The 54,641-nt window shown below is 72.4% G+C and carries 54 protein-coding genes (2 of these 54 only partly in view); 27 read left to right on the forward strand and 27 right to left on the reverse strand.

The annotated features are described in order from the left end of the window. Both AB0I15_RS06420 and AB0I15_RS06425 read right to left on the reverse strand, forming a co-directional pair. Positions 1-1,142, reverse strand: the 5' portion of a protein-coding gene (locus tag AB0I15_RS06420; RefSeq protein WP_358091044.1) for an NAD(P)/FAD-dependent oxidoreductase. Its footprint begins 259 nt before the window's first position; the window shows 1,142 of its 1,401 coding nt (coding positions 1-1,142); it begins with the start codon at positions 1,140-1,142; its stop codon lies beyond the left edge, outside the window. Positions 1,143-1,146: 4 nt separating this feature from the next. Continuing rightward, positions 1,147-1,779, reverse strand: coding sequence for a DUF305 domain-containing protein (locus tag AB0I15_RS06425; RefSeq protein ID WP_358091045.1), 633 nt, complete (start codon positions 1,777-1,779; stop codon positions 1,147-1,149). A 156-nt stretch (positions 1,780-1,935) separates the two neighbouring features. Between AB0I15_RS06425 and AB0I15_RS06430 the strand changes: the two genes are divergently transcribed. Beyond that, a complete protein-coding gene (locus AB0I15_RS06430; RefSeq protein WP_358091047.1) occupies positions 1,936-2,643 on the forward strand; it encodes a DUF3105 domain-containing protein in 708 nt (235 codons plus the stop codon). Positions 2,644-2,696: 53 nt separating this feature from the next. Here AB0I15_RS06430 and AB0I15_RS06435 read toward each other — a convergent pair whose 3' ends face one another. Both AB0I15_RS06435 and ald read right to left on the reverse strand, forming a co-directional pair. After that, the gene (locus AB0I15_RS06435) at positions 2,697-3,182 is read right to left on the reverse strand and encodes an EF-hand domain-containing protein (protein ID WP_358091048.1); all 486 of its coding nucleotides are present in this window, start codon (positions 3,180-3,182) and stop codon (positions 2,697-2,699) included. Positions 3,183-3,261: 79 nt separating this feature from the next. Continuing rightward, on the reverse strand, positions 3,262-4,377 hold the full coding sequence (gene ald / locus AB0I15_RS06440; RefSeq protein WP_358091050.1) for an alanine dehydrogenase: 1,116 nt from the start codon (positions 4,375-4,377) through the stop codon (positions 3,262-3,264). A 149-nt stretch (positions 4,378-4,526) separates the two neighbouring features. On the opposite strand from ald, the gene AB0I15_RS06445 reads away from it, so the two are divergent. Beyond that, positions 4,527-5,459 (forward strand): excalibur calcium-binding domain-containing protein, encoded by a 933-nt coding sequence (locus tag AB0I15_RS06445; RefSeq protein ID WP_358091052.1) that lies wholly within the window; start codon positions 4,527-4,529, stop codon positions 5,457-5,459. A gap of 22 nt (positions 5,460-5,481) precedes the next feature. Here the strand turns inward: AB0I15_RS06445 and AB0I15_RS06450 are convergent, their stop codons facing one another. Genes AB0I15_RS06450 through AB0I15_RS06460 form a run of 3 tightly spaced genes read right to left on the reverse strand, consistent with a single transcriptional unit; the run spans position 5,482 to position 9,442 of the window. Continuing rightward, positions 5,482-6,867 carry an NCS2 family permease gene (locus tag AB0I15_RS06450; RefSeq protein ID WP_358091054.1) on the reverse strand — a complete coding sequence of 462 codons (1,386 nt, stop codon included), beginning with the start codon at positions 6,865-6,867 and terminating at the stop codon, positions 5,482-5,484. 54 nt (positions 6,868-6,921) lie between these two features. After that, entirely contained in the window at positions 6,922-7,155 is a 234-nt protein-coding gene (locus AB0I15_RS06455) for an EF-hand domain-containing protein (protein WP_358091056.1), read from the reverse strand. Then, positions 7,139-9,442: a molybdopterin cofactor-binding domain-containing protein gene (locus AB0I15_RS06460; RefSeq protein ID WP_358091058.1), complete on the reverse strand. Its 2,304-nt coding sequence runs from the start codon at positions 9,440-9,442 to the stop codon at positions 7,139-7,141. The genes AB0I15_RS06455 and AB0I15_RS06460 overlap by 17 nt, the downstream gene beginning before the upstream one ends. A 95-nt stretch (positions 9,443-9,537) precedes the next feature. On the opposite strand from AB0I15_RS06460, the gene AB0I15_RS06465 reads away from it, so the two are divergent. Then, positions 9,538-11,031 (forward strand): helix-turn-helix domain-containing protein, encoded by a 1,494-nt coding sequence (locus tag AB0I15_RS06465; RefSeq protein WP_358091059.1) that lies wholly within the window; start codon positions 9,538-9,540, stop codon positions 11,029-11,031. A 4-nt stretch (positions 11,032-11,035) separates the two neighbouring features. On the opposite strand, the gene AB0I15_RS06470 is transcribed toward AB0I15_RS06465, so the two are convergent. Beyond that, on the reverse strand, positions 11,036-13,963 hold the full coding sequence (locus AB0I15_RS06470) for a BTAD domain-containing putative transcriptional regulator (RefSeq protein WP_358091061.1): 2,928 nt from the start codon (positions 13,961-13,963) through the stop codon (positions 11,036-11,038). Positions 13,964-14,407: 444 nt separating this feature from the next. On the opposite strand from AB0I15_RS06470, the gene AB0I15_RS06475 reads away from it, so the two are divergent. The 4 genes from AB0I15_RS06475 (at position 14,408) to AB0I15_RS06490 (ending at position 18,926) form a co-directional block, all read left to right on the forward strand. Next, entirely contained in the window at positions 14,408-15,691 is a 1,284-nt protein-coding gene (locus AB0I15_RS06475; protein WP_358091063.1) for a helix-turn-helix domain-containing protein, read from the forward strand. Positions 15,692-15,738: 47 nt separating this feature from the next. Then, complete coding sequence (locus tag AB0I15_RS06480) at positions 15,739-16,350, forward strand: copper resistance protein CopC (protein ID WP_358091064.1); 612 nt, start codon at positions 15,739-15,741, stop codon at positions 16,348-16,350. Further along, a complete protein-coding gene (locus AB0I15_RS06485) occupies positions 16,347-18,323 on the forward strand; it encodes a cytochrome c oxidase assembly protein (RefSeq protein WP_358091066.1) in 1,977 nt (658 codons plus the stop codon). Before AB0I15_RS06480 ends, AB0I15_RS06485 begins: the two co-directional genes overlap by 4 nt. A 213-nt stretch (positions 18,324-18,536) precedes the next feature. Then, positions 18,537-18,926 (forward strand): ATP-binding protein, encoded by a 390-nt coding sequence (locus tag AB0I15_RS06490; RefSeq protein WP_358091068.1) that lies wholly within the window; start codon positions 18,537-18,539, stop codon positions 18,924-18,926. A 31-nt stretch (positions 18,927-18,957) separates the two neighbouring features. Here AB0I15_RS06490 and map read toward each other — a convergent pair whose 3' ends face one another. Then, the gene (gene map, locus AB0I15_RS06495; RefSeq protein WP_358091070.1) at positions 18,958-19,806 is read right to left on the reverse strand and encodes a type I methionyl aminopeptidase; all 849 of its coding nucleotides are present in this window, start codon (positions 19,804-19,806) and stop codon (positions 18,958-18,960) included. 5 nt (positions 19,807-19,811) lie between these two features. On the opposite strand from map, the gene AB0I15_RS06500 reads away from it, so the two are divergent. Continuing rightward, positions 19,812-20,015, forward strand: coding sequence for a hypothetical protein (locus AB0I15_RS06500; protein ID WP_358091071.1), 204 nt, complete (start codon positions 19,812-19,814; stop codon positions 20,013-20,015). Positions 20,016-20,018: 3 nt separating this feature from the next. On the opposite strand, the gene AB0I15_RS06505 is transcribed toward AB0I15_RS06500, so the two are convergent. Together AB0I15_RS06505 and AB0I15_RS06510 are read right to left on the reverse strand one after the other, a co-directional pair. Beyond that, positions 20,019-20,663 (reverse strand): cyclase family protein, encoded by a 645-nt coding sequence (locus AB0I15_RS06505; protein ID WP_358091073.1) that lies wholly within the window; start codon positions 20,661-20,663, stop codon positions 20,019-20,021. Beyond that, positions 20,660-20,917, reverse strand: a complete 258-nt coding sequence (locus tag AB0I15_RS06510; protein ID WP_358091075.1) for a hypothetical protein — start codon at positions 20,915-20,917, stop codon at positions 20,660-20,662. The genes AB0I15_RS06505 and AB0I15_RS06510 overlap by 4 nt, the downstream gene beginning before the upstream one ends. Before the next feature lie 73 nt (positions 20,918-20,990). Here AB0I15_RS06510 and AB0I15_RS06515 point away from each other — a divergent pair, with 73 nt between their 5' ends. Then, positions 20,991-21,941: a LysR family transcriptional regulator gene (locus tag AB0I15_RS06515; protein ID WP_358091077.1), complete on the forward strand. Its 951-nt coding sequence runs from the start codon at positions 20,991-20,993 to the stop codon at positions 21,939-21,941. A gap of 9 nt (positions 21,942-21,950) precedes the next feature. Here AB0I15_RS06515 and AB0I15_RS06520 read toward each other — a convergent pair whose 3' ends face one another. Next, positions 21,951-22,529, reverse strand: coding sequence for a hypothetical protein (locus AB0I15_RS06520; protein ID WP_358091079.1), 579 nt, complete (start codon positions 22,527-22,529; stop codon positions 21,951-21,953). 172 nt (positions 22,530-22,701) lie between these two features. Here AB0I15_RS06520 and AB0I15_RS06525 point away from each other — a divergent pair, with 172 nt between their 5' ends. Both AB0I15_RS06525 and npdG read left to right on the forward strand, forming a co-directional pair. Continuing rightward, the gene (locus tag AB0I15_RS06525) at positions 22,702-23,856 is read left to right on the forward strand and encodes a lipase family protein (RefSeq protein ID WP_358091081.1); all 1,155 of its coding nucleotides are present in this window, start codon (positions 22,702-22,704) and stop codon (positions 23,854-23,856) included. A gap of 125 nt (positions 23,857-23,981) precedes the next feature. Next, positions 23,982-24,635, forward strand: a complete 654-nt coding sequence (npdG, locus tag AB0I15_RS06530) for an NADPH-dependent F420 reductase (protein ID WP_358091083.1) — start codon at positions 23,982-23,984, stop codon at positions 24,633-24,635. Positions 24,636-24,644: 9 nt separating this feature from the next. On the opposite strand, the gene AB0I15_RS06535 is transcribed toward npdG, so the two are convergent. Genes AB0I15_RS06535 through AB0I15_RS06560 form a run of 6 tightly spaced genes read right to left on the reverse strand, consistent with a single transcriptional unit; the run spans position 24,645 to position 30,185 of the window. Next, positions 24,645-25,250 carry a response regulator transcription factor gene (locus AB0I15_RS06535; RefSeq protein WP_358091084.1) on the reverse strand — a complete coding sequence of 202 codons (606 nt, stop codon included), beginning with the start codon at positions 25,248-25,250 and terminating at the stop codon, positions 24,645-24,647. 19 nt (positions 25,251-25,269) lie between these two features. Next, positions 25,270-26,355, reverse strand: coding sequence for a histidine kinase (locus AB0I15_RS06540; RefSeq protein WP_358091086.1), 1,086 nt, complete (start codon positions 26,353-26,355; stop codon positions 25,270-25,272). A gap of 8 nt (positions 26,356-26,363) precedes the next feature. Next, the gene (locus AB0I15_RS06545; protein WP_358091088.1) at positions 26,364-27,083 is read right to left on the reverse strand and encodes an ABC transporter permease; all 720 of its coding nucleotides are present in this window, start codon (positions 27,081-27,083) and stop codon (positions 26,364-26,366) included. Then, positions 27,080-28,018 carry an ABC transporter ATP-binding protein gene (locus AB0I15_RS06550; RefSeq protein ID WP_358091090.1) on the reverse strand — a complete coding sequence of 313 codons (939 nt, stop codon included), beginning with the start codon at positions 28,016-28,018 and terminating at the stop codon, positions 27,080-27,082. The genes AB0I15_RS06545 and AB0I15_RS06550 overlap by 4 nt, the downstream gene beginning before the upstream one ends. A 45-nt stretch (positions 28,019-28,063) precedes the next feature. Beyond that, the gene (locus AB0I15_RS06555) at positions 28,064-28,750 is read right to left on the reverse strand and encodes an alpha/beta hydrolase (RefSeq protein ID WP_358091091.1); all 687 of its coding nucleotides are present in this window, start codon (positions 28,748-28,750) and stop codon (positions 28,064-28,066) included. Between the two features lie 13 nt (positions 28,751-28,763). Further along, positions 28,764-30,185: a PLP-dependent aminotransferase family protein gene (locus AB0I15_RS06560; RefSeq protein ID WP_358091093.1), complete on the reverse strand. Its 1,422-nt coding sequence runs from the start codon at positions 30,183-30,185 to the stop codon at positions 28,764-28,766. Between the two features lie 59 nt (positions 30,186-30,244). On the opposite strand from AB0I15_RS06560, the gene AB0I15_RS06565 reads away from it, so the two are divergent. Both AB0I15_RS06565 and AB0I15_RS06570 read left to right on the forward strand, forming a co-directional pair. Next, on the forward strand, positions 30,245-31,417 hold the full coding sequence (locus AB0I15_RS06565) for an aminotransferase class I/II-fold pyridoxal phosphate-dependent enzyme (protein WP_358091095.1): 1,173 nt from the start codon (positions 30,245-30,247) through the stop codon (positions 31,415-31,417). Positions 31,418-31,458: 41 nt separating this feature from the next. Next, entirely contained in the window at positions 31,459-32,493 is a 1,035-nt protein-coding gene (locus tag AB0I15_RS06570; protein ID WP_358091097.1) for a pyridoxal-phosphate dependent enzyme, read from the forward strand. A 148-nt stretch (positions 32,494-32,641) separates the two neighbouring features. Here AB0I15_RS06570 and panB read toward each other — a convergent pair whose 3' ends face one another. Beyond that, complete coding sequence (gene panB, locus AB0I15_RS06575; RefSeq protein ID WP_358091099.1) at positions 32,642-33,475, reverse strand: 3-methyl-2-oxobutanoate hydroxymethyltransferase; 834 nt, start codon at positions 33,473-33,475, stop codon at positions 32,642-32,644. 134 nt (positions 33,476-33,609) lie between these two features. Here panB and AB0I15_RS06580 point away from each other — a divergent pair, with 134 nt between their 5' ends. The 6 genes from AB0I15_RS06580 (at position 33,610) to AB0I15_RS06605 (ending at position 41,287) form a co-directional block, all read left to right on the forward strand. After that, entirely contained in the window at positions 33,610-34,884 is a 1,275-nt protein-coding gene (locus AB0I15_RS06580) for an MFS transporter (RefSeq protein WP_358091101.1), read from the forward strand. Positions 34,885-35,035: 151 nt separating this feature from the next. Next, positions 35,036-36,586 (forward strand): MFS transporter, encoded by a 1,551-nt coding sequence (locus AB0I15_RS06585; RefSeq protein ID WP_358091102.1) that lies wholly within the window; start codon positions 35,036-35,038, stop codon positions 36,584-36,586. A 7-nt stretch (positions 36,587-36,593) separates the two neighbouring features. Next, positions 36,594-37,196: a TetR/AcrR family transcriptional regulator gene (locus AB0I15_RS06590; RefSeq protein WP_358091104.1), complete on the forward strand. Its 603-nt coding sequence runs from the start codon at positions 36,594-36,596 to the stop codon at positions 37,194-37,196. Between the two features lie 457 nt (positions 37,197-37,653). Beyond that, entirely contained in the window at positions 37,654-39,621 is a 1,968-nt protein-coding gene (locus tag AB0I15_RS06595) for a right-handed parallel beta-helix repeat-containing protein (RefSeq protein WP_358091105.1), read from the forward strand. After that, positions 39,618-40,040 (forward strand): hypothetical protein, encoded by a 423-nt coding sequence (locus AB0I15_RS06600; RefSeq protein WP_358091107.1) that lies wholly within the window; start codon positions 39,618-39,620, stop codon positions 40,038-40,040. Before AB0I15_RS06595 ends, AB0I15_RS06600 begins: the two co-directional genes overlap by 4 nt. Then, entirely contained in the window at positions 40,037-41,287 is a 1,251-nt protein-coding gene (locus AB0I15_RS06605; RefSeq protein ID WP_358091108.1) for a hypothetical protein, read from the forward strand. The genes AB0I15_RS06600 and AB0I15_RS06605 overlap by 4 nt, the downstream gene beginning before the upstream one ends. A 7-nt stretch (positions 41,288-41,294) precedes the next feature. Here AB0I15_RS06605 and AB0I15_RS06610 read toward each other — a convergent pair whose 3' ends face one another. Next, positions 41,295-42,068 (reverse strand): ABC transporter permease, encoded by a 774-nt coding sequence (locus AB0I15_RS06610; RefSeq protein ID WP_358091110.1) that lies wholly within the window; start codon positions 42,066-42,068, stop codon positions 41,295-41,297. Then, complete coding sequence (locus AB0I15_RS06615; RefSeq protein WP_358091112.1) at positions 42,065-43,003, reverse strand: ATP-binding cassette domain-containing protein; 939 nt, start codon at positions 43,001-43,003, stop codon at positions 42,065-42,067. Before AB0I15_RS06615 ends, AB0I15_RS06610 begins: the two co-directional genes overlap by 4 nt. A 48-nt stretch (positions 43,004-43,051) precedes the next feature. Here AB0I15_RS06615 and AB0I15_RS06620 point away from each other — a divergent pair, with 48 nt between their 5' ends. Further along, complete coding sequence (locus tag AB0I15_RS06620) at positions 43,052-43,798, forward strand: TetR/AcrR family transcriptional regulator (protein WP_358091114.1); 747 nt, start codon at positions 43,052-43,054, stop codon at positions 43,796-43,798. Here the strand turns inward: AB0I15_RS06620 and AB0I15_RS06625 are convergent. Beyond that, on the reverse strand, positions 43,793-45,070 hold the full coding sequence (locus AB0I15_RS06625) for a hypothetical protein (protein WP_358091116.1): 1,278 nt from the start codon (positions 45,068-45,070) through the stop codon (positions 43,793-43,795). The two genes, AB0I15_RS06620 and AB0I15_RS06625, sit on opposite strands and share 6 nt — an antisense overlap. A gap of 73 nt (positions 45,071-45,143) precedes the next feature. Between AB0I15_RS06625 and AB0I15_RS06630 the strand changes: the two genes are divergently transcribed. The 6 genes from AB0I15_RS06630 to AB0I15_RS06655 all read left to right on the forward strand — a co-directional run bounded on the left by AB0I15_RS06630 (position 45,144) and on the right by AB0I15_RS06655 (position 50,026). Beyond that, on the forward strand, positions 45,144-45,818 hold the full coding sequence (locus AB0I15_RS06630; protein ID WP_358091118.1) for a TetR/AcrR family transcriptional regulator: 675 nt from the start codon (positions 45,144-45,146) through the stop codon (positions 45,816-45,818). Positions 45,819-45,880: 62 nt separating this feature from the next. Continuing rightward, complete coding sequence (locus tag AB0I15_RS06635; protein WP_358091120.1) at positions 45,881-46,777, forward strand: ATP-binding cassette domain-containing protein; 897 nt, start codon at positions 45,881-45,883, stop codon at positions 46,775-46,777. Next, positions 46,774-47,481 carry a hypothetical protein gene (locus tag AB0I15_RS06640; RefSeq protein WP_358091122.1) on the forward strand — a complete coding sequence of 236 codons (708 nt, stop codon included), beginning with the start codon at positions 46,774-46,776 and terminating at the stop codon, positions 47,479-47,481. Before AB0I15_RS06635 ends, AB0I15_RS06640 begins: the two co-directional genes overlap by 4 nt. Next, complete coding sequence (locus AB0I15_RS06645) at positions 47,472-48,941, forward strand: histidine kinase (protein WP_358091124.1); 1,470 nt, start codon at positions 47,472-47,474, stop codon at positions 48,939-48,941. The genes AB0I15_RS06640 and AB0I15_RS06645 overlap by 10 nt, the downstream gene beginning before the upstream one ends. A 16-nt stretch (positions 48,942-48,957) precedes the next feature. Continuing rightward, positions 48,958-49,629, forward strand: a complete 672-nt coding sequence (locus tag AB0I15_RS06650) for a response regulator transcription factor (RefSeq protein WP_358091576.1) — start codon at positions 48,958-48,960, stop codon at positions 49,627-49,629. A gap of 25 nt (positions 49,630-49,654) precedes the next feature. Next, positions 49,655-50,026, forward strand: a complete 372-nt coding sequence (locus AB0I15_RS06655; protein ID WP_358091126.1) for a hypothetical protein — start codon at positions 49,655-49,657, stop codon at positions 50,024-50,026. A 183-nt stretch (positions 50,027-50,209) separates the two neighbouring features. On the opposite strand, the gene AB0I15_RS06660 is transcribed toward AB0I15_RS06655, so the two are convergent. Beyond that, positions 50,210-50,575 (reverse strand): MerR family transcriptional regulator, encoded by a 366-nt coding sequence (locus tag AB0I15_RS06660; protein WP_358091128.1) that lies wholly within the window; start codon positions 50,573-50,575, stop codon positions 50,210-50,212. Positions 50,576-50,648: 73 nt separating this feature from the next. Here AB0I15_RS06660 and AB0I15_RS06665 point away from each other — a divergent pair, with 73 nt between their 5' ends. Further along, on the forward strand, positions 50,649-51,278 hold the full coding sequence (locus AB0I15_RS06665) for an SDR family NAD(P)-dependent oxidoreductase (RefSeq protein ID WP_358091130.1): 630 nt from the start codon (positions 50,649-50,651) through the stop codon (positions 51,276-51,278). Between the two features lie 486 nt (positions 51,279-51,764). Here the strand turns inward: AB0I15_RS06665 and AB0I15_RS06670 are convergent, their stop codons facing one another. The 4 genes from AB0I15_RS06670 to AB0I15_RS06685 form a co-directional block, all read right to left on the reverse strand. Then, the gene (locus AB0I15_RS06670) at positions 51,765-52,607 is read right to left on the reverse strand and encodes a GNAT family N-acetyltransferase (RefSeq protein ID WP_358091132.1); all 843 of its coding nucleotides are present in this window, start codon (positions 52,605-52,607) and stop codon (positions 51,765-51,767) included. A gap of 123 nt (positions 52,608-52,730) precedes the next feature. Next, on the reverse strand, positions 52,731-53,855 hold the full coding sequence (locus AB0I15_RS06675; RefSeq protein WP_358091134.1) for a DNA alkylation repair protein: 1,125 nt from the start codon (positions 53,853-53,855) through the stop codon (positions 52,731-52,733). A gap of 101 nt (positions 53,856-53,956) precedes the next feature. Next, complete coding sequence (locus tag AB0I15_RS06680; protein ID WP_358091136.1) at positions 53,957-54,478, reverse strand: SRPBCC family protein; 522 nt, start codon at positions 54,476-54,478, stop codon at positions 53,957-53,959. After that, positions 54,475-54,641: the 3' end of a metalloregulator ArsR/SmtB family transcription factor gene (locus AB0I15_RS06685; RefSeq protein ID WP_358091138.1), read on the reverse strand. It continues 196 nt past the right edge of the window; 167 of the gene's 363 nt are visible here — the last part of the coding sequence; its start codon lies off the right edge, out of view; it ends in the stop codon at positions 54,475-54,477. Before AB0I15_RS06685 ends, AB0I15_RS06680 begins: the two co-directional genes overlap by 4 nt.

Below are 54,641 nucleotides of genomic sequence, written 5' to 3' on the forward strand. Positions count from 1 at the left end.
CCCGGCGCGTAGCGCTCGATCTGGGTCTCGATGGCGTCGGTCATGTCGGCCCGCGAGCCGTTGGGGACGTGGCAGTAGGCCCACAGCGTGTGCCCGCCCCGCGTCGGGTCGGCCGCGTAGGGCTGGACGAGCAGCACGTACGGCCGGGGCGAGTGCCTGCCCGCAGCCGTCTCCGCCTCGCTGAGCACGATCTCCTCCAGCGTCCCGCCCAGGTGCACCGTGCCCGCCCCGGCCACCGCCGGATCCCGCCACGGCACCGGCCCGTCGAGGGCCCAGTCGAGCTTGAACACCCCCGGCCCGTAGCGGTAGCGCTCGAGCGCCCGCCGGTAGCCCGCGGGCAGGTCGGCCATCGTGACCAGTTGCCTGGGCATCACGTCGAGCACCACGATCGGCGCCTCCAGCTCCGCCAGCCGGCGCACGCGGTGGCCGGTGACCGCCTCCCCGCCCAGCGAGCGCAGCTCCGACACGAGCGCGTCGGCCAGCACCTGCGACCCGCCCCGCACCAGCGGCCAGCCCACCAGATGGGCCAGGGAGCCCAGCAGCAGGCCGTAGCCGGCCGTGATGGGGGCGCGCAGGTCGAGCATCGAGTGCGCGGCCATGCCCGCGATCAGCGCCCGCCCCTCCACGGTGCGCAACGCCCGCCTGGCGAACGTCGTGGCCGGCAGCGCCGCCGCCGGCCCGAACCTGGCCGCCCGCAGAAACGTCCGCGGCGGCACGTTCCACGGCCCCAGCGGCTGCAGCAGCAGCTCCACCAGCGGGAGCCCGGCCCTGGCCGCCGCGCCCGCGGTGGCCAGCCAGGCCCGCCCGTCGCGTCCGAGCTCCTCGGCGGTGCGGCGCGCGTCGCGGTGCACCAGCACGGCGGGCCGGCCGTCGAGCGGATGCGCCGCGGCCACCGGCGGATGGGCGAACTCCACCCCTTTGAGCTCCAGCGCGCGGAACGCCGGGGAGGCCAGGGCCATCGCCATCACGGTCGCGCCCAGGTCGTGGATCCGCCCCGGCAACGTCAGCTCGGCGGAGCGCAGCCCGCCCCCGAACCGATCGGCCGCCTCCAGCAGCAGCACCTTGCGCCCGGCGCGGGCGAGCGTGACGGCGGCGACGAGCCCGTTGGGCCCCGAGCCCACGACGACCGCGTCGGCGCCCATCGCTCTATTGGGTCTTCAGAATCGAGGGAAGAGGCTGGGCGCCGCGGTGCCCGAGCAGCTCCGTCATGAGCTTGATCTCGCCGCTCTGCCCGGTGACGATCTTCTGCGCCATGCTGACCACCTCGGTGCGGGTGGACAGTTTGAGCAGGCCCTCGGCCATCTGCACGCCGCCCTCGTGGTGGCGGATCATGAGCTGCAGGAACAGCACCTCGGCCGGCGTGCCCTGCGCCTCCTTGAGCTTGGTCAGCTCCTGCGGGGTGGCCATGCCGGGCATGGGGCCGGGCGCCTTGACCGTGCCGCCGTGCCCGTGGCCGACCATCCAGGCCATCGGCCGCTGGTCGGTCGCCTGGCTCAGCTCCCACTGCTGCAGCCAGCCCTGGAACATGCCGCGCTGGTTGGCCTGGGTGTTGATGATGTCGAAGGCCAGGTTGGCGATCTCTTTCGCCGGGCCCTTGTCCCTGATGATGAACGCCATGTCCACGGCCTGCGCGTGATGCGTGGCCATGTCACGGGCGAACCCGGCCTCCGGCGAGGTGTCGCCGGGCGTGCCGTCGCGGCCGAACAACAGGAACGCGGCCACGGCGAGCACGAGCACGCCGCAGACGATGAGAAGTGGTTTCCTCGCGGGTTTTTCCATGGCGCGTCCAGCGTACCCACCTGCGGGCCCACCCGCGGGCCCACCTGCGGGCCACCTGGAGCCGGGGTCGTGATCGGACGCTTATATCGCGCTTATTCTCCGCATACGCCCGGAGGGCATAGGGTGACCCGGAGTTGGTTCGCCGATGGAGGAACGATGACGAAGGAGAAGGCGCAGGCGAGGCGCGAGCATCTGCAGAAGATGCGGGCCGAGCAGCAGCGCAAACAACGCCGCGCCGCGCTGCTCATGTGGGGAACGGGCGGGCTGATCATCGTGGTGCTCGTCGGCGTGGTCGGCTTCTACCTGGTCAGGCAGGCCCAGCAGACCTCGCTCGACGCCGTGAGCAGTGTGAAGTACGACGCCGGCCAGCACGTCTGGAAGCAGGTCACGTACAAGGAGACACCGCCGGTGGGCGGTGAGCACAACAACTACTGGCAGCAGTGCGCGGTCTACGACAAGCCCATCCACAGCGAGCACGCGGTGCACTCGCTGGAGCACGGCGCGGTCTGGATCACCTACCGGCCCGACCTCCCCAAGGCGCAGGTGGACAAGCTGAAGGAGATCGCGTCCTCCACGGGACAGCAGGACTACATGCTGGTGAGCCCGTTCCCCAACCTGCCGGCCCCGGTCATGGTGGCGTCGTGGGGACACTCGCTCAAGCTGACCAACCCGGAGGACCCGAAGCTCGGGGCGTTCATCAAGCGCTACCAGAACGGCCCTGACACCCCCGAGCCCGGCGCCACCTGCGGCGGCGAGAACGCGATCACCACCACCGCGGACCAGGCCCCGCTGCCGCCCGAGCCCACGGGCCAGCAGCAGCCGACGGAGACGCTCTCCCCGTCGCCCAGCCAGTCCCAGCAGTAGCAGTAGCAGGCCGCAGGGCCCGGCTCCCCGCCGGGCCCTGACGCGTGTCCCCGTCAGGCTTCGCCGGTGAGCAGGCCGTGGCGGGCGCGGGCGTACTCCTCGAAGGAGATCAGCCCGTCGCCGTCTGTGTCCGCCCTGGAGAAGGCTGCGGCCAGGTCGGTGCCGGGGCGGCTCCACACCGCGTTGAACTCCTCGGCGGTGATCCGGCCGTCGCCGTCGTGGTCGGCCACGTCGAAGGTGGCCCGGGAGATGGGCGTGAGCACCTCGTCGAGCGCGCCGGTGAGGATCAGGGTCTCGAACGAGCGGATGTACTCGTGCTCGCTGATCCGCCCGTCGCGGTCGGTGTCGAGGGCGCGGACGTGGGTGTCCCAGGCGTTGAGGAACGCGTCGACGACGGCCTCACCCTTGGGGGTGTCGGTGCCCACGCCGGTCTGCTCCAGCCGCCGCTGGGCCAGCGCCATGTAGTCGTACCTGGTCAGGAAGCCGTCGCCGTCGGTGTCCAGGTCCTTGAAGTTGCGGGCGGCGCTCTCTGGGGACATCTCCACTCCGATCATTACAGCGAGTAGCTGTTCGCTACTCAGCGTAACGTCTCGGCTGGGGGATGCCTAGCCGAACGGCTCAGCCCACCACGGCCGCCGGCGCCGTCCACTCCAGGCCGTGCGCCTCGGCCACCGGGCGGCTCGTCAGCCGGCCCTCGTGGGCGTTCAGGCCGAGCGCGAGCGCCCGGTCCGCGCGCATGGCGCGCTGCCAGCCCAGGTCGGCGATGGCCAACGCGTACGGGAGCGTGACGTTCGTCAGCGCGAACGTCGAGGTGTGCGGCACGGCCCCCGGCATGTTGGCCACGCAGTAGAACAACGAGTCGTGCACCCGGTACGTCGGCCGCTCATGCGTGGTCGGCCGGGAGTCCTCGAAGCAGCCGCCCTGGTCGATCGAGATGTCCACCAGCACCGAGCCCGGCTTCATCCGGCTCACCAGATCGTTGCTCACCAGCTCGGGAGCCTTGGCGCCGGGCACCAGGACCGCCCCGATGACCAGGTCCGCCTCCAGGACCGCGTGCTCGATCTCCAGCGTGTTCGAGGCGACCGTCTGGCAGTGCCCCTGGTAGATCATGTCGGCCTGGCGCAGCTTGTCGATGTTGTTGTCGAGCAGCAGCACCTCGGCCTGCATGCCGAGGGCGATGGCGGCCGCGTTCATGCCGGAGACCCCCGCCCCGATCACGACGACGTGCGCCGCACGCACCCCGGACACGCCGCCCATCAGCACGCCCCTGCCGCCCTCCGAGCGCATCAGGTGGTAGGCGCCCACCTGCGGCGCCAGCCGGCCCGCCACCTCGGACATCGGCGCGAGCAGGGGCAGCGCGCCGCCGGCGGCCTGGACGGTCTCGTAGGCGACCGCCGTGCAACCCGAGTCGAGCAGCGCCCGCGTGCAGGCGGCGGAGGCGGCCAGATGCAGGTAGGTGAACAGCACCTGCCCCTTGCGCAACCGGTGGTATTCCTCGGCCACCGGCTCCTTGACCTTCATCACCAGGTCGGCCACGGCCCAGACCTCGTCGGCCTCCGGGATCATGATGGCGCCGGCGGCGGTGAAGTCGGCGTCGGGGATCGCTGAGCCGGCGCCCGCGTCGCGCTCCACGAAGACCTGATGGCCGTGGCGCACGAACTCGTGGACCCCGGCAGGGGTCAGCGCCACTCGATATTCGCTGTTCTTGACCTCTCGCGGGACGCCGACCTTCATGTGTCAACTCTTCTCGGCAAGGTGTGCTCCTGCCTCCATTCTTCCTCGCCTCTCACGGATAGGTGAGGATTCTCCGGCTGATTACCCCGCCGGGGCCTGTCCTCGATAGGCTCACCGGCAGCCCGAACGTCAGGATGGGATCGTCATCGATGGACAAGCCGGAAGAGCCGCCACCCGCGGATCCGGGGGAGCCGAAGGCGAGCAGACTCACCACGATCGTGTTGATCGTCTCGCTCGTCCTCGTCGTGCTCGTCGCAGGTGTGCTCGGCACGGTCGCGGTCCTCATGACCAGGAGCCCCGACACGCCGCTGTTAGGCGCCCAGCCGCTGCAGAGCCTGGCCGTGCCCATTCACTTCGCGCCCGTGCGGGAGACCAAGGTGGCCCCGTGCCCCGGTGACCCCGCCGTGCTCGACGCGGCGCAGCGCACCTGCTACCTGCTCGACGACGGCGTCACGGTCGACCAGGTGCAGCGCATCGAGCCGGTGAGCGAGAACGGCCAATACTCCGTGCGCATCGCGATCGCGCCCAGGTTCAAGGAGCGGCTGGTCGAGCTCATCGACGAGCTTGTGCCCGACCAGCGCCAGGTGGCGCTCGTGCTGGCGCCCCCGCAGCCCGACCAGCCCAAGACCGTGCTGGCCGCGCCCATCGTCACGCAGAGCATGGACGGCGACAGCATGAGCATCAGCGGCTTCGCCAAGGACGAAGCCGACGCGCTCGTGGCCCGCCTGCTGGGCGGCACGCCCGGCTCCGGCACCCCGTCCACGGGGCCGACCGGCACCACCGGCACCGACACCCCGGCCCAGCCGCCCGCCACCCCCGGCGGCCAGCAGACTCCGCCGGGCACGACGAACCAGCAGCCGAACCCGACCGGCAACACCGGCACCACGGGTAACACCGGTAACACCGGCGCTCCCACGGGCCGGCCCGGCGGCCAGGGGGCTCCCGACAAGCGCTACGCCAGTTGCAAGGAGGCCGTGGCGGCCGGCGACGGGCCCTACTACAAGGGCACGCACGAGGAATACGGCTGGTACACCGACGTCGACAACAACGGGGTGGCCTGCAACAGCGCCGACATCCGCTAGCGTCCCGCGGCGACGTGCGTGCCTAGCCGAACAGCTCCTCCAGCCAGTCGATGCCGAAGTAGGCCAGGAAGACCAGCGAGACCGCCCAGAGCAGCCAGGGGATCTCCGAGAACCGCCCCTTGACCGCCTTGATCAGCGTGTAGACGATCACACCGGCGCCCACCCCGTTCGTGATGGAGTACGTGAACGGCATCAGCGCGATCGTCAGGAACGCCGGCACGGCCAGGTCCAGGTCGTCCCAGGGCACGTTGCGGCTCTGCGTCATCATCAGCGCCCCCACCAGCACCAGGGCGGGCGCCGCCGCCGCGGCGGGCACCACCGCCGCCAGCGGCGTGAACAGCAGCGTCAGCGCCAGCAGCGCCCCGGTCACCACGCTGGCCAGCCCGGTACGCGCGCCCTCCCCGACCCCGGCGGCCGACTCCACGAAGACGGTGTTGGCCGAGGAGCTCACCGAGCCGCCCACCATGCCCGCCACGCCGTCCACGGTCAGGATCCGGCCCAGCCGGGGCACCCGGCCCTGCGCGTCCACGAGCCCGGCCTCGTCGCTGACGCCGATGATCGTCCCCATCGCGTCGAAGAAGCCGGACAGCACCAGCGTGAACAGCACCACGGTCGCCGTCAGCGCCCCCGCCCTGGCGAACCCGCCGAACAGGTCGAACCCGCCCACCAGCCCGAAGTCCGGCGCCGCGACCAGCGAGTCGGGGACGCGGGGCGTCACCACTCCCCAGGCGCCGGGGGCGAGGGTGGCCAGGGAGTTCACCAGGATGGCCAGGACCGCGGTCACGGCGATGCTGATGAGGATGGCGCCGGGGATCCTGCGGGCGTACAGGAGGATCATCAGGAGCAGGCCGAAGCAGAACACCGCGACCGGCCAGCCCACCAGGTGGCCGGTGGCGCCGAGTTGCACGGGCGTGCCCGTGCCCGGCGCGACGAAGCCCGCGTCCACCAGCCCGATCAGGGCGATGAACAGGCCGATCCCCACGCTGATCGCGTGCTTGAGCGCGAGCGGGATCGCGTTCATGATCAGCGTACGCAGGCCCGTCACGGCGAGCAGGATGATCACGAAGCCTTCCAGCACCACCAGGCCCATCGCCTGGGCCCAGGTCATGTGCGGGGCGGCCTGGTAGGCGACCACGGCGTTCAGGCCGAGCCCGGCGGCCAGGGCGAAGGGCGCGTTGCCGACGAAGGCCATCAGCAGCGTGGAGATCGCCGCGGCCAGTGCCGTGGAGGTGGTCAGCTCGCCGATCGTGAGCCGGGCGCCCGTGACGTCCTTGGCGCCGGCCAGGATGATCGGGTTGAGCAGGATGATGTAGGCCATGGCCACGAAGGTGGTGAGGCCGCCCCGCACCTCGCGGCCGACGGTGGTCTCCCGCCCGGTCAGCTCGAAGAACCTGTCGAGCACCGCCATTCCCCCCTCGTGATCAGGGGGAATGCCGGGTTGCCTACCCCGTCGGGGAGGGGATCAAGCCTTCTCGTGCCGTCCGTGGCCGACCAGGGCGACGAACTCCTCGAGCTTGATCTTGTGGTCGCCGTCGCTGTCGGCCGAGGTGATGAACGCCTCGATCTCGCTCTCGGACGCGCCCTGCCCGCCCAGCGCCTCGTTGGCCTTCCTGATCTCCTCGGCCGTCAGCAGGCCGTCGCCGTCGGTGTCGAAGCGCCTGAACTCCGCCTCGGCCGCTTCATGCGCGCTTGCCATCGGATATCCCCCTTGTCGAACGGTCATCGAACGTTCCGCTGTCGAACAAGGCGATATCTTCCGGCCTAATCGGAACGCGAGTCAACCGAAGTCCGGTAGCCGCTCTGACGGCGGCGGCGATGGCGGGGGTGGAGGAGAGCGTGGGAGGCTCGCCGGCGCCGCGCAATCCGTACGGAGCCGACGGGTCTGGATTTTCCAGAATTTTCATCGTCATGGGCGGCATGTCGAGGATTGTGGGGATCAGGTAGTCCGTGAACGACGGGTTCAGCACCTGGCCGTCGCGGATCTGGATCTCCTCCATGAGCGCCAGGCCGAGGCCCTGGGCGGTGCCGCCGTGGATCTGGCCCTCCAGCGCCTGCGGGTTCATGATCCGCCCGACGTCCTGCACGGCCGCCAGCTCGACCACCTTGACCAGGCCCAGCTCCACGTCCACGTCCACGACGGCCCGGTGCACGCACAGCGCGAGCTGCGTGTGCGAGTCGCCCTGGCCGGTGAGCGGGTCGAGCGGGTAGGTGCGCCGGTGCCGGTATTCGCGCGTCTCCTCGATCGGCCCGAACCGCGCCAGCGCCTCCCGGGCGGGCAGCCCCTTGAACCGCTCCCGTACGGCCTCGCAGGCGGCCTTGACCGCGCCACCGGTGACGTACGACTGGCGGGAGGCCGACGTCGAGCCCGCCGAGCCGACCGAGGTGTCGGCGGTGGCCACGGTGACGTTCTCGACGCCCAGCTCGGTCCGCGCGATCTGGGCCTGGATCGTCACCAGGCCCTGGCCCACCTCGGCCGCGGCCGTGTGCACGGTGACGTGCGGCTCCCCGGCCACCAGCTCGGCCCGCACACGGGCCGTGGAGTAGTCGTCGAAGCCCTCGGAGAAGCAGATGTTCTTGATGCCGACGCCGTACCCGATGCCGCGGCGCACGGACTCGCCGTGGGTGGTCTGGGAGACGCCGCCGGGCAGCGCCCGCAGGTCCCGGTCGAGGTCGCCGCCGGGCAGGGGCATGGCCTCCAGGTCGCGCAGCATCTCCGCGAGCGGGGCGGGGGAGTCGATGACCTGGCCGGTGATCAGGTGGGAGCCCTGCGAGACGGCGTTGCGCACGCGGATCTCCACGGGGGACAGGCCGCACGCCTCGGCCAGGCGGTCCATCTGCGACTCGTAGGCGTAGCAGGCCTGCACCGCGCCGAAGCCGCGCATCGCGCCGCAGGGCGGGTTGTTGGTGTAGACGCCGGTGGCCTCCACACGGACGTTGTCCACCTCGTACGGCCCCACCCCCAGCGACGCGGCGTTGCCCACGACGGCGGGGGAGGAGGAGCAGTACGCGCCGCCGTCCAGCAGGATGTCGGCCTTGACGTAGACGAGCCGACCGTCGCGGGTGGCCCCGTGCTCGTAGCGCATCCAGGCCGGATGGCGGTGCACATGGCCGAAGAACGACTCCTCGCGCCCGTAGACGATCTTGACGGGGCGGTCGAGGCGCAGGGCCAGCATGCAGGCGTGGACCTGCATGGACAGGTCCTCGCGGGCGCCGAACGCGCCGCCGACGCCCGACAGCGTCAGGCGTACCTTGTCGGGGGGCAGGCCCAGGCAGGGGGCGAGCTGGTCGCGGTCCACGTGCAGCCACTGGGTGGCGATGTACAAATCCACCCCGCCGTCCTCGGCCGGCACCGCCAGGCCCGACTCCGGGCCGAGGAAGGCCTGGTCCTGCATGCCGACCTCGTACTCGCCGGTGACGACGACCTCGGCCTCGAAGGTGTCGCCGCGGCGTACCGGCTGGTGGCGGACGAAGTGCTGGGACCGGCGGGGGTCGGTGACGGCCTGGCGGGGCTCGTACTCGACCACGATGGCCGCGGCCGCCCTGCGGGCCGTCTCCGGGTGGTCGGCCGCCACCAGCGCCACCGGCTCGCCCTGGTAGCGGACCTGGTCGATGGCCAGCACCGGCTGGTCCTTGTGGTCGAGGCCGTAGAACTTCTCGCCGGGGACGTCCTCGTGCGTCAGCACGGTCAGCACGCCCGGCATCGCCAGCGCCGGGCCCACGTCGATCGAGCGGATCCACGCCGACGGATGCGGGCTGCGCAGCGTCACGCCCCACACCATGCCCTCGAGCCACAGGTCGGAGGCGTAGGCGAACTCGCCGGTCACCTTCAGCGTCGCGTCGGGCCGCCGCGCGCTCTCTCCGACGCCGTGCCCCGGGGTCGTGCCCACGGTCGTGCCCACAGCAGTGTCGGCAGTCGTGTCGGCAGTCGTGTCCGCAGTCGTGTCCGCAGTCGGGCCCTGGGTCGTGTCCGCGGTCTCCGTCATCTTCCGAGTAGAGCACCGGCGGCCCGGCCCGTCCTATGCGCCCGACGTGAAATCCCGGTCAGCGGTTGTCATATCGGGCTTGTATATTCCTCCAAGTGCGCATCTCCGACCTGCTGGCCATCGACGATCTGCGCCTGACGCTGCTCACCGGCGACCCCGCCCGCGAGTTCGGCACCGTGCACATCACCGACCTGCCCGAGCCGGGCCGCTACCTGAGCGGCGGCGAGCTGGTGCTGACGGGGCTGATGTGGTGGCACACGCCCGAAGACTCGGCCAGGTTCGTGGCCGCGCTGGCCGAGGCCGGCGTCGCGGCCCTGGGGGCCGGGCAGGCGTGGCTGGGCCACGTGCCCGCCGACCTGGTGACCGCCTGCGCGGCGGCCGGCCTGCCGCTGGTCGAGGTGCCGATCGAGGTGTCGTTCCGCACGCTGGCCGAGCTGGTGGTGCCCCGGCTGGCGGGCGACGTGCGCGACGCGCTGGGCCGCCACCGCCGGCTGGTCGCCGCCCTCGCCGAGGGCGTCGACCTGCGCGGGCTGTTCGAGCTGACCGCCGCCGAGCTGGGCGTCACGGGCGCGGTCCTGTCCGCCGCCGGCGAGGTGCTCATGGGCGCGGCCGACGATCCCGTACGCCTGGCGAAGGCCTACCTCACGGCCCCCCGGCTGCCGGCCCGGGTAGGCGAGCACACGATCTTCGCGGTCGGGAGCGGCCATCGGGCCGCCGGCTGGGCGCTGGCCTGCGACGGCGAGCTGCTCAGCCGGGCCGACCTGGGCTACGAGCTGGCCGCCTGCGTGGGCCTCGAACGCGGCCGCCTGGAGGAGGGCCGCCGGGTCGAGCGCCGCCTGACCGAGCAGCTCGTCGTGGCCGCGCTGGCGGAGGCCGACGTGGCCGAGCTGAACGCCAGGCTGCGGACGTCCGGGGTCGACGTGGCGGAGCCGTACGCGGTCGTCAACGCCACCGCCCTCCGGCCGGGCGCCACCCGCGGCCCCGACCCGGCCACGCTCGGCGGTCAGGTCGTGGAGGAGCTGCTCGGCCGTGAGGTCGTCGCGGCGGCCGGGGCCGACGGCGCGGTCGCCGTGGTGCCGCTGCGCGAGCGCACCACCGGCGAGCTGGCCGACCGGTTGCGCGCGGGCGCCGAGGTGCTCGCCGCGCTGCCCGACACCCGCGTCTGCGTCGGCCTCAGCGGCGCGCTCACCGGGGCCGCCGCCGTCAAGGGCGGGGTCGAGGAGGCGGGGCACGCCAGACGCCTGGCCGAGGTCCGCGGCGGCGGCGTCGTGACCAGCGACGAGATCTACACGCACGCGCTGCTGCTGGCCACGGTGCCGGGCGACGTGCGCCGCTCGTTCACGGCCCGGCTGCTGTCGCCGCTGCTCGACTACGACCGCGGGCACCAGTCCGAGCTGGTGCGCACGCTCGGGGTCTTCCTCGACTGCGCGGGCTCGTGGAACGCCTGCGCCGAGCAGCTCCACGTGCACGTCAACACCGTGCGCTACCGCGTACGCCGGATCGAGGAGCTGACCGGCCGGAACCTGGCCACGATGGCCGACCGCGTCGACTTCTTCCTCGCGCTCAGAGACACCGGCACCCCTCGCTAGCCGGTCACACCGAGTGCACGACCTTCGCCCCGAGCGCCTCGTGCACGGCCGCCTGCTCCTCCCGGAGCCGCCGCTCCCAGCGGGCGTAGCCGAGCCCGCCGCCCGCCGCGACGGCCTCGGTGATGTGGTGCAGCGCCTCGTCGAGGCGGCCCAGCAGCCGGTAGGTCCGCACCAGCCCGAGCCCGCAGCGGAGCCGTCCGACCGCGTAACCGGTCGTCGTCGCCAGCAGGTCCCTGGACCGCAGGAAGTGCGGCAGGGCCTCGTTCGGCTCGTCGAGGTCGAGGTGGAGCTCGCCGAGGTGGAACCGGACCTGTGACTCCTGGCCGAGGTCACCCGCCTCCTCGGTCTTGCGCAGGGCCTCGTGCAGAGTCGTGCGCGCCTGCTCCAGACGCCCGAGGCCGATGAGCGCGGCGCCCCGGATGAGCAGGGCGAACCGCTCGCCCACGGCGAAGCCGCTCTTCCCGGCCAGCGTGAGCTGGCGCTCGGCCCAGGGCAGCGCCTCCTCGAAACGCCGCGCGGTGACGAAGGCGCCGGCCAGGTTGCCCAGCGCCTTCTGCTCCTCGAAGAGGTCGCCGAGCTTCCTGGCCAGCGCCAGCTCGGCCTGAAGGTGCTCCACGGCCTCGTCCGTGCGCATCGCCATGCGCAGGAAGGCCGACAGGCCGCCGTGCGCCACCATGGCGCTCCGCTCGTCGCCCAGCCGCTCGCTGACCCGCAGGGCCATCGCGTTCAGCTCGGCCATCGCCGCCATGCCGTTGACGCGCTGCTGATGCCAGAGAAGCGTGAAGGTGAGGTTCAGGCCGAGCTCGGCGACCGAGTCGTCGGAGGAGGACAGCGCCTGGCGGGCCGCCGCGTTCAGGACCGGCTCCTCCCGCACGAGCCACGCGTGCGCCTCCTCCTGGCCGGAGACCCGGTGCGGCACCGCCTCCACCGGCCTGCCGAGCTGTACGCGGTGCGGGTCCGTGACCTGACTGGCCAGGCGCGCGGAGGCCGTGAAGTACAGCAGCGCGCGCACCAGCGCCTCCTTGGCGCCCTCCGGCCGCAGCTCGCCGGCGAAGAGGCGGACGAGGTCGTGCAGCTCGTAGCGCCCGTCATCGGCGCGGTCGAGCAGGTGGGCGTCCACCAGCCGCTCCAAGGCCGGCTCGGCCTCCTCGGGCGCCGTGCCGAGCAGCGCGCCCGCCGCCTCCGCCGTCACCTCGGGGACGTGCAGGCGGCCGAGCAGGGCCAGCATCCGGGCGGCCAGCCGGTCGAGGGGGCGTGAGCCGCGTTCGAGCGCCGTGTAGCCGGACGCCAGGCTGGAGCGGACCGCCAGGTCGCCGGCCGCGAGCTCGTGCAGCCGCCGCCGCTCGTCGCTCAGGCGGCCGGCCAGCGCCGCCACGCTCCAGCCGGGGCGGCTGGCCAGGCGCGCCCCGGCGATGCGCAGGGCCAGCGGGAGGCCGTCGCACAGGCGTACGAGCCGGGTGGTCTCCGCCGCGTCGGCCGCGACCCGCCGCGCGCCCGCGAGCTTGGCCAGCATCGTGGCCGACTCCGCCTGGGACATCCGGCCGAGTTCGAGCTGGAAGGCGTCCTCGCTCCAGGTCATGGTCTCGCGGCTGGTCACCAGCACCGAGCTGCCGTACGGCGTCGCCAGCAGCGGCCTGATCTGCGCCAGGTCGGCGGCGTCGTCGAGGAGGACCAGCACCCGCCGGTCGTGCAGGCGGCTGCGCCACAGGGCCGCCGCCTCGTCCAGCTCGGCGGGCACGGCGTCGGGCGACACCCCGAGCCCGCGCAGGAAGCGCCCCAGCACGTCGAGCGCGCCCAGCGCGGGCAGGCCGGGCGTGGCGCCGCGGCAGTTGACGTAGAGCTGCCCGTCGGGGAAGCGCTCCTTGGCGAGGCCGGCGACCTGAGCGGCCAGCGCGGACTTGCCCACGCCCGCCGGGCCCGTGATGATCACCAGGGGGCGCGGGGGCGCGCCGTCCCAGGGCATCAGCCGCTCCCGCAGCCGGACGAGCTCCTGCGACCTGCCCACGAACTCCGACATCGGCCGGGGAAGCTCGTGCGGCACCGCCGGCCGCGCGGCCCCGGCACCACCGGCTCCGCCGCCGGGTCCGCTGTCGGTCCTGCTGCCGGGTCCGCTGTCGGTCCCGCCGCCGGGTCCGCCGTCTGCCTGGTCGGCTGCCCGGCTGTCGGCGCGCAGCACCATCGCGTGGCATCGGCGCAGGCCCTCGCCGGGCGACAGGCCCAGCTCCTCGGCCAGCACCGTCCGGCCCTCTTCGTAGACCGCCAGCGCCTCGGCCTGGCGGCCCGAGCGGAACAGGGCCGTCATGAGCAGCTCGCGGGCCCGCTCGCGCAAGGGGTGGTGGCGGGTGAGGTCGCGCAGCTCCTCGGTGATCTCCCGCTGGCGGCCCAGGCGCAGCAGGCTCTCCGCGCGCTGCTCGAGCGCCGCCGGCCGTAACTCCTCCAGGCGGGCGCGTTCCTTGTCCGCGAACGGCCCCGGCAGCCCGCTCAGCGCCGTGCCCCGCCACATCTCCAGGGCCTCGCCGAGCAGGCGCACCGCCTCGGGGTCGTCGCCGTCGCGCTGCGCGTCGCGGGCGGCCGCGAGCCGCTCGGCGAAGCACAGCGCGTCGACCTGCCCGGGCTCCAGGCGCAGGATGTATCCGGCGGAGGTGCCCGCCAGCAATCGCGACGGCTCGCGCCGCTTGCGGCCGGGCTCGAAGACGCGGCGCAGGCCCGCGATGTAGGTGTAGACGCTCTGCTCGGCGTTGCGCGGCGCCTCATCGCCCCAGACGCCGGCGATCAGCCGGTCCATCGGCACGGGGCGCGCCCCGGCCGAGGCGAGGATGGCGAGGGTGGCCTGCTGCCTGGCCGGTCCGAGGTCGATGGGCTCGGATCCGGCTTCGCCGTGGCGCTCACCGGTGACCGCCCCGAGAAGGCGGATGAAGATCCCCTCACTCACGCGGCCTCCCGATTCGCCCTGGACAGCTTCACAGGGAGCGTAGTCAGATCAGGTGGCGCGGAAAAAGGGCCGGGGGAATGTAGGCCGAATATAGAAAGCCCCGCCTACACTAGGAGGTCGTACGGGGCAGAGGGGGCACACAGCGGACGAGAGGTGCCTCGTCGTGCCCATGGTCTCGTGTGCGGGGCACGGTGCGGTTTCGTGCCCTGGTGGTCAAGGACGTGTGCCCCCTCCTGCCGGGCACTCCCTCAACAGCAGTGCGCTTGATCCTGAGACGAAGAAGAGAGGGAAGACGCGTCGGCACCTGCGGCCGTAACATTACCTCCAAGGGTCACCGCGGCCGCAAGCGCGGCGGCTAGAGCAGACAGGGCAATACGCATTCGCATGGGGGTTCTCCCTCGCCTATGTGGGGTTGCTCGGACATCATCTCAGGGAGCATGGACTGTGACCACATCTGACCTGGTCGGACTGCGCATTAAGACGGTTCGGCGACAACGCGGCCTGTCACAGGCACAGCTGGCGCATCCCGAGTTGTCGGACAGCTACGTCTCCTTGATCGAGAGTGGCAAGCGTACCCCGACCCCCGCCGTCCTGGAGCTGCTGGCCCAGAAACTCGACTGCTCGTTGTCCTATCTGATCAACGGCGTCACCGCCGAGCAGATGGAGGACATCGAGCTCGCCCTCGGCTACGCGCGCCTGGCGCTCGAGAACGGCGAGGTCTCCGAGGCCCGCACGCGCTACGAAGAGCTGCTGGCGAACAATAACCTGACAGGGTTGACCTCTCTTCGTCAAGACACCGAGTTCGGGCTCGCGCTGGCCACCCAGGCCAGCGGAGACCTCGACGGAGCGATCGCCATCCTGCTGCGGCTGCGCGAGGAGGAGCTGTCCACGGAGCGCCGCGTCGAGGTCGCCATCAACCTGTGCCGCGCCTACCGCGAGAGCGAGCGGCTGACGGAGGCGGTGGAGGTCGGTGAGCGCATGCTCAGCGGCACCGCCAGGCCGGCCTGGAACGATCTGCTCGTCGAGCTCGGCGGCAGCCTGCTGGCGGCCTACATGGAGCGCGGCGACCTGCTGCGCGCCCGCCAGTTCGCCGCCGAGCTGCTCAACGCCGCCGACGCGCTGGGCACGCCGAGGTCGATCGTGGCCGCCAACTGGATGGCCTCCAACACCGCCTACGCCACCGGCCACAGCGAGGAGGCCCTGTCCTTCGCCGAGCGGGCCATGGCGGTCCAGCTCGAGCACGGGCAGCCGCGCAGCATCGCCATCATGCGGCTCGCGCTCACCCAGAAGCGGCTCGAGGCCCGGCCGCACGAGGCCGTCGCCGCGCGCGACGTGCTGCGTGGCGCCGTGGTCGAGCACGAGCAGACCTCCACCAGCACCATCGAGCGGGCCCGGGTCCAGGTCGAGCTGGCGCGCGCCGAGGCGATCACCGGCGAGCTCGACAAGGCCGTCCAGCACGCCACGGCGGGCAAGAACCTGCTCCCGCACGCGGGGCTGGCCCTGGGTGCCGAGGCCGACCTGCTGCTGAGCCGGATCTACGGCGCGGTCGGGCGCACCGCGGAGGCCGACCAGCACGTCGCCGCCGTGCGCGACTGGCTCGCGCCGCTGCCCGACTCCCGCCGCTCGGCCGCCACCTGGTACGCCACGGCGGAGACCATGGAGCAGCTCGGCGACGCGGACGGCGCGGTCGGCGCCTACCAGCGCGCGCTGGCCTGCGCGGGCTTGTAGAGGGGAGGTCCGGACCGGGCGGTGGCGTCGGTAGCCTTGGGGGTGCCATGAAGAAAACCCCGTTCGCGGCCCTCACCGCGATTGTCGCCGCCCTGTTCGTGCTCGTCACCGCCGCCCCGGCGCTGGCGCACGACGCGCTCAAGAGCAGTTCCCCGGCCAAGGGCGCCAAGGTCAAGTCCCTTGACGAGGTCAGGCTCGAGTTCAGCGCCAAGGTGCGCATGCCGTTCGTCATCGTGCGCCAGGGCGAAAGCGAGGTCCAGCGCGGCAAGCCCGAGGTGGACGGGGCGGTGGTGACGCAGGCGGTCGAGGACGACCTCGTCAGCGGCAACTACACGATCGCCTACCGGGTGGTGTCCTCCGACGGGCATCCGATCGAGGGCGAGATCCCGTTCCGGCTCGACCGGCCGCTGGAGCCGACCGACCCGCCCTCCAGCGAGGCGCCGACCAGCCCCGCCACCCCCGTCGAGACGCAGGCCGGTCCCGCGGCCTCGGCCCCCGTCTCGTCCGCGCCCGTCTCGTCCGCGCCCGCCGCGCTCGACGCCGACCAGGCGTCGGCGGCCCAGGACGTGACGTTCCCCGTCTGGCTGATCGTCGTCGTCGGCGCTCTCGTGGGCATCGGCATCGGCTTCCTGCTCAGCGCACGGAGAAAGAAGCCATGAGCCGGGCGGCGCGTCTCGCGCTGGCGGGGGCGGCGGCCGCGGTCGTCGCCCTGGTGATCGGCATGATCGCCGGAGGCAGGGCCTTCCCCAGGATCATCCCCGGGCTGCCCGACTCCGGCGCGGTCGTCAGGTGGGGCCTGCCGCTGTCCAAGCTGCTCATGGACGCCTCCGGCGTGGTCACCGTCGGCCTGCTGCTGATGGCCGCCACGCTGCTGCCCAACGACAAGGGCGTGCTCGGCAAGAGCGCCCTCGACTACGTCAAGGCCAGCTCGTGGGCGGCGCTGACCTGGGCCGGGGCCGCGTTCCTGTCCATCCTGTTCGGCGCCGCCGAGTCCATCGGCCGGACGGTGCCCCAGGTGCTCGACCGCGCCATCCTGACCAGCTACGCCACCCAGACCACGCAGGGCGTGGCGCTGACGCTCGTGGTGCTGTTCGGGGTGGCGATCGCGCTGTTCTCGCGCGGCGCCATCACGGCCGGGGCCGCCGCCGGGCTGCTGGTGTTCGCGCTGGCGACGCTGCTGCCCGCGCCGCTCACCGGGCACACCTCCTCCTCACCCAACCACGACCTGGCCACCTCGGCGGTCTCCCTGCACCTGCTCGCGCTCGCCCTGTGGGTGGGCGGGCTGGTCGTGCTGGCCCTCCACGCGCTGCGCAGGCAGCCGCAGCTCGACGTGGCCGCGGCCCGCTTCTCCCGGCTGGCGCTGTGGTGCTACGCCGGGGTGGGGGTGTCCGGCGTGTTCAGCCTGGTCGCGCGGCTGGGCGCGGTGTCCGACCTGTGGACCTCCGAATACGGCCTGCTCGCCCTGGCCAAGATCGTGGCGTTCGTGCTGCTCGGCTACGTCGGCTACTGGCACCGGCAGCGCACGCTGGTCGACCTCGACGCGGGCAGGCCCCGCGCGTTCGCCCGGCTGGCCGGCGGCGAGACGCTGCTCATGTTCGCCACCATCGGCGTGGCCGTGGCGCTGTCGCGCACGCCGCCGCCCGAGTTCAGCATCCCCGCCGACCGGGCCTTCGAGCTGCTCGGCTACCCCCTGCCGCCGCCGCTCACGCTCGGCAACGTGCTCGCGCTGTGGTGGTTCGACCTGTTCTTCGCCGTGGTGGCCGCCGTGCTGGCCGGGCTCTACGGGCTCGGCGTCCACCGGCTGCTGCGGCGCGGCGACCGCTGGCCGTGGATGCGCACCGTCTCCTGGTTCGTGGGCGTCGCGCTGCTGGTGTTCGCCACGCAGAGCGGCCTGGCCAGATACGCCCAGGTCATGTTCGACCTGCACATGATCGAGCACATGACGCTGTCCATGATCGTGCCGATCTTCCTGGTCCTCGGCGGGCCGGTCACGCTGGCCCTGCGGGCGCTCAAGCCCGCGGCCAGGAGGGGCGACAGAGGGCCGCGGGAGTGGATCACGACGATCCTGCACAGCCGGTTCACCAAGGTCATCACGCATCCGGCGATCGCGACGGCCATCTTCGTCGCCTCGACGTACGCGCTCTACTTCACGCCGCTGTTCGAGTCGGCGATGAAGGAGCACCTCGGGCACATCGCGATGACGCTGCACTTCCTGATCAGCGGCTGCCTGTTCTTCTGGGTGATCATCGGGATCGACCCCGGCCCCAACCGGCTGCCCTACGTGTGGCGGCTGCTCATGCTCTTCGTCACCATGCCGTTCCACGCCTTCTTCGGGATCGCGCTGATGATGATGGGCTCCGTCATCGCCTCCGGCTGGTACGAGCAGCTCGGGCGCACCTGGGGCGACACGCTGCTGCAGACGCAGCGCGACGGCGGGGCCATCGCCTGGGGCTTCGGTGAGATCCCGACGTTGATCGTGCTGCTGGCCATCGCCGTGCAGTGGTACAAGGACGACGACCGGCAGGCGCGGCGTGCCGACCGCCGGGCCGATCGCACGGGTGCGGGAGATCCCGAACTCGATTCGTACAATGCCTACCTTGCCCGTCTCAATCGTGCGGACAAGGGCGAGTAGCGGTTCGGACATGGCCTGCTATCTTCCGACTACAAGTCTCTGGACCGCCAGGTAGCCTTTCTTGTAGGGGAGACGGGCATAACCCCATGAGCTAGCGTGGCGCAACCTTGAGGGGGGATGCGCATCGCGGTGTTGGGAGCGCCGGAGTGGGGACCGGTGTGGGCCCGGGGTGCCGAGGAAGGCGTGAACCAATTGTCGTCGGAAGAGACACGGATGCTCGGGGGGCAGAGCCTGGCCGAGGCCCTCGAGAACTATCTGGCCGAGTGGTCGGAGCGGACGGGCATCGCGGTCGAGATCTGGGCGCTGCCGGCCACCGATGTGCCGTCACGCGTTTCGAGCGGCGTCATGGCCACGATGGGCGAGGCCCTGTCCAACGTCGAGTTGCACAGCAGGGCCCGGACCGTGTCCATCGCCGTGACGGTCGGCAAGAGCGGGCTGCGCCTGACCGTCAGCGACGACGGCCAGGGCTTTGCCCTGGCCGGGGCGGGGCGCGGGGTCGCCAGGATGCGGGCCGCGTTCGCGGAGATCGGCGGCACCCTTTCCGTCAACAGCGTGCAAGGGGAGGGCACCACGGTGAGCGGAGTGGTGCCCACGCGCCGCTGACCGTCCGGGAGGCGGATCACGCCCGGGGTGGTCAGGCTTGGGTGAGGATCTCGCTGCCCGAGTCGGTGACCACGATCGTGTGCTCGAACTGGGCCGTGCGCCTGCGGTCCTTGGTCACCGCGGTCCACTTGTCGGGCCAGATGTCGTAGTCGATCGTGCCCAGCGTCAGCATCGGCTCGATCGTGAACGTCATCCCCGGCACCAGCTCCACCCGCAGTGACGGGTCGTCGTAGTGGGGGACCATGAGGCCGGAGTGGAAGCTCGTGCCGATGCCGTGGCCGGTGAAGTCGCGCACGACGCCGTAGCCGAAGCGCTTGGCGTACGCCTCGATGACGCGGCCCACCACGTTGAGCTGACGGCCGGGCGCGACCGCCCTGATGGCGCGCATCATCGCCTCGCGCGTGCGCTCCACCAGCAGGCGTGACTCCTCGTCGACCTCGCCGACCAGGTAGGTCGCGTCGGTGTCACCGTGGACACCGCCGATGTAGGCCGTGATGTCGACGTTGATGATGTCGCCGTCGCGCAGCACGGTGTCGTCGGGGATGCCGTGGCAGATGACCTCGTTGATCGAGGTGCACAGCGACTTCGGATAGCCCTTGTAGCCCAGCGTGCTCGGGTAGGCGCCGTGGTCGATGAGGAAGTCGTGGCCGATACGGTCGAGCTCGTCGGTCGTGACGCCCGGCCGAGCGTGCCGGCCGACCTCCTCGAGGGCCTGCGCGGCGATCCTGCCCGCCACGCGCATGCGCTCGATGATCTCGGGGCTCTTCACGTCGGACTCGCCGGTCTTGGGGCGCTTCTTGCCGACGTACTCCGGCCGCTCAATGTGGGCGGGAACCTTTCGCATGGGCGAAACTCGCCCTGGCTGGAGCAGTGTCGTCATGAAACATGAGTCTACGGGGCAGAATTGACCCCGTGAGCGAAGGCCAATGGTGGTTCTGTCTCAAGCACATGCGGGTCGAGCCCGACAAGGGCTGCCCCAACAAGGATCGGATGGGGCCCTACTCCTCCGAGGCCGAGGCGGCCGGGGCGCTGCAGCGCGCCGCCGACCGCAACAAGGCCTGGGACGAGGCGGAGCAGGAGGACGACTGACGGTCAGGGCACGACGGCGTACGCCCTGACGGGGAACGTGCCCATGCCGGCCACCATCGGCGGCGCGGCATGGAAACGGAACCCCTCGCCGGGCAGCGCCGCCAGGCCGGTCAGGTGCTCCACCAGCGGGATCCCCGCCCTCAGCAAGATCGAGTGGGCGGGGCGTTCGCCATGCGGCGGGGTGTCGTCGATGTTGAGCGAGTCGATGCCGACCAGCGTCGCGCCCTGCTCGGCCAGCCACGCCGCCGACTCCGGCGCCAGGTAGGGGTGGCCGTGGAAGTAGGCGTCCGTGCCGAAGTGCCGGTCCCAGCCCGTGTGGATGAGCACGGCGCGGCCCCGTACGTCGAGCCCCGGGTCCAGGCGGATCTCGCGGGGGCCGTGGGCGCGTACGACGAGGCCGGGGAGGTCGGCCAGCTTGGACAGGGGGACCTGTGACAGGTCCGGGCCGTCGGCGTAGCGGTGGTGGGGCGTGTCGAGGTAGGTGCCGGTGTTGGCGGCCAGGGTGATCGTGCCGATGTGGAACTCCGTGCCCGGCGCGTAGATCTCGCGGGAGTCCTCCCTGCTCAGGTGCACGCCCAGCCGGGGGCCGGGGATGCCGGGATAGGTGATCATGCCGTCGGTGATGCGGTGGCTGAGTTCGACGATCATTTGGCCGCCGCCTCCCGTACTCGTGCGAGCTTGACCAGGGCCACGACGCCGATGGCGCCCCACACCAGGTTGAGGCCGGCCGACGGCCAGGCGGCGTTGTGGGCGCTGTTGACCATCAGGCTGACCGACCCGACGAGGTTGATGAGCTGGTACGCCGTCCCGTTCCCCGCCATGCGGGAGGAGGAGACCAGGGCGTAGCCGGCGAGCAGCAGGGCGGCGCCGATCCAGCCGATGGCGTCGAGCAGGAGGTTCATGGGCCACATTGTCGAGATCCAGGGGGATGAAGCACAAGTAAAGAAAGCTAAATGTGGGCGTAAGCTGATCTGCATGGACATCGACCCTCGGCGGCTGCGGGTCCTGCACGAGGTGGCCCGCCGCGGTGGCGTGATGCGGGCCGCCGAGGCGCTCTTCCTCACGCCCTCGGCCGTCTCCCAGCAGCTCGCCCAGCTCGAGCGGGAAGTCGGGCTCGCCCTCATCGACCGCTCCCAGCGCAGCGTCTCGCTGACCCCGGCGGGGCGGGTGCTGGCGGGCTACGCCGAGCGGGTGGAGGAGGAGCTGATCGAGGCCAAGCGGGAGCTCACCCGCTTCACCGAGCGCCTGGCCGGTCCCGTGCGCATCGCCGCCTTCCCCACCGTCATCAAGCACGTGCTGGTGCCCGCCATGCGGGAGCTGGCCGCACGCCATCCCCGCATCACGCCGGTGATCCACGAGATCTACGGGCAGCCCGCGCTCCAGGAGCTGCGGCTCGGCGCGGTGGACGTGCTCATCACCGAGCAGGACATGAGCCTGCCCGCGCTGTCACAGCCGTCGCTGAGCACGCGGCTGCTCTACGTGGACGAATACCGCATCGTGGTGCCGCCCGACTGGCCCGACCCGCCGTCCGCGGCCGACCTCATACGGCTGCCCTGGGTGGCGAGCGAGCCGAACCAGGCGTGCGGCCAGGCGCTGGAGCGGCTGGCGGGCCTGCACGGGGTCGAGCCGCGCAAGACCCACGTCATCACCGAGTTCGGGCCGACGCTGGCCCTGGTGGCGGCCGGGCACGGGGTGGCGGTCGTGCCCGCGCTGGCGCTGCTGGACGTGCCCGAGGGCGAGGTGCGGGTGAGCGAGGTGCGTGACGTGGGTTCGCGCCGGCTCGACGCCGTCACCCGGATCAGCCGCACGCGGTCGGGGGAGCCCGATCCGGTGCAGGCCGTGGTCATCGGGGTGATCGAGGAGGCCACCGCGGCGCTGGAGCTGTCGCTGCGCGGGCGTCTCGGAGAGCCGTCCCGGGAGCTCTGACCGGGGCCGTCAGTCGTTGACCTGCGGGCCGCTGACCTTCTCCAGCAGGCGGGCCAGGCGTTCGCGCAGGCCGGGGCGCTGTTCGAGCTCGCCGGCCGCCGCGCTCACCAGGTGCTGGGCGCCGTCGAACGACACGGGCCCGCCGCGCGGCACCGCGATCGCGTCGTGCGCCAGCCCGGCCAGCTCCGGGTCGCCGCCCTCGATCGCCAGGACGGTCGCGCCGGTGCGCCGCGCGTCGTCCACGCGTTCGAGCAGCGGGACCGGCGCCTGCTGCTCGGTCAGCACGAACAGCGTCTCCCCGCGGGCCGCCCGTTCCAGCCGGTCGAGCCCGACGCGCAGGTGGGCGGGCGCGTCGGCGGGCGGGGCCCAGCGCACGAGGGTGGGGGTGAGCTGCGGCAGGCCGGAGAGCCTGGCCTCGTCGCTGAGGTGCGCGGTCAGGTGCCAGGGCTCGTCGTCGGGCGTGCCCACCAGCAGCAGGCCGCCGGGCGAGCGGGTGGCGCGCAGGGCCAGGCCCAGCTCGCGGGCGCGTTCGAGCCAGCCGGTCCCGCCCAGGAGTTCGCGCAGGAAGGCCACCGATCCGGAGTCCATGCCTCCATGGTGCCTGACGCGCATCCGAGAGGTGGCTGATTCGGGAGTGGATGGGTTGACACGGGGTGTCTTCGCCCGTCATTTCGGGCCTTGACATGGAGTTACCCACGGGTAACGATCGGCTCGCGGCGCCGCCGTCCCAAGTGGTGATCCTCACGGAGAGGGGCGGCACATGACTTCACGTGTGCGCGTCAGCATGTCCATGGTCCTGTTATCGATCATGTCGCTCATCACGGCCCTGCCATCGTCCGCCGCCCACGCGGCGACGCCCGGAGACGTCGTCTCCGCCCAGCCCACCACGGTCTACCTCCTGCCGGGCCGGCTGCTCGAAGTCCCCGTCAACGCCTGGCACGTCCTGTACAACTCCACCTCCGCCACCGGCCGGCTCAACACGGTCTCCGGCACCCTGCTGGTGCCCAGGGCCGGCTACCCGCTCGGCGCGCGCCCCATCATCGGGTACGCCGTCGGCACCCACGGGCTCGGCGACCAGTGCGCCCCCTCGGTCGCCATGAGCCAGGGCACCGAGGCCGAACTCGCCCTGGTGAGCCTGTTCCTGCTCAAGGGATTCGCGGTCGTGATGACCGACTACGAGGGGCTCGGCACGCCCGGCACGCACACGTACATGGCCGGGATCTCGCAGGGGCGCGCCGTGCTCGACTCGATCAGGGCCGCCACCCGCGTGTCCGGCTCCGGACTGTCCACCCGGGCGCCGGTCGGCGTCATGGGCTACTCCCAGGGCGGCGCGTCCGCCGGATGGGCCGCCCAGCTCCAGCCCTCGTACGCGCCCGAGCTGCGGCTGCGGGGCGTCGCCGCGGGCGGAGTGCCCGCCGACCTGTACGCCGTCGCCACCCACCTGGACGGCAGCCCCGACTTCGGCCTCGGGGCGGCGGCCGGCGTGGGATTCGACGCCGCCTACCCCGAACTGGACCTCGAAGCCGACCTCAACGACCGCGGCCGGGCCCTGCTCGCCGACGCCGCCGACGACTGCGTGGGCGACCTGGGCAAGCTCGCCGGCCTGCGCTTCTCCGACCTCAGCCCGATCGACCTGCTCAACCAGCCGAAGTGGCGGGCCCGGCTCGCGGAGAACCGCCTCGGGGCCACGGCGCCGCGGGTGCCGATGTTCCTGTACCACGCGCGGGGCGACCAGATCATCCCGCTCACGGTGGGGGCCACGCTGCGCTCGGAGTACTGCCGGGCCGGGGTGAACGCGCGCTGGGTCGCGCTGCCCGCACCCGACCACGTCACCGGCGCCATCGAGGGCGGCCCGCCGGCCATCGAATGGCTGACCCTGCGCATCCTGGGGCTGCCCGCCTTCGGCAACTGCTAGCGGCGTTCCCGCCGGGTCCCCACGGAGAGGGGACGGCGGCACCGGACCGCCATGGCGCGGCGGCCCGCGCGGAACACACCGGCCCACCCGGTCGCCCGGCCGGGTGGGCCTGGCATGATCTGGCTATGACAGATGTGAACGGACTCTCCATCGCGATCCTCGGCGGCACCGGCGACCAGGGGAAAGGGCTGGCGCGGCGGTTCGCGCTGGCCGGGCATCCGGTGCTGATCGGATCGCGCAGCGCCCAGCGTGCGCAGGAGGCGGCCGACTCCATCGGGGCGGGCGCGACCGGGGGCGAGAACGCCGCCGTGGCCGCCGCGGCCGACATCGTGATCGTGGCGGTGCCGTACGACGGGCACAAGGCGCTGCTGGAGTCCCTGCGGTCCGAGCTGGCCGGGAAGATCGTGGTGGACTGCGTCAACCCGCTCGGCTTCGACAAGCAGGGCGCCTACGCGCTGCCGGTCGAGGAGGGCAGCGCCGCGCAGCAGGCCGCGGCCGTGCTGCCGGACAGCCGGGTGGTGGCGGCCTTCCACCACGTGTCGGCCGTGCTCCTGATGGACCCGGCGGTGGAGAAGGTGGACCTGGACGTGCTGGTGCTGGGCGACGACCGGGAGGCGACCGACGCGGTGCGGGCACTGGCGGAGGCCATCCCGGGCGTGCGCGGCGTGTACGGCGGCCGGCTGCGCAACGCCCACCAGATCGAGGCGTTCACCGCCAACCTCATCTCCGTGAACCGCCGCTACAAGGCCCACGCCGGCCTGCGCATCACCGACATCTGACCCCTGCCCCTACAACCAGCCGGCGTCCTCCGCGATCCGGATGGCGTCGATCTTGTTGCGGGCCCCCGTCTTCGTGATCGCCCCGGTCAGGTAGTTGCGCACGGTGCCGGGGGACAGGTGGAGGCGGGAGGCGATCTCCTCGGCCGAGGCGCCCCTGGCGGCCTCCTTGAGCACGGTGGACTCGCGGGGGGTCAGGGGGCTCTCGCCGTACTCCATGGCGGAGGAGACGAGTTCGGCGTCCAGGACGCGCAGCCCGGCGGCCGTGCGCCGGATCGCCTCCGCCAGCCGGTCGCCGGGGGCGTCCTTGACCAGGAACGCCTCGATGCCCGCCGACAGGGCCCGGCGGACCTGGCCGGGCTGCCCCATGGCCGTGAGCACCAGGATCCGGCAGGACGGCAGGCGTTCGAGCAGCGTGGCGGCGGCGGTGATGCCGTCGACGACCGGCAGGTCGATGTCCACGACGGCGACGTCGGGGCGGACCCGCAGCGCCTCGGGGACGATCTCGTCGCCGCGGGTGACCTCCGCGACCACCTCGATGTCGGGCTCCAGGCGGAGCAGGGCGGTGAGGGCGGCGCGGATCATGTGCATGTCCTCGGCCAGCAGCACCCGGATCATGCCGAAACCCTCCGAACGCTCATGCGGCGACCTCGACGGCGAGGAGGTAGCCGCCGGCGCCTGTCGGGGCGGCGGTGCAGGAGCCGCCCGCGTGGGCCGCCCGCTCGGCCAGGCCGGTGAGGCCGCCGCCGGTGGGGCCCGGCTCGGGCGGCGCGCCGTCGTTGGCGACCTCCAGGCGCAGCGCGCCCGCGTGCAGGGACGTGGTGATCGTGCACGTGGTGGCCCGGCTGTGGCGCAGGACGTTGGTGACCGCCTCGCGTACGGCCCAGGCCAGCGCCTCCTCCGAACGCCCCGGCAGCGCCACGTCGGCCAGGTGCGCCTGGACGCCGACGCCCGACGACTCCAGCAGCGCCACCGCCCGGTCCACCTCGCCGGCCAGCGACATCGCCCGGTAGCCCCTGGCCACCTGCCGTACGTCCTGGGCCGCCTCCCTGGCCACCTGCACCACCTCGCCCATCTCGGTGCGAGCCTGACCGGGGTCGCGCTCGATCAGGCGGGTGGCCAGGTCGCCCTTGAGCGCGATCGCGGTGAGGCTGCGGCCCAGGCCGTCGTGCAGGTCGCGGGAGATCCGCAGCCGCTCCTTCAGCACCGCCGCGTCCGCCAGCTCGGTCCTGGCCTGCTCCAGGTCGTCGGCCACGCGTACGAGCCGGACCAGCGCGTAGATCAGGGCGCCCGTCGTGGGCACGGTGACCACGTAGAAGCCGGTGACCACGGCCAGGTCGGCGCCCAGCCACAGCCCGAGGCCCTCGTACAGCATCATCAGCCCGACCAGGGCGCCGCCCCGGCCCAGGGGCAGGAACACCAGCAGCGTTCCGGCCAGCATCGGCGCCGACACCGCCGACATGCCGCTGGGCAGCAGGAAGTCGGGCAGATAGGTGGCGACCGCCTGCAGCACGAGCGTGAGGGGGAAGCGGGACGGGCGCTCACCGCGCAGCGCGGCCCGCAGGTTGACGTGGTGGGTGGCGACGACCGCGAGCACCGCCAGCAGGGCCGCCGCTCCGTAGACGGCGCCGAACCGGAAGTAGAGCAGGGCGAGCACCGTGTACGCGAGCGAGACCGCCGTGATCAGGCCACTCGCGAGCCGCCGGACGGAGAAGGACACCACAGCGACGATTATGACCTGCGCGGTTCCCAGCGGAACCACAGCCTGATGGCCACCAGCCCGGCCACCCCCCAGGCTGCCAGGACGGCGAAGGGCATGGCGAGGTCGCCCGTCTTGACGGCGTTCACCACGGCGGTGGTGGGCAGCAGGTCCAGCGCCGGCACCAGCCAGGAGGGCAGCGGGATGGGCCCCATCGCTCCCGCCGAGACACCGGCCACCAGGAACACCGGCATGGTGAACGCGGCGGACAGCTCGGCGCGCGGGATCGCGGCGGTGTAGGCGGCCCCGAGCAGCGACAGCACGGCCGAGCCCGCGACCGTGACGGCCGCGTACGCCAGTGGGTCCGCCGGCAGGGGCACGCCGGCGACGAACCGCACGGCCACCGTGCACAGCACGATCAAGGCCAGTGTCTGCGTGGCCGTGCCGGCGATCTGGCCGGTGAGGATCTGCCCGTCGGTCAGCCGGCTCGCGCGCAGTCGCTTGAGCACGAGCTGGTCGCGGCGGCTGGTGAGGGCCACGGTGATGTTCATGAACGCGGTGATCGACAGCAGCAGCGCGATCGTGCTCTGGAAGATCGAGGTGGCGGCGGCGACGCCGTCCGGCATGACCTGCCGCATCAGCGCCGGCATCCCCACGGCCAGGCCGACCGGTGTGACCACCGAGCCGAACAGCATGGCCCTGTCGCGCCAGAACAGGCGGGTCCCGAGACGATAGGTGGCGGTCAGGCTCATCGGGGCTTCATCTCCGTGCGGGCGGTCAGGCTCATCGGGGGATCATCTCCATGAAATCGGGGGCTCATCTCCATGAAGAGGTCTTCCAGGGTGGCGGTGCGGACCTCCAGGCCCGCCAGGCGCAGGCCGCGCTCGGCCGCCCAGGTCAGCAGCGTCTGCGCGGCCAGGTCGGGGTCCTCGGCGCGGCAGGTCGCGCGCCCGCCCTCGACGGTGACCGGCAGCGGCAGGCCGGCGGGGTCCACGTCCGTGGGCAGCAGGAACGACACCCGCCCGCTGCGCGCCGCCAGCGTCTCGGCCATCCCGCCGGAGGCCACGATGCGGCCCTTGTCCATGATCGCCATCGCGGAGGCCAGGCGCTGGGCCTCGTCCAGGTAGTGCGTGGTCAGCAGGATCGTGGTGCCCCGCTCGGCCAGGTCGCGGACGACGGCCCAGGTGGCGGCGCGCCCCTCGGGGTCCATGCCGGTGGTCGGCTCGTCCAGGAACAGCACGTCGGGGCGGCCCAGCAGGGCCAGCGCCAGGTCGAGCCGGCGTTTCTCGCCGCCGGAGAGCTGGCGTACGCGGGTGCCCGATCTGGCCGTCAGCCCGGCCAGGTCGAGCGCCTCGTCGCGGGGGCGGGGGGCGGCGGTGAAGTCGCGCCAGGTGTCGACGGTCTGGGCGACCGTCAGGTCAGGGAAGAAGCCGGCCTCTTGGAGCATGATGCCGGTACGCCGGCGTACGGTCGCGCGGTCGGCGTACGGGTCGAGCCCGAGCACCCGTACGGTGCCGCCGCCGGCCCGCTGGAAGCCGGCCAGCACCTCGATCGTGGTGGTCTTGCCCGCGCCGTTACGGCCGAGCAGCGCGAATATCTCTCCCTGGGCCACCTCGAACGAGATGCCCCTCACCGCCTGGAACCCCTGATGGCTCTTGTGGAGCCCGTTCACTTCGATCGCCGTCATGCGCTCCACTGTCGCGGGCCGCGATCGCGCCGGACAGTGAGGAATTCACGACTTCCTGGACGACTTCAGCAGCGCGTCGGTGACGCCCTCGGGATCGACGAGCTGGTGCAGGTGCAGGCCGGGCACCCGGGTCACGGGCCAGCCCCGGCGGCGCGCCTCGTCGGCGACCTCGTCGTACGGGGGGCCGAACCACAGGAACGAGCACCTGACCTCGTCCCACCCGGCGGGCACGGGAATGGGCTGGGTGTAGTAGTCGAGCGGCAGCCGCGGCTGCTCGGCCGCCACCCGCACGCGTACGGCGGGATCGGGCAGCATGGCCACCACGTCCTCCTCGTCCCACCAGTCGGTCCAGCGCGGCAGCACGCCGTCGGGGCCGGCCAGGTCGCGCAGGAACGGCAGGAACCCCTCCTCGGCCGTCTTGACCAGCCCCTCGCGGGGCGGGACATGGGCGTCGGCGAACACGGCCGCCACCACCCGGTCACCCAGCCCTTCCTTGATCACCGGCAGGAAGAACCCGGCGTTGCTGTGCGCGGCGAGCACGACGGGGGTGTCAGGGGTGGCGTCGCGCACCGCCGCCACCACCCTCGGCCAGTACGGCGCCCCGCCCGCCGACACGCCGGTCAGGTCGGGGACCACGGCGGCGTGCCCGCGGCGCTCCAGCGACTCGGCCACCGCGGCCCACGTCGAGGGCCCGACGGATGGGCTGTGCACGAGTACGAAGGTCGTCTCCATGGCTCCCACACTGTCAGACGATCAGGGTGTGACGGGAGACCGCGCGACCGGCTCCGTTATAAGAGGCCCAGGCCGCGGCCAGGTTGTTCACCGCCCGCGAAAGCTCCTCCTCCGGGAACAGGAAGTGCAGCCGCATCCGGTCGGCGTGGCCGCCCAGGGGGTCGAACGAGCGGCCGGGCGGCACGGCGACCCCGTGTCTGAGCGCCACCTGGGAGAAGGAGTCGACGTCGCCGCGCGGGACGCGTACCCAGATGGTCTGGCCGCCGAGGGCGGGCTCGAACGACCAGGACGGCAGGCGGGCCCGCAGTTCGGCGCACAGGTGGTCGTGCCGCGCGCGGAGCGTGCGGACCCGGGCGGCGCGCACCTCGTCCAGGCGGCGCAGCAGCGCGGCGGAGGCGAACTGGCTGAACACCTCGCCCCCGAGGTCGTGCACGGCGCGCAGCCGCGCCAGCCGGGAGATCAGCGGGGCCGCCGCGCGGATCCAGCCCACCCGCAGGCCGCCCCAGACCAGCTTGCTCATCGAGCCGACCGTGATGACGTGCTCACCCCGCCCGAAGGCGGCCAGCGGCGGCGGCGTCTCGCCGGAGAAGCACAGCTCGGCGCGTACTTCGTCGTCGATGAGCGGCACGTCGTGCTCGGCGGCCAGCGTGGCCAGCCGCCGGCGCGCCGGGTTGTCCATGATGGCGCCGTCCGGGTTACGCGCGGTCGGGACGAAGTAGGCCAGCGCGGGACGCCGGCGGAGGTCCTCGATGCCCGCCGCGGGCTTGACGACGGCCGCCGCGTGCCTGAACACCTCCAGCGCCCCCGGATACGTCGGCGTCTCGGTCAGCACCGCGTCGCCCGGGGCCAGCAGCAGGGAGGCGAGCAGGGTGAGCGCCTGCTGGGCGCCCGTGGTCACGATGATCTCGTCGGGTGTGGTCGGCAGGCCGCGCCCGGTGTAGTAGGCGGCCAGCGCGGTCCGGAGCGCCATCACGCCCGCCGGCTGGTAGCCCAGGTCGTGCGCGCCGGCCAGGTGGGCACCGGCCTCCGCGTACGCCTCGAACATCGCGGCCGGCGGGTCGTGCGGGGCGGCGCACGTCAGGAGCTGCACGCCGTCCGGCGGGTGCAGGATGTGCTGCAGCAGCGGGTTGGCCGGGACGCCGTCGGCCGTGCGGGTGGCGGGCAGGTCGAGCGCGGCGACCCTGGTGCCGCTGCCCTGGCGGCGTACGAGCCGGCCCTCCTGCTGGAGCAGGTCGTACGCGGCCACCACCGTGCCGCGGCCCACCGCCAGCCGCCGGGCGAGCACCCGGTCGGGGGGAAGCTGCTCGTCGGGCGGGAGCACGCCGTCGTCGATCAGCGCGCGCAACCGGGCCGCGAGCAGCAGATACAGCGGCCCGCGGCCCGACGCCCACCGGCCCAGCAGATCGACGAGGTCGTCGAGATTGGCCCCATTCATGGACCAATTCTGCCGCATTGGCTCTGACGTCCGGCCCGTTCGCGGGTGATCCTGGAGTCATGAACGATTTCCGCCCCGAGACGCGGGCCGTGCACCTGCCGCAGCCGACCATCGAGGGCAGCCGTCCGATCACCGTGCCCATCTACCAGACCTCGGGCTTCGTCTTCGACGACCCCGCCGTGATGGCCGACGCGATGGGACGCTCCGACGGGGCGTTCGTGTACGGGCGCTACACCAACCCCACCGTCCGCTCCCTGGAACTGGCCGTCTCCGGGCTGGAGGGCGGCGCGGCGGCGATCGCCACCGGGTCGGGGATGGGCGCGATCAACACCGTCCTGCTCGGCCTGCTCAAGCCCGGCGACCACCTGATCGCCCAGAGGTCCCTGTACGGGGGGACCGCCGCCATGATCAACGAGCTGGTGGGCAGGTTCGGGATCACGGTCACGTACGTGCCCGAGCACGACCCCGCCGCCCTGGCCGACGCCGTTCGCCCCGAGACCCGGCTCGTCTACCTGGAGACGATCAGCAACCCGATGACGCTGGTGGCCGACCTGCCCGGCATGTGCGCGGCGGCCCGCGAGCTGGGGATCCTGACCGTGGTGGACAACACGTTCGCCACGCCCATGCTGTGCCGGCCCATCGAGCACGGGGCGGACATCGTCCTTCACTCCACCACCAAATACCTGTCCGGGCACACCGACGTGGTGGGCGGGCTCGCGGTCTTCGCCGACGCCGCGCTGCACGAGAAGGTGTGGCACTTCGCGATCGAGCTGGGGGCGTCGGCGGACCCGTTCGCGGCCTGGCTGACGCTGCGCGGGCTGCAGACGCTCGCGCTGCGCGTCGAACGCCACTGCTCCAACGCCCGCCTCCTGGCCACCCGGCTGGCCGAGCACCCCGCCGTCACGGCCGTGCACTGGCCGGGGCTGGCCTCGCATCCCTCGTACGCGCTGGCGGGCAAACTGCTGCCGGACTTCGGCGGGGTGTTCGCGTTCGACCTGGCCGGCGGGCGGACGGCGGGGGAGCGGTTCATGAGTTCCGTACGCCTGGCGCTGCTCGCCCCCTCGCTGGGCGGCGTCGAGACGCTCATCCTGCACCCGGCCACCACCTCGCACCGCGCGCTCAGCCCCGAGGAGCTGCGGCGCAGCGGCATCGGCGAGGGCACCGTGCGCATCGCGGTGGGCATCGAGCACCCCGAGGACCTGTGGGCCGACGTGTCCCAGGCCCTGGCATAGCCTTCGATGATGATGCCCGGTCGTTTCGAGGGGGACATTCCGTGACTGGTTATGACGACGTTCTGGTGGCCGCCGAGAGGATTCGCGGGCACGTGCTCCGCACGCCGGTGCTCGAGATCTCACCCGGGCTGTTCTTCAAACTGGAGCTGCTCCAGCACTCGGGGTCGTTCAAGGTGCGGGGGGCGTTCAACCGCATCCTGTCGGCCGGCGAGGTGCCGGAGCCCGGGGTGATCGCCGCCAGCGGCGGGAACCACGGGCTGGCCGTGGCCTTCGCGGCGCGGGCGCTGGGGGTGCGGGCCGAGATCTTCGTGCCCGAGGTGACGAGCGCGGTCAAGGTGGCGGGGCTGGAGGCGCTGGGGGCGCACATCACGCAGACCGGCGCCATCTACTCGGAGGCGGCCGAGGCCGCCGCCAAGCGGGCGGCGGAGACCGGGGCCTTGACCGTCCACGCCTATGACCAGGGTGAGGTGGTGGCCGGGCAGGGCACCACCGGGCTGGAGATCATGGAGCAGACCGGTGGCGTGGACACCGTCGTGGCGGCGGTCGGCGGCGGGGGGTTCGCGGCCGGGATCACGGTGGGCACGTCAGCGGGTTCCGCGAGCGCCGGTGGTGAGGCGGCGTCCCGTTCGGTTGCCGGTTCCGGCGGGGCATCTGATGGCGCTTTCGACGGATCCGCCGCCGGCGTCGGCGGGGTTGCGGGCCGGGCGGGCGGGCCGCGGATCGTCGCCGTGGAGCCCGAGCGGATTCCCACGCTGCGCCGGGCGCTCGAGGCGGGCAGGCCGGTGCCGGTGGAGGTCTCCGGCGTGGCGGCCGACGCCCTGGGGGCCACGCAACTCGGCGGGCTGGCCTTCGAGATCCTGTCCGGGCCGCGGGTGGAGAGCGTGCTGGTGAGCGACGAGGCGATCGTGGCGGCCCGGCGTACGCTCTGGGAGCGGCACCGGGTGGCCGCCGAGCCCGCCGGTTCGGCCGCCTACGCGGCGCTGCTGTCGGGGGCGTACACGCCGGCTCTGGGAGAGCGGGTGGCCGTGGTGGTGTGCGGCTCCAACACCGACCCCGCCACCCTGATCACCGGCTGAGCCCACCGGCTGAGCCCACCGGCTGAGCCCGCCGGCTGAGCTCACCGCCTGAGCCCGCCGCCGGCGTCCCACCGGGCACGCCGGGCCGGTGGGCTGCCGGCGGATCCTGAGCGGTCCGCCGGTGGCCCCACCGGCCCGGTGGCTCCCCTTAGCGGTAGGTGTGCTCAGGGGCGGGGAAGGCGCCGGTGGTCACGTCGTCGGCGAAGGCGCGGACGGCGCGGTCCATGTCGGCGGCCAGGTCCGCGTAGCGCTTGACGAACTTGGCCGGGTGCGGGGTGAGGCCCATGAGATCCTGCCAGACCAGGACCTGGGCGTCCGTCGCCGCGCCCGCGCCGATGCCGATCGTCGGGATCGCCAGCGACGTGGTCACCCGCTGCGCCAGGTCGGCCGGTACGCACTCGAGCACCACCGAGAACGCCCCGGCCCGTTCCAGGTCCTTCGCGTCCGCCATGAGCTCGTCACCCGACTGCCCCCGCCCTTGTACGCGGTAGCCGCCCATGACGTTGACCGACTGCGGGGTCAGGCCGAGGTGCGCCATGACCGGGACGCCCGCCGAGACCAGGGCCTCGACCTGCGGCAGGACCCGGCGGCCGCCCTCGAGCTTGACCGCGTGCGCGCCCGCCTCCTTCATGAAGCGCGCCGCCGACTCCAGCGCCTGCGCGGGCGAGCCCTGGTAGGAGCCGAACGGCAGGTCGGCGACCACGAGGGCCCGCGACGAGCCGCGTACGACGGCGGCCGTGAGCGGCAGGAGATCGTCGACCGTGACCGGGAGCGTGGAGTCGTAGCCGTAGACGACCATGGCCGCCGAGTCGCCCACCAGCAGGACCGGGATGCCCGCCGCGTCGAACACCTTCGCCGTCATCGCGTCGTAGGCGGTGACCATGGGCCACCGCTCTCCGCGCTCCTTGGCGGCGGTGAGGTCGCGGACGGTGACGCGGCGCCCGGACACGCCGCCGTACAGGGTGGTGGTGGAAGAGGACATGGGTGAACCCTCCTGGAACGTCTCGAGGCGCCCCAGTGGCGTCCCCGGACTCCTCCGATGATGTCACGGGCGAAAAACCAGTACGAAACTGTCGGTGCCTCTTGTCAGAATCAGTGCGGAGGTAACGAACTACCATGGCTCTCGATCCTTACCGGCGCCTGTTCAGGATTCCGGGCGTCCCCACCCTGCTGGTGGTGGGGCTGCTGGCCCGCGTCCCGTCCACGGCCACGGGCATGGCGCTGACACTGCACGTGGCCGAGATGATGGACCTGGGCTACGCGCTCGCCGGTCTGGTCACGATGGCCAGCACGGTGGGCATGGCGATCGGGTCCCCGCTGTCGGGAAGGTTCGTGGACAAATACGGGCTGCGTCCCGTCCTCACCGTGACGACCGTGGCGCAGGCGGCGTTCTGGGCGTGCGCGTGGGCGCTGCCGTTCCCCGCCCTGCTCGCGGCGGCGGCGCTGGCGGGGTTGCTGGCGCTGCCGGTGTTCAGCGTGACGCGGCAGTGCCTGGCCGCCATGGTGCCGGTCGAGCAGCGGCGCAGCGGGTTCGCGCTCGACTCGATGCTGGTCGAGTTGTCCTATATGACGGGTCCCGCGCTCGCGGTGGCCGGCATCACGATGCTCGGCAGCGGCACCACGATGATCGTCATCTGCGCCGGCATGACGGCGGCGGGCGTGGGCCTGATCGTGCTCAACCCGCCCACCCGGTCGGTCGCGGAGCTGGAGGAGCGGGCGGTGCGGGTGCCCAGGCGCCAGTGGCTCACCCCGGCGTTCGTGGCGCTGCTCGGCACTGCGGCGGCGGCCACGTTCGTCCTCACCGCGTCCGAGCTGGCGCTGGTCGCGACCATGAGCCGCGCGGGCCAGACCGAGTGGGTCGGTCTCGCCGTGGCCATCTGGTGCGTCTACTCGCTCGTCGGCGGGTTCGTGTACGGCGGGCTGTCGCGGGGCGCGTCGCCCCTGACGCTGATCGCCGCGATGGGCCTGCTCACGATCCCCGTCGGGCTGGCCGGGGGCGGCTGGCACTGGCTGGTCCTGGCGCTCCTGCCGGCCGGGCTGCTGTGCGCGCCGTCGCTGTCGTCCACGGTGGAGGCCCTCAGCCGCTGGGTGCCCGGTGCCGCCCGGGGCGAGGCGATGGGCTTCCACGGCACGGCGCTGCTGATCGGCGGCGCCGCCTCCGCGCCGATCGCGGGGGCCGTGATCGACGGCAGCGGGCCGGAGTGGGCGTTCGTGGTGGCGGGGCTGGTGGGCGTCCTCATGGTGGTGGTGGCCCTGCCGTTCTGGCGCCGCCGCCCCTCGGTGCCGCCGGCCGTGCCCTCCCTGTCCCTGGTGCCTTCCGCGCCCGGCGAGGGATCGGGCGCGGTGCCGGAGGCCGTGGTGGGGGTCGCCTCGCCTTCCTCCCGGGAGTGAGCGGGGGCCTCTCCCGGGGGTGAAGGCCAGGTTGACGGCGGGGTGGGAGAGTTCACACGGAGTTTACGAAACGGGACCGTTGCGTATCGGAATAGCTTGCGATACGGTGTCGTTGCGAAACTCAGACGTATCGAAATTAAGGATGTCTCCCATGGACCCGAACTCAGGACATCCACGCCGATGGGGGATCCTCGGCGTGCTGGTGTTCAGCCTCTTGGCGGTCGTGCTCGACAACACCATCCTCAACGTGGCCATGAAGACCATCGCCGACGAGACGGTCGGCCTGGGCGCCACGCAGAGTGAGCTGGAATGGGCGATCAACTCCTACACGCTGGTGTTCGCCGGTTTGTTGTTCACCTTCGGTGTGATCGGTGACCGAACAGGGCGCAAGCGGATGTTGTTCATCGGCATGGCGCTGTTCGGGCTGGCCTCGCTGGCGAGTGCGTACTCGCAGGACCCGATGCAACTGATCCTGGCCAGGGCGGCCATGGGGATCGGCGGGGCGGCGATCATGCCCGCGACGCTGGCGATCATCTCCAATATCTTCCCACCCGGCGAGCGCGGCAAGGCGATCGGGGTCTGGGCCGGTGGTGTCGGGCTGGCCGTGGCGATCGGGCCGATCACCGGCGGGCTGCTGATCGAGCACTTCTGGTGGGGCTCGGTCTTCCTGATCAACGTGCCGATCGTGATCGTCAGCATGATCCTGATCTCCACCATCGTGCCCGAGTCGCGCGACCCGAAGCCCTCCAAGCTCGACCCCGTCGGCGTGGTGCTGTCGATCATCGGCCTCGTGGCCATCGTGTACGGCATCATCCGCGGCGGCGAGCTGGCCACCGTGGCGAGCGCCGAGGTGCTCGTGCCGACGCTGCTCGGCGTGGCGGTGCTGGGCCTGTTCGTGTGGTGGGAGCGGCGCATCGACCACCCGGTCTTCGACGTGCGCAGCTTCACCAACGTCCGCTTCAGCTCGGCCATCGGCATGATGGGCATCGTCTTCTTCGCGATGATGGGCGGGATGTTCTTCCTGACGTTCTACCTGCAGATCGTCCTGGGGTTCACGCCGATCCAGGCGGGCGCGCTGATGATCCCGTTCGCCGCCGCGCAGCTCATCTTCGCGCCGCTCAGCCAGCGGGTGAACGAGCGGTTCGGCGCCAAGCTGTCGGCCACCGTCAGCATGTCCGTGGTGACGTTGGCGCTGGGCAGCTACGCGCTGATGGACCAGAACACGCCGATCCTGCTCATCGAGGTCATCTTCTTCGTCCAGGGCGCCGCCATGGCCAACATCATGCCGCCCGCGACCACCGCCATCATGGAGTCGCTGCCCAGGGAGAAGGCCGGTGTCGGCTCGGCCATGAGCAACACCGTGCGCCAGGTGGCCGGCGCGCTCGGCGTGGCGGTGCTCGGCTCGGTGCTGTCGTCCAGCTACCGGGGCGAGATCGCGCCGGCGCTGGCGGGGCTGCCCGCGGGTGAGCAGCACGCGGCCGGTGAGTCGATCATGGCCACGATGGGCGTCGTCCAGAAGCTGGGCGAGCAGGGTCAGGCGCTGGTCAAGCCCGCGTTCGACGCGTTCGTCAACGGCATGCACGTCACGGCGCTGGTGTCGGCGGTGATCGGCCTGCTCGGCATCGCGGTGGTGGCCAGGTGGATGCCCGGGAAGCCACGCCCGGTCAAGCATGTGGAACAGAAGGAACCGGCTGTAGTGTGAGGCCGCGATGACGATCCAGGATTCAGGGACCGCCCGCCCGGCGGGGCGCCCGCGCAGTGAGAAGGCAGAGAAGGCGATCATCGAGGCCACCCTCGATCTGATCGGCGAGGGCATGGGCGTCTCCGAGCTGTCCATCGAGGCGATCGCCTCGAAGGCGGGCGTCGGCAAGACGACGATCTACCGGCGCTGGTCCAACAAGGAGGACCTGGTCGTCGACGCCCTCTCCACGCTCAAGGCGCCGCTGCCGCCGCTCACCGGCACCTCGGTGCGCGACGATCTGATCAGCCTGCTCGAGGCCATGCGCCAGGAGTCGGGCGAGGTCCGCAGCCGGTGCGTGATGAACATCGCGATGAGCGAGGCCGACCGCTACCCCCGGCTGATGGAGCGCTTCGTCAAGCGCGCCATCGAGCCCCGCAGGCTGGCGATGCGCGACGTGATCGAGCGCGGCATCGGCTCCGGCGAGCTCAGGCCGGACCTGGACGTCGACATGGGCATGGCCCTCATCTCCGGGGCCATGCTCTGGCACACCAAGTGGGGCCCCGCCGGAGACCTGGCGGCCGATCTGCCCGAACGCGTCGTTGACGCGGCCCTGGCCGGAATGGCCCCCTGACGATTCCCGATCGAATGGAGAACGCCACGATATCGGCGGCACCCCTCACGGAGGCGGGCACGACGCCGCCTCCGTGAGGCCTTTTCCGGCGTCGTCATCGCCGGGCCATTCGGCCTAGGCAGAACGTGAGCGTTGTTCTAGTCTCGCGGCCATGCCCCCCATGCGAAAATTCGCGTTGATCGTCATGCTCGCGGTGGGTCTGCTGTTACCCGGCGGCGCCGCCCTGGCCCACGAGGAGCGCCCGGTCACGCTTCCCGACGGCACGGGTACGGTGCCGGCGCTGCGGACAGGAGAACCAGACCTGCTGGTCTGTAAGTCCGATAAAGCCGACTTCAGACGTCGAATCGCGAATTTTCCGGCGGCGCTCAAGCGCCGCAACCTTGACCTTTTCGCGAAATGTCAGCAAAAAGGTACGAGGAACGTACAAGAAGCGGTTGATCAGGTTGATCGGCCCGAAATGACGATCGCCATCCTTCCCGGACTTTACCGGGAAGAACCCAGCCAATCCGCCCCCACCGGCGAGTGCGCCCATCTTCTCGCCCGCTGGTCGGACTGGGGTTACCAGATCCTCAGCTTCGACCAGCAGCGGCAGTGCCCCCACAACCAGAACCTCGTCGCGATCCTCGGCAAACGGGACCTGCAGATCGAGGGCACCGGCGCCGGCCCCTTGGACGTCGTCATCGACGCCGAGTACCGCAAGCTCAACGCCATCCGCGCCGACCGGGCCGACGGCGTCTACTTCAGAAACTTCACCGCCCAGCGCACCACGTTCAACTCCCTGTACGTCCTCGAGACCGACGGCTTCGTCATCGACCGCGTCCTCACCCGCTGGAACGACGAGTACGGCTTCCTCACCTTCGCCAGCGACCACGGCCTCTACACCGACTGCGAGGCGTACGGCAACGGCGACGGCGGCCTCTACCCCGGCAGCGCCGCCGACCTGAACGAGGGCAGAGGCCACGACGTCACCCGGTACGCCATCGAGATCCGCCGCTGCAGGAGCCACGACAACGCCCTCGGCTACTCGGGCACGGCCGGCGACTCGGTCTGGGCGCACGACAACGAGTTCTACGACAACATGGTCGGCGCCACGATGGACAGCCTCTGGCCCTCCCACCCCGGCCTGCCGCAGAACCACGCCAGGTTCGAGAACAACAAGATCTACGACAACAACCGCGACTACTACCGCCACACCCGCGACGGCACCTGCGCCAAACCCCCGGCCGAGCGCGGCTACGAGCGGGGCGTGGTGTGCTCGCAGGTGGGCGTGCCGCCGGGCACGGGCGTCATCGTCGCGGGCGGCAACCACAACGTGTTCAAGGACAACTGGATCTGGGGGCACGGGCGGGCGGGATTCCAGCTTTTCGGGGTGCCCGCCTTCATCAGGGGCGAGGACGACCTGGCCAAGCAGGCCGACACGTCCAACCACAACCGCTACGAGGGCAACGTGTTCGGCGTGAGCCCCACCGGGGAGCAGCGGCCCAACGGGCTGAACGTGTGGTGGGACGGGCAGGGCACCGGCAACTGCTGGCAGGGGGACACCGGCACGTCCTCACCCGCCGTGCTGCCGGTCTGCGCGGCCACGGCGCCGGCGCTGTCGGGCGGTACGGACCGGCTGCTGGCCGAGCCGGTCAAGCTGATCAAGCTCTACCTGTGCGCCGACTTCAGCGCCGGACAGGCCCGCCTGCCGGCCGGGTGCGACTGGTTCGGGGCGTCGGGGTTCGGCACGGTGGAGAGCCGGCTCGCGCTGGGGGGTTCGCTGGTGCTGGGGCTGCTGGCAGTGCTGTTCTGGTGGCGTTCGCGGCGGGCCGCACGGCTGCACCTCGGCGCCGGTGACGGGCTGCGGCTGGATCGGCACGCCGGAATCCAGCGTGAGGAGCACGCCGTAACCCAGCGGGAGGAGAGCGTGGACGGCGGCGCGGGTGCGGGTGCCGGCGGGCGAGAGGTGCGGTTGCGGATCGGTGGGTCGCTGGCGTGGGGGATGCGGTTCGGGACCGGGAATCCGTCCGGGAACGGGGTCGCGCCCGTGGTGGCGGCGATCGTCCTGCGGCGGCATCGGCTCATCGTGGTCGCGACCCTCTCGGCGCTGGTCGGGCTCACCCTCGACGTCGTGGCCGCCACCGCCGGAAACCCGGCGCAGGCCGGGGTGGCGTTGCTGCTCATGGGCGTGTGGTGGCTGTGCCTGGGGGCGGCGCTGCGGGCCAGGCGGCCGGTGTTCGGCTGGTTCACGGTCGGGGTGGGTCTCCTGGCCTGCCTGGACGCGTTCGATCGGCTGGTGTACCTGATTCCGGTCGTTCCGCTCGGGCCCGGCTGGGTGCGGGGGCTGGTCACGGGGGTCTGGGTGTTGTGCGCGGTCGTGGTGCTGGCGCCCGGGCGCAGCCGTACGGTGGCGGAGCGGCCCGCCGAGGCGGAGGTGCCCGCGTGAGAGCGGTCCGCACGCTGGTGTGCGGGCCGGTGTTCGTGCCGGTGTTCGTGCCGGTGTCCGTGCTGGTGTTCGTGGTGGTCGCCGGGTGCGGGCCGCTGTCGGCCACCCATCGTGACCCCGGCAACGGCCACGAGGTGGCGACGGGGACGCCGAGCGGGCAGGCGGAGGTCGCGATCACGATCGCCCGTGGCCGGGTGAGCCCGCCCCCGGGGTGGCTGGAGGTGGGCCGGGGGCAGCGGGTCGGCATCACCGTCACCAGCGACGTGGCCGACGAGGTGCACGTCCACGGGTACGACCTCGCCGCCGGGCTGCGCCCCGGCGTGCCCGCGACCCTGCGGTTCACGGCGGACCTGACGGGCGTGTTCGAGGTGGAGACCCACGGGAGCGAGCTCGTCCTGACCCAGCTTGCCGTCCGATGACCCCGGACAGGGGCGAGGCCGGTTCGCCGGCGGTGATGGTGCTGGCGCATGGCGTCGGGGAGCGGGGGGATCTGCCGATTCCGATGTTCTACGCCTACGCGGGCGCGTTCGCGGCGCTCGTCGTGTCGTTCCTGGCGCTCGGCCTGCTCTGGGCCGACTCCCGCTTCCGCGGCGACCGGGCGGGACGGGTGGTCGCCGTGCGGGTGCCCGCCCGGCCGGCACGCGTCGTGGCCCTGGTGGCCGCCGTCCACACCCTCGGCTGGCTCGTCCTCGGGCCGGTCACGGGCAACGCGGGCCCGTACCTCGTGTACGTGCTCTTCTGGGTGGGCCTGGTGCCCGCGTCGCTGCTGCTCGGGCCGGTGTGGCGGGCGGCGAACCCGTTCCGGCTGCTGCCGGACCGGGCGCGCCGCACGTACCCGCGACGGCTCGGGTACCACCCCGCCGCCGCAGGGCTGCTCGCGTTCACCTGGATGGAGCTGGCCGCCCCCGAACCCGCCGCCCCGCTCACCCTGCTGATCTTCTTCGGCCTGTACGCCGCCGCCCAGCTCGCCGGCACCCTCCGGTACGGCCACGCCTGGCTCGAACGAGGCGACCCGTTCGAGGTGTACTCGACCCTGATCGGTCACCTGTCCCCGCTCGGCAGGCGGGCGGACGGCACCCGCGTGCTGCGCAACCCCTTCGACGGCCTCGACGCCGTCCGGCCCGCCCCCGGCCTGGCCGCCACGGTCTGCGTGCTGCTCGGCAGCACCGCCTACGACGGCTTCTCCACCACGCCGGCCTGGGTGGACGCCCTGCAGTCCGGCCCGCTCGGCCGCGTGGGACTGGGCACCCTGGGCCTGCTGGCGGCCGTGGCCGGGGTGGCGCTCCTGTACGCGGCCTGCCTCGGCGCGGCCGGGCTGATCGGCGGCACGAGCGGGCTGAGCGGCCGCTTCGCCCACTCGCTGGTGCCGATCGCCGTCGGCTACCTCATCGCGCACTACTTCTCGCTGCTGGTCATCGAGGGCCGGCACGCGATCATCCTGGCCCTGGGCCTGGACGCCGGGGTGGACCGCGACGTCCTCTCCCCGGCGGCCATCGCCACGGTGCAGGTGCTGGCCATCGTGCTCGGCCACGTCGCCGGCGTGGTGGCCGCCCACGACCGCTCGGTCCGGCTGTTGCCGCCCGCCCGCGCGGTCGCGGGTCAGATCCCGCTGTTCGTGCTGATGATCTGCTACACGACCGGCGGCCTGACACTCCTGCTCGCCTGAGCCGCCGTCACGCCGCCGTCCTGCGCCGGAACAGCAGTGCCGCGACCGGGAGGCTGAGCACGATCACGCCCGTGAGCCACGCCGCCGCCACCGCTCCCGACGAGCCCATGGGCTGGTCGAGCAGCAGCGCGCGCAGCGTCTCGATGATCGGTGTGGCCGGCTGGTTGTGGGCGAAGTCCCGCAGCACGCCCGGCATGGTCTCGGCCGGGACGATCCCGTCCGACACGTACGGCAGGAACAGCACGGCGAAGCTGAACGCCCCGGCCGCCTGGGTGGACTTGACCAGCAGCCCCCAGAGCGCCGCGAGCGAGGACATCGCCAGCACGTAGCCCGTGACCACGGCCAGCACCAGCGCCCAGTCGGCGGGCGAGGCGTCGGGACGGAAGCCGAGCAGGAGCGCGGCGGCCAGCGCGATGGCCGACGACCCCACGTTCTTGACCACGGAGGCCAGGACATGGCCGGCGGGCACCACCCAGCCGCCGATGGGCAGCGTGCGGAAGCGGTCGATCATGCCTCCGGTCATGTCCTCGGCGATGGTGACGGCGGTGAGCGCGGCGCCGTACCCGCCGGACATGAGCAGGACGGCGGGCACGACGAAGTCGACGTACGCCAGGCCGCTCGACCCGGTCGTGATCGCGCCGCCGAACACGTACACGAAGATGATCATGATGATCACGGGCAGGGCCGTGTTCACGATGAGGCCGTCCAGGACGCGCAGGTCGCGGCGCAGGTCGCGGACGACGAGACGGCGCAGGTCGCCCGCGGCGGTCAGGGCGCTCATGCCGCGGCCGCCGTGAGCTCGAAGAAGACGTCGTCCAGCGTGGGGGTGCGCAGCTCCACGTGCTCGACGCCGATGTCCGCCCGGTGCAGCAGGTCGAGCGCGCGGCGCAGGTGGTCGGGATCCTGGACGGCGAGCGTGAGCTCCCGCCCGTCCACGGCGGCGCCGCCCAGCACGGCGTCCGCGCGCGGCACGTCCCCGGCCCGCGACAGGCGCAGCACCAGCCGCTCCGCGCCGACCTGCCGCTTGAGTGCGGCGGGGGAGTCGTCGGCGGCGACCCGCCCCTCGTTGATCACCACGACCCGGTCGGCGAGCTGGTCGGCCTCCTCCAGATATTGCGTGGTGAGCAGGATGGTGGTGCCGGAGCCGAGCAACTCCCTGATCACCGCCCACAACTCGGCCCGGCTGCGCGGGTCGAGGCCGGTGGTGGGCTCGTCGAGGAAGAGGATCGGCGGCGCCGAGACCATGCTGGCCGCCAGGTCGAGGCGGCGGCGCATCCCGCCGGAGTAGGTCTCGGCCCGGCGGTCGGCCGCGCCGGTGAGGTCGAAGCGGTCGAGCAGTTCGCCGGCCCGCCGCCGCGCCTGGCGGGAGCCCAGATGATAGAGGCCGGCGAACAGCTCCAGGTTCTCCCGCCCGGTCAGCAGCCCGTCCACGGTGGCCTGCTGGGAGGTCAGCCCGATGGTACGCCGTACCGCGACGCCCGCACGCATGACGTCGTGCCCGCCCACGGTGGCGGTGCCGCCGTCCGGGGCGAGCAGGGTGGTCAGGATGCGCACGGTCGTGGTCTTGCCCGAGCCGTTGGGGCCGAGCAGCGCCAGTAAAGAGCCGGTGGGCACGGTCAGGTCGATCCCGGCCAGCACCCGCGTGCCGCCGAACGACTTCGTCAGCCCCCGTGCCAGAATCGCATCTGTGAATGCCTTACTGTGTATGACGTTCATAGTTTTAACATAATGCAGAATCCTAGGAGCGAGTCAAGGAGGAGTTCGATGGCGCAGGAGCGGTCACTGCCGCCCGTGGTGGGGCGGTTGTGGGGGCGCGAGCCCGTGTCGCGCAGGGGGCCGCGGCCACGGCTCGACCTGGCCACCATCACCGCCGCCGCCATCGAGATCGCCGACACCGAGGGCCTGGCCGGGGTCTCGATGGGCAGCGTGGCCTCGAAGGTGGGCGTGGCGGCGACGGCGCTCTACCGCTACATCGGCAGCAAGGAAGACCTGCTCACGCTGATGGCCGACGCCGTGGCCCCCTTGCCGCCCGAGCCGGGAGACCTGCCCTGGCGCGACTACCTGGCACTGTGGACCAGGGCGCATCGCGACATCGTGCTCGAACACGCCTGGCTGCTGTCGATCACCCAGTACACCCCGCCCTTGGGTCCGCGGCGGCTGCTGTGGCTCGACCGGGCGCTGGCCGCGCTGGCCGGCACCGGTCTCGACGACGGCGAGAAGATCAACGTGGCCAGCACGCTGACCGGCTACGCGCTGACCGACGCGGCCCTCGTGAACGCCATGGGCGCGGGCGACCCGCAATACCAGGAGGCCGGGATCGAGAGCGCCTCCGACTACGGGGAGGTGCTGGCCGAGGTCCTCGACCCCGCCGACTACCCCGCCCTGTCGGCCGCCGTGCGCTCCGGCGCGCTCTTCGGCGCCGAGGGCTGGGTCGACGACGGCGACTTCCGCTTCGGCCTCGACCTGCTGCTCGACGGCGTCGAGCAACTCATCGCGCGGCGAGCCCTATGAGGCGCCCGGCGCGCCCTGGTGTGATGGGTCCTGGTGTGATGGGTCCTGGTGTGGTGGGGGCTGGTGTGGCAGGTTTTGGTGGGGTCGCACGTCGGCGGGGAGCAGTGCTTCGGTGAGCAGCCGCCGCGCCCGCTCGGGGCCGGTCACCCAGGGCCGCAGCAGCTCCCATCCATGGAAATATCCGAAGATGTACGGGCTCATCGGCGACGGCTTGAGCAGCCCCAGCGCGAGCGCGGCCTCCTCCTCGCCGTAGAGCGCCCACCGCCTCAGGTACGCGGCCGTCTCCGCCTCACCCCGCCCCTCGTCGGCCAGGAACGCCGCGTTGCCCCAGACACCCCACAGCACGTTCCTGGCGTGGTGGATCGCCCCGAAGTCGCCCCCGCCGGGCCGGATGCCGGTCTCGGGAAAGATGTTCGCGTTCAGCCACTCCTGCGCCTCGTCCCCGGGGAACAGCAGCTCCTCGGCGAGCAGCCCGAGCCCTTCGCTGAGCACGAACGACGGCGACGGCATGAACCGCACCTGCTGGCCCTCGACCTGACCCTCGACCTGACCCTCGACCTGGCCCCCGCCTCGGCCCCCGAGCCGGCTCCCGAGGCGCAGCTCCTTGAGCATCGACTCGGCGATGTGTCCTGGATGGCCCTCGTGGGCCACGAGATACAGCAGATCGGCCAGGTTGAAGGGGATCGCCCTGTTGATGTGGATCGTGGACTTCAAGCCGCCCTCGTACTCGCCCGCCCCATGGAACGCCACCCCCTCCACCAGCCGGCACTCCACGACCTCGTCGGGCAGCTCGATGATGGCCGCGGCCGTACGCGCCCGCGTCTCGGCCACCGCCTTGTCCACCAGGGCGGGCAGCCGCTCGATGGGCTCCAGCGTGTGGGCCGCCTGCCAGGCCCGCAGCCGCTCGCCCGGCGAGCCCGGCGTCCTCGGCAGGGCGGCGTCCAGCTCCGCGTGGGCCCGCTCGAACACCGCCTCCGGCACCCACCGGGGCTCCAGCCCCAGGCACTCCCGCCCGTACTCGGCCAGTGGCAGCCGCTCACCGCCCAGGCGGCGGGCGACGGCGCGCATCGCGCGTACCTGGGCGGCCAGGTACACGGACGGCGCCTCGGCCAGCAGCCGCTCCGCCTCATCGGCCAGCGCGCCGGGCACCGCGGGCGGCTCCGCCTCCACCCGCGCGCTCCACTCCGCCGGACCCCGGTAGATGAGCATGGGCCCGCCGAGCCGGTTGATCCGCAGCGCCAGCATCGCGTGGTCCCGCTGCCAGTCCGTCATGACTCCTCCTCCTTCGGGATGGCTCCTTCGAGGTGGCTCAAGCTAGCCGTACGGTTTTCCGTACACTGCACGGGTGACCATCTGGTTCCGCGAGGACGAGCGCCCGCGCAGGCCCCGCCTGTCGCGCGAGCGCATCGTCGAGGCCGCCGTCGCCCTGCTCGACGCCGAAGGGGCGGCCGGGTTCTCCATGCGCGCCCTGGCGGCGCGGCTGCGGGCGGGCACGATGTCGCTCTACGAGTACGTCCAGAGCAAGGAGGACGTACTCGACCTGGCCCTGGACGAGGTGATCGGCGAGATCGAGCCCGCGGGCCCCGGCCCGTGGCGCGAGACCCTGATCGCCCAGCTCACGTCGAGCCGGGCCGTCATGCGCCGCCACCCCTGGGTGCCCGCGCTCACCGCCACCCGCCCCCTGCTCGGCCCGAACGCCCTCGCCCGCTCCGGCCTGTTCTACGCGGCCCTCGCCGGGGCCGGTCTGAGCGGCCCCACCCTCACCGCCGCCGTCGGCACGCTGTCCTCCTACGTCAACGGCTTCGTCGCCGCCGAGAACACCTGGTGGGACACCGTACGCACGCCCGCGGCCGACGCCGAGATCCGCGGCAGGGTCGTCCGCCACCTGGAGGCGCACGTGGCCGAGCTGGCCCGCCACTCCCAGGTGGACGACGGCGACTTCGACACCCAATTCCTGCTCGGGCTCGACCTCGTCCTCGACGGCATCGCCACCCGCCTGCGACCTGAGTCGGACGGCTGAGCACGCCGGGTTCAGCCTCAGGAAGGTAGCCCGCTCGAAGGCCGGAACCTAGCGTCAGAGGCATGATTCAGGTACGGGGACTCACCAAGCGGTACGGCGGCGTCACCGCCGTCCACGACCTGTCGTTCACGGTACGGCCCGGCCAGGTCACCGGGTTCCTGGGCCCCAACGGGTCCGGCAAGTCCACCACGATGCGCGTCATCCTCGGCCTCGACCGGCCGGGCGCCGGGAGCGCCACGGTCAACGGCCGCCCCTACGCCGCGCACCCCGACCCGCTCCGGCAGGCCGGGTCGCTGCTGGAGGTGACGCCGGCGCACGGCGGCCGCACGGCGTACCACCACCTGCTGGGGCTGGCGCGCACCCACGCGATCCCGGCCGCCAGGGTGACGGAGGTGCTCGCGCTGGTGGGCCTGGCGGAGGCGGCCGGGCGCAGGGTGGGCGGGTTCTCGCTGGGGATGCGGCAGCGGCTCGGGATCGCGGCGGCGCTGCTCGGCGACCCGTCGGCGATCATCCTGGACGAGCCGGTCAACGGGCTCGACCCCGACGGGGTGCTGTGGCTGCGTACGCTGCTCAAGTCCCTGGCCGCCGAGGGCCGCACCGTACTGGTGTCCAGCCACCTGATGAGCGAGATGGCCCTCACGGCGCGGCACCTGGCGATCATCGGACGGGGGCGGCTGCTGGCCGACATCTCCGTGGCCGACCTCGTCGCGCGGGTCGGCGCGGACGCCGTGCTGGTCCGCGGCCCGCGCCCCACCGACCTGCGCGACCTGCTCGTACGCCACCAGGCCACGGTCACCGCCACCGGGCCCGGCGCGCTGGAGGTGGCCGGGCTGTCCGCCGAGACGATCAGCGCGCTGGCCTTCCGCGCGGGCCTCGAAGTGCACGAGCTGACGCCGCGACGGGCGTCGCTGGAGCAGGCGTACATGGAGCTGACCAGGGGCGAGAAGGAGATCCGATGAGCGGGGTGACGTTCTGGCGGGTGGTGCGGGCGGAGTGGACCAAGCTGTTCGCGCTGCGGTCCACCTGGGTGGTGCTCGGGGTGGTGCCCCAGATGCTGGTCGGGCTGTCCGCGCTGATCGGCGCCCAGGGCGGCGGCACGGGTGGTGGCGCGGGTGGGGTGACGCAGGCCGTCGGGGGCGGGTTCCTGGTGTTCGCGGTCGTGTACGGCGGGTTCGGGGTGCTGGCCATGTCCGGCGAGTACGGGTCCGGGCTGATCCGGGCCACGTTCGCGGCGGTGCCCCGGCGGCTGCCCGTCCTGTGGGCCAAGGCCGTGGTCCTGGTGGCGGCCACCGGGCCGGTCCTGGTGGTGACGTACCTGCTCGCCTTCCTGGCCAACCAGGCGTTCGCCGGCCGGCCCATCGGGCTGGGGGATCCCGGGGTGGTGCGGGCGATAGTCGGGGTGGCGGGGGCGACCGTGCTCGTGGGGTTGCTGGGGCTGGGGTTCCTGCTGCGGCATACGGCCGTGGCGGTGTCCGCGTACCTGGCGGTGCTGGTGGTGCTGCCGCCGGTGTTCGTGGCGCTGCTGCCGGGAGCGCTGGTGCCGTACCTGCCGACGGTGGCGCTGCAGGCCATGTTCCACGTCGGAGCCGCCGTCCCACCGATGCCGTCGCCGGGGGCCGGGGCGGTGGTGGCGGCGGGCTGGGTCGCGGCGGCGTGCCGGTGACGGCCGGTGGGGCGGACGCGACCGGCGCGCTGGAGCCGGGCACCGGGGTCACGGGCGCGGGCTGGGCGTGGTTCGCCGCCGTGCACGTACCGCTGCTGTGGCGGCGCCGGGCGCCCTCCGCCGTGTTCTGGGCCGTGCTGGGGCTCGTGGCGGCCTGCGTGCTCGTCGGCGGCGTCACCGGCGTGTTCCTGATCTTCGTGCCGCTCTTCGCCATGTACGCGGTGGCCCGGCACCGCCCCGCGCGCCACCTGTGGCCGGCCGCCGGGGCGACGGCGGTGGCCATGGGGCTGGGCTGGGCGCGCGACGACCCCGGCTGGCCGGTGATGATCGGAGTCGGCTCGCTCACCATCGCCACCGCCCTGGCTGGGGTGGTGCTGCGGATGCGGCGGGCGTACCTGGAGGACCGGGCCCGGCACCTGGAACGCGAGCGTGATCAGCAGGCCCTGCTGGCCGTCGCCGCCGAGCGTGCGAGGATCGCCAGGGAGGTGCACGACATCGTGGCGCACAACCTGACCGTCATGGTCGCGCTGGCCGACGGAGCCACGTACGCCACCCCCGGGCGGGCCTCGGACGCCATGGCGAAGGTCGCGGAGACCGGGCGGGAGGCGCTGTCGGAGATGCGGCGGCTGGTCGGCCTGCTGCGCGACTCCGGCGGACGCGACCCGCAGCCCGGCTTCGCCGACCTCGACCGCCTCCTGGAGCAGGTACGCGCGGCGGGCCTGCGACTGTCGGTGACCCACGAGGGCGCGCCCGGGGCCTGGGGGCCGGGGGCGGGGCTGGCCGTGTACCGGATTGTCCAGGAAGCGCTGACCAACACGCTCAAACACGCGGGGCCACGGGCCCGCGTACGAGTCCGGCTCGCCTACGGCCCTTCCACCGCCGACCTGGAGATCACCGACGACGGGGCCGGTCACGCCGCCCGCCCGGCCGGAGACGGTCACGGGCTGGCGGGCATGCTCGAACGCGCCGCCCCTTACGGCGGCCAGATCAAGGCAGGACCCACACCTGACACGGGCTGGCGCGTACAAGCCCACCTCCACTTCCCCCGCCCCCCACCACGGCCCCGGCCCCCACCCCAATCTCGGACCCCTGCTCCAGCTCGGTTTCCGCCCCGGCCTCCGGCTCTGGTTCGGACCCCAGCCCTGCTTCGGCCTCCGGCTCTGGTTCGGACCCCAGCCCTGGTTCGGCCTCCGACCTCGGTCCGGCTCCCTGCCCTGGTTCAGCCTCCCGCCCCGGGTCGGCCCCCGACCTCGGTTCGGCTCCCGGTCCCGGTCCGGCCGCCAGCCCTGGCCTGGCCCCAGGGCTCGGTTCGGCTTCCGGTTCTGGTCTGGTCTTGGGCCCCGGTCCGGCTCTCAGCTCTGGCCCGGTTTCCGGCTTGGCGTCCGATCTTGGTTCGGCTTCTGGGTGTGGGTCCGGGCCCGGGTGTGGATTTGGGGGAAGCGGTCGTGAGGGTGGGGTGATGTTGTGACGGCGCGGGTGTTGCTGGTGGATGATCAGCCACTGCAGCGGCTCGGATACCGCATGGTGATCGAGGCCCAGTCCGACCTTGAGGTGGTGGGAGAGGCCGGCGACGGCGCGCAGGCGGTCTCCATGACGCGGGCGCTGCGTCCCGATGTGCTGCTGATGGACGTACGGATGCCGGTGCTGGACGGCATCGAGGCCACCCGCCGCATCGTCGGCTCGGGGGCCGCGTCGCGGGTGCTGGTGCTGACGACCTTCGACCTCGACGAGTACGTCTACGGCGCGCTCCGGGCCGGGGCCAGCGGGTTCCTGCTCAAGGACGTACCGCCGGCCGACCTGCTGACGGGTGTGCGCGCGGTCGCGGCCGGGGACGCCATGGTCTCGCCCGGCGTCACCCGCCGCCTCATCGACGCCTTCGCCGGCCACCTGCCCGACCCGGAGACCGGTCACACCGCCGCCGAGGAACTGCTCGGACGGCTGACGGACCGCGAGCGGGACGTCCTGCCGCTGGTCGCGCGGGGGTGCTCCAACGCCGAGATCGCCCGGCTGTTGACGGTCTCCGAGGCGACCGTGAAGAGCCACATCGGGCGTATCCTCACCAAGCTCCGGCTACGGGACCGGGTGCAGATCGTGGTGCTGGCGTACGAGAGCGGCATCGTCCGCCGAGGTGACAACCCCCCTCCGTGATCGCGGTGGCCGATACCCTGGGCGTATGTGCACCTACGCCGAGGTCCACTACAAGGTCCACTACGTCTGCCTGCCGTGCCGCCGCAGCCACAAGCAGCCCTGGCACGCGGACGAGCACCGCTGCCCCGGCTGCCGCCGGCCGATGCTGTTCGCGGGGCACGACTTCGCGGCGCCGCGCAGGGGTGACGAGCGCCGGTGGCGGGCCGTCGCGGCCGTGCTGGAGGCGGGGCTGCGGTATGAGGGGTTCGAGCCGTGCGGGTGCGGGCGGCAGCCGAAGTTCCGGCCGCGTACGAGTGCGCAGGTGCGCGCCCGGCGCCGGGCGGCCGCCCGCTTCGGCCTGACCACCGCCGAGGCCCTGGCACTTCGCGACCCCTCGGATGCCCGCCTGGGCGGCTGACCGATCCCGGCCTTCCCACCTCGTGAAACAACTTACTGCCGTGTGAATGCGGGTGGCAGCGGGCCCGCGTCCCCGATCATGTCGGTGGCCCCGATGCGCTCATGGGCGGTACGGCGCGTCAGGCGGGTACGCGTTCGCCGTGGCCCCGGGCGGATGATCTCCCTCCCGGGGCGCGGCGGGTGGTCACCGCCGGTTCAGGGCGGTGGCGAGCATGGTGTCGAGGGCGCGCTGCGACGTCCGCAACCGTTCGATGTCCTCGGCGATGCGCAGCCGTTCCCGCCGCAGGTTCGTCACCATCCCGGGGCAGTCGGTCGGCACCATCCGGCCGCCGTCGTCGTCATGGACGCAGTCCAGCAGCCGGGCGATGACGCTCGTCGAGAGCCCGGCGGCCAGCATCGCGCGGATGTGGCGGACGGCGGCCACGTCCGCGTCCCCGTACTCGCGGTAGCCGTTGGGCAGCCGCTGCGGCCTCAGCAGCCCCTGCTCCTCGTAGTAACGCAGCAGCCGCCTGCTCACTCCGGTCTCCAGAGCCAGATCACCGATCTTCATACGTCCTTGACCTTCACATCGATGTGACGCCTTACCGTCCTGCTGTCACACCAACAACGTGAAGGAGCCGAAGATGCCGGGAGTGGTGATCGTCGGGGCGGGACCGGGGATCGGACGGTCCGTCGCCCACAGGTTCGCCAAGGAAGGGCTGCGGGTGGCCCTGCTGTCGCGTACCGGGGGCGCCCTCGGGCTGGAGGGGGCGCTCACGTACCGGGCGGACTCCGCCGACGAGGACGGGCTGCGGGCCGCGCTGGACGCGGCGACGGAGGAGCTCGGGACGCCGGACGTGGTGGTGTACAACGCCGCGATCATCCGCCCCGACTCGCCGGGGCAGGCCCGCATGCGCGACCAGCTCGACGCCTGGGCGGTCAACGTGGGCGGCGCGCTGATCACGGCCGCTCACGTGGCGCCCGCGATGGCACGCCGGGGCAGCGGCACCTTCATCGTCACCGGCGGCATGCCCGAACCCAAGGCCGCGTACGTCAGCCTCTCCCTCGGCAAGGCCGGCGTGCGGACGCTGGTGACGATGCTGGACGAGGAGTACGGGCCGTCCGGCGTCCACGCGGCCAGCGTCACGGTGGCCGGCCCCGTCGCCCCGGGCACGCCCTTCGACCCGGACGACATCGCCGAACACTACTGGCACCTGCACACCCAGCCCCGCGGCCAGTGGGACCAGGAAATCCTCCACGCGGGCACCGACTGACTCACTCCTGAACGGTCAGCGGTATCCACCCCCCCAGCACACACGGCCCGAGACTCCGGGGCGGCGGCTCATGGGATCGGGCCGGCCATGAGGTCGGGAGCGGCGGCCGAGAGGGTTGGGGCCGCTGCGGCATTCGCGCCTGGAAGCGGCCCAGAGGCCGGCCCGTCGCGGCCTCGAGGTCGGGCTGAGGGTTGAGAGGGTCACTGTGGCATTCGAGAGGGTGGAGGCTCAGGGGCCGGCCTGTGGCGGTCTTGAGGTTCGGGGCGACGGGCATGGGGAGGCGGGCTGAGCTTCGGGGAGGTTTTGAGGCCCCGCCCGGCGTGGCTCCTGAGCTTTGAGCCGGCCGCCCTGGAGCACGGTGCCCAGGGATGTGTGAGGCGCGTGCCGTTCTGGGGCAGGACTTCCGGACGCCGTCCTTGGGGTACGCGGCTGGGTTACGCGATGCCGGCCCGACTCGCGTGGCCCGTCGGCTCCAGCCGGGTGACGTCAGGCTGTCAGTTTCCAGAACCAGCCGAGGGGGCGAAGGCCGAGCCGGGCGGCCACCCCTTGGGACGACAGGTTGTCCGCGCTCGTGCTGTAGAACACATGGACGCCCGGCAGCAGCCTTGCCCAGACCGCGGTGGTGGCCGCCGCGTAGCCGCGACCGCGGTATGGCGGTGAGGTCCACGTGCCCGCTTCGGCGCCGGTCGCCGTCAGGCGGGCCGTGTGACAGATGGCGGCCACCTGCCCGTCCTCGACGACCACCGTCCAGGGCGTCCCTTCGCCGCCGGCCATGAGGTCGTCCCACTCCGCCGCCTCCCAGGTGTCGGGCCTCGGTAGGGGGCGGACGCGGCGCACATCAGCGGGGTCGCTCGACCGCAGCACCTCCACCGGCGCGTCGAATCGCAGGGACGGGTCCACCAGGTAGCTCGGCCCTCCCGACACCGCGACCCCTTCGCCACCCAGGAGCGCACGGCACCGCTCCAGCACGACGGGCGGCCGGTCCGCAGGGCCACGGCGGTCAGCAGGCTCAGTGTGGTGTGCAGGGCTACGGCGGTCTTCAGGGCTATGGTCTTCAGGGCTACGGTCTTCAGGGCTACGGTCTTCAGGGGGCCGGTTCGCAGGGGGAGCAGCAGGGGCGGCGGACTGGGTGACGAGGTCGAGCAGGCGGTCGGCAAGAGGGCCGGGCACGTCGCGGGACACGGCCGCGGTCATGCCGTCGGCCGCCACACCGATCACCACGTCCTCGGGCCCCGGCAGGCGGCCACGCTCGTCGAGCCGCCAGATGACGCCCAACTCGATGCGGAGCAGGTCGACGTCCCGCAGCTCGCGGGGAGCCGTTTCCGTCACGGCCGCCGAGCCTTCGTCATGCGCTGGGTTATGGTCATGCGCCCCGCCCCCGTCAGGTGATCGGCCTGCGCGAGGTGACCGGCATCGGTCAGGGGTGTGGTCTCGGTCATGTGCCCGTCTCCTTCATACGCTCGGCTCCCTCGAGTGATCGGCTTCGGTCGGGTGAGGGGTGTCTGGCATGTGGTCGACCAGGGTGAAGGTGGTGCTCGCGGCCACTCTGCCGTTGACGATCACTTCGAGCTCTCTGGCGCCGGGTGGCTCGTCGCGGGTCGTGACCGGGCGGAAGGAGTGGCTCTTGCGCAGCGTGAACGTGGCCCCCGGCCCGCTCGCCTCGCGCTGCCCCAGGTGGAACACGCGGCGCGAGCCCGCTCGCCGGACTGCGTATTTCAGCAGCACAGGTCCGGGCACGCCCGCCGTGACCGTGACGGTGAAGGCCAGCTTGCCGCCGACGGCCACCGTGTCGGCCTCCAGGGCCAGCACGTCGACCGCCCCGCTGCCCGGAGTGGCGCCCATCAGCGACAGCGCCTCGGGATGGCCGGACCGCAGCAGCCCGCGCACCGCGTGCCGCAGCACCTTCTCCACGTGGGAGCCGCCCTCGGACCGCCACCCGGCCAGCAGTTCCACGACCACTTCGGGATGGTCTTTGGCCAGGTCGTTGACGTGGTTGGCGACCGAGCGCCGCACATATTCGCTCGGGTCGTCGCGCAGCCGGTCGAGCAGGGGCAGCGTCGGCCCCGGCGTCATCAGCCAGCCGACCCGCCCGGCCCAGGGCAGCCGTGGGCGCGAGCCTTCCGAGGCCAGCCGACGCAGATGCTCGTCGGGCGACTCCGCCCAGCCGTGCATGATCTTGAGGGCGTCGTCCTGGTAGCGCTCCAGATAGGGCCGTACGGCGAACTCACCCGTCGCGTACGGCGTCAGCACCGCCAGCGTCTCCATCGCGTCCGCCAGGTGGTCGAGCCCCCGAACGGCCGTGTGCTCGGTGGCCGGCCAGCCGCTCCACATGCCGAGCGGCACCAGCGAGGCGCACTCGCGCACGATCGCGGCGGCCTGCGGATAGGGGAGGGGCAGCGCCTCGTGCAGGGCCGTGGCGACGTGGCTCACGCGGGCCTTGAGCTCCAGCCCGTCGAGCCCGGCCAGGGCCCGGGCGATGAAGGTCTCCCGTGGGAACGGCGCCCAGGCGGCGGACAGCCCGCCGGCGAGCACCGCCACGGAGTCGGCGTTGATCAGGTGTTTCAGGGGTTGAGCCACGCGGATACTGTGCCATCCGGCACCGACAATCCCGCCGTCGGTATCCGGCTGGTATCCGGCGGTCGGCGATCCACGGACACCGGCGGAGCGAGGCAAGCGTCTCAGGTGGGTCGTCCGGGCCGGGGCGGGTCGTTCGTCAGGTCCTGGAAGTACGCCCGCATCGACGGGTAGTAGTCGTCGAAGACGGGACGGGCCGAGTCGTCTCGGGAGGCGACGAGCTGGTCCAGGTAGTACTCCCAGCCGGGCCCGATGTCCCCGATCCCGTCCTCCGAGTCAAGGTGCTGGACGAACCGCAGCTCCGTCGAGCCGTTCACCTCGGACAGCAGCAGCTCGAGATGCCAGGCCCCCTGCTCGTCCAGGGACGAGACCGCCAGCCGACGTGGCGGTTCGCAGGCGTCGATGCGCATGTCGTACCAGGGAGTCTGCTCCTCGAAGAGGAGTTGCACCTGAATCGTGCGGCCGGGGGCCGCGTCGCCCTTCCACGGCCCGAACCAGCGCGCCGTGCGCTCGGACTCGGTGATGCTGGCCCACACGTCTTCGGCGGGCGCGCGGAAGGTCCGGGTCAGGACGAGGTCGCTGCCCTCGTCGGTCCTGAACAGCCGGCCTGTGGGGATGGGGCTCATGCGGTGTTCTCCCTTCTGTCGTCCGCGACACCGTCCGTACGGCGCTCGCGGCGCGTCCTGTAGACCTCGGTCTCGAGTGCGTCGAAGCGGTGCTCCCAGCCGGAGGGCCGGGCGAACTGCGCGAGCCAGGCGATGAGCTCGGTGAACGGCTCGGGGTCGAGCG

The sequence above is a fragment of the Nonomuraea sp. NPDC050643 genome, assembly GCF_040654715.1.
In the GTDB taxonomy this organism is placed as follows: domain Bacteria; phylum Actinomycetota; class Actinomycetes; order Streptosporangiales; family Streptosporangiaceae; genus Nonomuraea.

What these genes read in the sequence shown, in the direction of transcription:
- AB0I15_RS06425 (WP_358091045.1), bottom strand. Translation starts at nt 1,779, where the DNA reads ATGGAAAAACCCGCGAGGAAACCACTTCTCATCGTCTGCGGCGTGCTC.
- AB0I15_RS06430 (WP_358091047.1), top strand. Translation starts at nt 1,936, where the DNA reads ATGACGAAGGAGAAGGCGCAGGCGAGGCGCGAGCATCTGCAGAAGATG.
- AB0I15_RS06435 (WP_358091048.1), bottom strand. Translation starts at nt 3,182, where the DNA reads ATGTCCCCAGAGAGCGCCGCCCGCAACTTCAAGGACCTGGACACCGAC.
- ald (WP_358091050.1), bottom strand. Translation starts at nt 4,377, where the DNA reads ATGAAGGTCGGCGTCCCGCGAGAGGTCAAGAACAGCGAATATCGAGTG.
- AB0I15_RS06445 (WP_358091052.1), top strand. Translation starts at nt 4,527, where the DNA reads ATGGACAAGCCGGAAGAGCCGCCACCCGCGGATCCGGGGGAGCCGAAG.
- AB0I15_RS06450 (WP_358091054.1), bottom strand. Translation starts at nt 6,867, where the DNA reads ATGGCGGTGCTCGACAGGTTCTTCGAGCTGACCGGGCGGGAGACCACC.
- AB0I15_RS06455 (WP_358091056.1), bottom strand. Translation starts at nt 7,155, where the DNA reads ATGGCAAGCGCGCATGAAGCGGCCGAGGCGGAGTTCAGGCGCTTCGAC.
- AB0I15_RS06460 (WP_358091058.1), bottom strand. Translation starts at nt 9,442, where the DNA reads ATGACGGAGACCGCGGACACGACCCAGGGCCCGACTGCGGACACGACT.
- AB0I15_RS06480 (WP_358091064.1), top strand. Translation starts at nt 15,739, where the DNA reads ATGAAGAAAACCCCGTTCGCGGCCCTCACCGCGATTGTCGCCGCCCTG.
- AB0I15_RS06485 (WP_358091066.1), top strand. Translation starts at nt 16,347, where the DNA reads ATGAGCCGGGCGGCGCGTCTCGCGCTGGCGGGGGCGGCGGCCGCGGTC.
- AB0I15_RS06490 (WP_358091068.1), top strand. Translation starts at nt 18,537, where the DNA reads ATGCTCGGGGGGCAGAGCCTGGCCGAGGCCCTCGAGAACTATCTGGCC.
- map (WP_358091070.1), bottom strand. Translation starts at nt 19,806, where the DNA reads ATGACGACACTGCTCCAGCCAGGGCGAGTTTCGCCCATGCGAAAGGTT.
- AB0I15_RS06500 (WP_358091071.1), top strand. Translation starts at nt 19,812, where the DNA reads ATGAGTCTACGGGGCAGAATTGACCCCGTGAGCGAAGGCCAATGGTGG.
- AB0I15_RS06505 (WP_358091073.1), bottom strand. Translation starts at nt 20,663, where the DNA reads ATGATCGTCGAACTCAGCCACCGCATCACCGACGGCATGATCACCTAT.
- AB0I15_RS06510 (WP_358091075.1), bottom strand. Translation starts at nt 20,917, where the DNA reads ATGAACCTCCTGCTCGACGCCATCGGCTGGATCGGCGCCGCCCTGCTG.
- AB0I15_RS06515 (WP_358091077.1), top strand. Translation starts at nt 20,991, where the DNA reads ATGGACATCGACCCTCGGCGGCTGCGGGTCCTGCACGAGGTGGCCCGC.
- AB0I15_RS06520 (WP_358091079.1), bottom strand. Translation starts at nt 22,529, where the DNA reads ATGGACTCCGGATCGGTGGCCTTCCTGCGCGAACTCCTGGGCGGGACC.
- AB0I15_RS06525 (WP_358091081.1), top strand. Translation starts at nt 22,702, where the DNA reads ATGACTTCACGTGTGCGCGTCAGCATGTCCATGGTCCTGTTATCGATC.
- npdG (WP_358091083.1), top strand. Translation starts at nt 23,982, where the DNA reads ATGACAGATGTGAACGGACTCTCCATCGCGATCCTCGGCGGCACCGGC.
- AB0I15_RS06535 (WP_358091084.1), bottom strand. Translation starts at nt 25,250, where the DNA reads ATGATCCGGGTGCTGCTGGCCGAGGACATGCACATGATCCGCGCCGCC.
- AB0I15_RS06545 (WP_358091088.1), bottom strand. Translation starts at nt 27,083, where the DNA reads ATGAGCCTGACCGCCACCTATCGTCTCGGGACCCGCCTGTTCTGGCGC.
- AB0I15_RS06550 (WP_358091090.1), bottom strand. Translation starts at nt 28,018, where the DNA reads ATGACGGCGATCGAAGTGAACGGGCTCCACAAGAGCCATCAGGGGTTC.
- AB0I15_RS06555 (WP_358091091.1), bottom strand. Translation starts at nt 28,750, where the DNA reads ATGGAGACGACCTTCGTACTCGTGCACAGCCCATCCGTCGGGCCCTCG.
- AB0I15_RS06560 (WP_358091093.1), bottom strand. Translation starts at nt 30,185, where the DNA reads ATGAATGGGGCCAATCTCGACGACCTCGTCGATCTGCTGGGCCGGTGG.
- AB0I15_RS06565 (WP_358091095.1), top strand. Translation starts at nt 30,245, where the DNA reads ATGAACGATTTCCGCCCCGAGACGCGGGCCGTGCACCTGCCGCAGCCG.
- panB (WP_358091099.1), bottom strand. Translation starts at nt 33,475, where the DNA reads ATGTCCTCTTCCACCACCACCCTGTACGGCGGCGTGTCCGGGCGCCGC.
- AB0I15_RS06580 (WP_358091101.1), top strand. Translation starts at nt 33,610, where the DNA reads ATGGCTCTCGATCCTTACCGGCGCCTGTTCAGGATTCCGGGCGTCCCC.
- AB0I15_RS06585 (WP_358091102.1), top strand. Translation starts at nt 35,036, where the DNA reads ATGGACCCGAACTCAGGACATCCACGCCGATGGGGGATCCTCGGCGTG.
- AB0I15_RS06590 (WP_358091104.1), top strand. Translation starts at nt 36,594, where the DNA reads ATGACGATCCAGGATTCAGGGACCGCCCGCCCGGCGGGGCGCCCGCGC.
- AB0I15_RS06595 (WP_358091105.1), top strand. Translation starts at nt 37,654, where the DNA reads ATGACGATCGCCATCCTTCCCGGACTTTACCGGGAAGAACCCAGCCAA.
- AB0I15_RS06605 (WP_358091108.1), top strand. Translation starts at nt 40,037, where the DNA reads ATGACCCCGGACAGGGGCGAGGCCGGTTCGCCGGCGGTGATGGTGCTG.
- AB0I15_RS06610 (WP_358091110.1), bottom strand. Translation starts at nt 42,068, where the DNA reads ATGAGCGCCCTGACCGCCGCGGGCGACCTGCGCCGTCTCGTCGTCCGC.
- AB0I15_RS06615 (WP_358091112.1), bottom strand. Translation starts at nt 43,003, where the DNA reads ATGAACGTCATACACAGTAAGGCATTCACAGATGCGATTCTGGCACGG.
- AB0I15_RS06620 (WP_358091114.1), top strand. Translation starts at nt 43,052, where the DNA reads ATGGCGCAGGAGCGGTCACTGCCGCCCGTGGTGGGGCGGTTGTGGGGG.
- AB0I15_RS06625 (WP_358091116.1), bottom strand. Translation starts at nt 45,070, where the DNA reads ATGACGGACTGGCAGCGGGACCACGCGATGCTGGCGCTGCGGATCAAC.
- AB0I15_RS06635 (WP_358091120.1), top strand. Translation starts at nt 45,881, where the DNA reads ATGATTCAGGTACGGGGACTCACCAAGCGGTACGGCGGCGTCACCGCC.
- AB0I15_RS06640 (WP_358091122.1), top strand. Translation starts at nt 46,774, where the DNA reads ATGAGCGGGGTGACGTTCTGGCGGGTGGTGCGGGCGGAGTGGACCAAG.
- AB0I15_RS06655 (WP_358091126.1), top strand. Translation starts at nt 49,655, where the DNA reads ATGTGCACCTACGCCGAGGTCCACTACAAGGTCCACTACGTCTGCCTG.
- AB0I15_RS06660 (WP_358091128.1), bottom strand. Translation starts at nt 50,575, where the DNA reads ATGAAGATCGGTGATCTGGCTCTGGAGACCGGAGTGAGCAGGCGGCTG.
- AB0I15_RS06665 (WP_358091130.1), top strand. Translation starts at nt 50,649, where the DNA reads ATGCCGGGAGTGGTGATCGTCGGGGCGGGACCGGGGATCGGACGGTCC.
- AB0I15_RS06680 (WP_358091136.1), bottom strand. Translation starts at nt 54,478, where the DNA reads ATGAGCCCCATCCCCACAGGCCGGCTGTTCAGGACCGACGAGGGCAGC.